45 protein-coding genes and 1 tRNA gene (2 of these 46 only partly in view) are annotated in these 57,342 nt (G+C 72.4%); 22 read left to right on the forward strand and 24 right to left on the reverse strand.

Features of this window, described 5'->3' with window-relative positions; genetic code table 11:
* The 3 genes in view from ACFYOV_RS00260 to ACFYOV_RS00270 are tightly spaced (at most 32 nt apart) and all read right to left on the reverse strand, a layout consistent with a single transcriptional unit that may run on beyond the window.
* A protein-coding gene (locus ACFYOV_RS00260; RefSeq protein ID WP_389080820.1) for a uracil-DNA glycosylase crosses the window boundary here: on the reverse strand, positions 1-118 show its 5' end (the start). 626 nt of this gene lie to the left of the window's left edge; only the first 118 of its 744 coding nucleotides appear in the window; the start codon lies at positions 116-118; the stop codon falls past the left edge of the window.
* 32 nt (positions 119-150) lie between these two features.
* The gene (locus ACFYOV_RS00265; RefSeq protein WP_389080823.1) at positions 151-1,494 is read right to left on the reverse strand and encodes an MFS transporter; all 1,344 of its coding nucleotides are present in this window, start codon (positions 1,492-1,494) and stop codon (positions 151-153) included.
* Positions 1,491-2,168 (reverse strand): helix-turn-helix domain-containing protein, encoded by a 678-nt coding sequence (locus tag ACFYOV_RS00270; protein ID WP_389080826.1) that lies wholly within the window; start codon positions 2,166-2,168, stop codon positions 1,491-1,493. Before ACFYOV_RS00270 ends, ACFYOV_RS00265 begins: the two co-directional genes overlap by 4 nt.
* A 111-nt stretch (positions 2,169-2,279) precedes the next feature.
* On the opposite strand from ACFYOV_RS00270, the gene ACFYOV_RS00275 reads away from it, so the two are divergent.
* Positions 2,280-2,843, forward strand: a complete 564-nt coding sequence (locus ACFYOV_RS00275; RefSeq protein WP_389080828.1) for an RNA-binding S4 domain-containing protein — start codon at positions 2,280-2,282, stop codon at positions 2,841-2,843.
* Between the two features lie 88 nt (positions 2,844-2,931).
* On the opposite strand, the gene ACFYOV_RS00280 is transcribed toward ACFYOV_RS00275, so the two are convergent.
* A complete protein-coding gene (locus ACFYOV_RS00280) occupies positions 2,932-3,399 on the reverse strand; it encodes a DoxX family protein (RefSeq protein WP_389080830.1) in 468 nt (155 codons plus the stop codon).
* A gap of 191 nt (positions 3,400-3,590) precedes the next feature.
* Between ACFYOV_RS00280 and ACFYOV_RS00285 the strand changes: the two genes are divergently transcribed.
* A complete protein-coding gene (locus tag ACFYOV_RS00285; RefSeq protein ID WP_389080832.1) occupies positions 3,591-3,854 on the forward strand; it encodes a DUF6343 family protein in 264 nt (87 codons plus the stop codon).
* Between the two features lie 93 nt (positions 3,855-3,947).
* Here the strand turns inward: ACFYOV_RS00285 and ACFYOV_RS00290 are convergent, their stop codons facing one another.
* From ACFYOV_RS00290 to rpsA, 4 genes are all read right to left on the reverse strand, one after another.
* Positions 3,948-4,328 (reverse strand): tetratricopeptide repeat protein, encoded by a 381-nt coding sequence (locus ACFYOV_RS00290; RefSeq protein ID WP_389080835.1) that lies wholly within the window; start codon positions 4,326-4,328, stop codon positions 3,948-3,950.
* A gap of 51 nt (positions 4,329-4,379) precedes the next feature.
* Positions 4,380-5,000: a dephospho-CoA kinase gene (gene coaE / locus ACFYOV_RS00295; protein WP_389080837.1), complete on the reverse strand. Its 621-nt coding sequence runs from the start codon at positions 4,998-5,000 to the stop codon at positions 4,380-4,382.
* A 54-nt stretch (positions 5,001-5,054) separates the two neighbouring features.
* On the reverse strand, positions 5,055-5,993 hold the full coding sequence (locus ACFYOV_RS00300; RefSeq protein ID WP_389080840.1) for a PAC2 family protein: 939 nt from the start codon (positions 5,991-5,993) through the stop codon (positions 5,055-5,057).
* Between the two features lie 179 nt (positions 5,994-6,172).
* Positions 6,173-7,663, reverse strand: a complete 1,491-nt coding sequence (gene rpsA / locus ACFYOV_RS00305) for a 30S ribosomal protein S1 (RefSeq protein ID WP_389080842.1) — start codon at positions 7,661-7,663, stop codon at positions 6,173-6,175.
* A gap of 371 nt (positions 7,664-8,034) precedes the next feature.
* On the opposite strand from rpsA, the gene ACFYOV_RS00310 reads away from it, so the two are divergent.
* Together ACFYOV_RS00310 and ACFYOV_RS00315 are read left to right on the forward strand one after the other, a co-directional pair.
* On the forward strand, positions 8,035-8,862 hold the full coding sequence (locus ACFYOV_RS00310) for a class I SAM-dependent methyltransferase (protein WP_389082397.1): 828 nt from the start codon (positions 8,035-8,037) through the stop codon (positions 8,860-8,862).
* A gap of 177 nt (positions 8,863-9,039) precedes the next feature.
* The gene (locus tag ACFYOV_RS00315) at positions 9,040-11,847 is read left to right on the forward strand and encodes an ATP-dependent helicase C-terminal domain-containing protein (RefSeq protein WP_389080844.1); all 2,808 of its coding nucleotides are present in this window, start codon (positions 9,040-9,042) and stop codon (positions 11,845-11,847) included.
* A 71-nt stretch (positions 11,848-11,918) separates the two neighbouring features.
* On the opposite strand, the gene ACFYOV_RS00320 is transcribed toward ACFYOV_RS00315, so the two are convergent.
* Complete coding sequence (locus ACFYOV_RS00320) at positions 11,919-13,667, reverse strand: lytic transglycosylase domain-containing protein (RefSeq protein ID WP_389080846.1); 1,749 nt, start codon at positions 13,665-13,667, stop codon at positions 11,919-11,921.
* 365 nt (positions 13,668-14,032) lie between these two features.
* Between ACFYOV_RS00320 and ACFYOV_RS00325 the strand changes: the two genes are divergently transcribed.
* Positions 14,033-14,893, forward strand: coding sequence for a DUF4184 family protein (locus tag ACFYOV_RS00325; protein ID WP_389080848.1), 861 nt, complete (start codon positions 14,033-14,035; stop codon positions 14,891-14,893).
* On the opposite strand, the gene ACFYOV_RS00330 is transcribed toward ACFYOV_RS00325, so the two are convergent.
* Together ACFYOV_RS00330 and polA are read right to left on the reverse strand one after the other, a co-directional pair.
* Positions 14,808-15,239 carry a hypothetical protein gene (locus tag ACFYOV_RS00330; RefSeq protein ID WP_389080850.1) on the reverse strand — a complete coding sequence of 144 codons (432 nt, stop codon included), beginning with the start codon at positions 15,237-15,239 and terminating at the stop codon, positions 14,808-14,810. The genes ACFYOV_RS00325 and ACFYOV_RS00330 overlap by 86 nt on opposite strands.
* Positions 15,240-15,536: 297 nt before the next feature.
* A complete protein-coding gene (polA, locus tag ACFYOV_RS00335; RefSeq protein WP_389080852.1) occupies positions 15,537-18,263 on the reverse strand; it encodes a DNA polymerase I in 2,727 nt (908 codons plus the stop codon).
* Positions 18,264-18,467: 204 nt separating this feature from the next.
* Here polA and ACFYOV_RS00340 point away from each other — a divergent pair, with 204 nt between their 5' ends.
* Both ACFYOV_RS00340 and ACFYOV_RS00345 read left to right on the forward strand, forming a co-directional pair.
* A complete protein-coding gene (locus tag ACFYOV_RS00340; protein WP_389080854.1) occupies positions 18,468-20,747 on the forward strand; it encodes an FdhF/YdeP family oxidoreductase in 2,280 nt (759 codons plus the stop codon).
* Between the two features lie 83 nt (positions 20,748-20,830).
* The gene (locus ACFYOV_RS00345) at positions 20,831-21,319 is read left to right on the forward strand and encodes a PaaI family thioesterase (protein WP_389080856.1); all 489 of its coding nucleotides are present in this window, start codon (positions 20,831-20,833) and stop codon (positions 21,317-21,319) included.
* A 98-nt stretch (positions 21,320-21,417) separates the two neighbouring features.
* On the opposite strand, the gene ACFYOV_RS00350 is transcribed toward ACFYOV_RS00345, so the two are convergent.
* Positions 21,418-21,840, reverse strand: a complete 423-nt coding sequence (locus ACFYOV_RS00350; RefSeq protein ID WP_389080858.1) for a hypothetical protein — start codon at positions 21,838-21,840, stop codon at positions 21,418-21,420.
* Between the two features lie 166 nt (positions 21,841-22,006).
* Here ACFYOV_RS00350 and ACFYOV_RS00355 point away from each other — a divergent pair, with 166 nt between their 5' ends.
* From ACFYOV_RS00355 to ACFYOV_RS00380, 6 genes are all read left to right on the forward strand, one after another.
* On the forward strand, positions 22,007-22,447 hold the full coding sequence (locus ACFYOV_RS00355) for a hypothetical protein (RefSeq protein WP_389080860.1): 441 nt from the start codon (positions 22,007-22,009) through the stop codon (positions 22,445-22,447).
* Between the two features lie 883 nt (positions 22,448-23,330).
* Entirely contained in the window at positions 23,331-24,560 is a 1,230-nt protein-coding gene (locus tag ACFYOV_RS00360) for a branched-chain amino acid ABC transporter substrate-binding protein (RefSeq protein ID WP_389080862.1), read from the forward strand.
* A 112-nt stretch (positions 24,561-24,672) separates the two neighbouring features.
* Positions 24,673-25,605 (forward strand): branched-chain amino acid ABC transporter permease, encoded by a 933-nt coding sequence (locus ACFYOV_RS00365; RefSeq protein WP_389080864.1) that lies wholly within the window; start codon positions 24,673-24,675, stop codon positions 25,603-25,605.
* A 5-nt stretch (positions 25,606-25,610) separates the two neighbouring features.
* Positions 25,611-27,434 carry a branched-chain amino acid ABC transporter permease gene (locus tag ACFYOV_RS00370; RefSeq protein WP_389080867.1) on the forward strand — a complete coding sequence of 608 codons (1,824 nt, stop codon included), beginning with the start codon at positions 25,611-25,613 and terminating at the stop codon, positions 27,432-27,434.
* Between the two features lie 5 nt (positions 27,435-27,439).
* Positions 27,440-28,348, forward strand: coding sequence for an ABC transporter ATP-binding protein (locus ACFYOV_RS00375; RefSeq protein WP_389080869.1), 909 nt, complete (start codon positions 27,440-27,442; stop codon positions 28,346-28,348).
* Complete coding sequence (locus ACFYOV_RS00380; protein WP_389080871.1) at positions 28,345-29,061, forward strand: ABC transporter ATP-binding protein; 717 nt, start codon at positions 28,345-28,347, stop codon at positions 29,059-29,061. Before ACFYOV_RS00375 ends, ACFYOV_RS00380 begins: the two co-directional genes overlap by 4 nt.
* Positions 29,062-29,163: 102 nt before the next feature.
* Here ACFYOV_RS00380 and ACFYOV_RS00385 read toward each other — a convergent pair whose 3' ends face one another.
* The gene (locus ACFYOV_RS00385) at positions 29,164-29,820 is read right to left on the reverse strand and encodes an ANTAR domain-containing response regulator (RefSeq protein ID WP_389080873.1); all 657 of its coding nucleotides are present in this window, start codon (positions 29,818-29,820) and stop codon (positions 29,164-29,166) included.
* A 101-nt stretch (positions 29,821-29,921) separates the two neighbouring features.
* Here ACFYOV_RS00385 and ACFYOV_RS00390 point away from each other — a divergent pair.
* Both ACFYOV_RS00390 and ACFYOV_RS00395 read left to right on the forward strand, forming a co-directional pair.
* Positions 29,922-30,004, forward strand: a tRNA-Leu gene (locus tag ACFYOV_RS00390).
* Between the two features lie 87 nt (positions 30,005-30,091).
* Positions 30,092-30,865, forward strand: coding sequence for a helix-turn-helix domain-containing protein (locus tag ACFYOV_RS00395; protein ID WP_389080876.1), 774 nt, complete (start codon positions 30,092-30,094; stop codon positions 30,863-30,865).
* A gap of 17 nt (positions 30,866-30,882) precedes the next feature.
* Here the strand turns inward: ACFYOV_RS00395 and pyk are convergent, their stop codons facing one another.
* Both pyk and ACFYOV_RS00405 read right to left on the reverse strand, forming a co-directional pair.
* A complete protein-coding gene (gene pyk / locus ACFYOV_RS00400) occupies positions 30,883-32,319 on the reverse strand; it encodes a pyruvate kinase (protein ID WP_389080879.1) in 1,437 nt (478 codons plus the stop codon).
* A gap of 158 nt (positions 32,320-32,477) precedes the next feature.
* Positions 32,478-33,179: an SIMPL domain-containing protein gene (locus ACFYOV_RS00405; RefSeq protein ID WP_389080881.1), complete on the reverse strand. Its 702-nt coding sequence runs from the start codon at positions 33,177-33,179 to the stop codon at positions 32,478-32,480.
* A gap of 147 nt (positions 33,180-33,326) precedes the next feature.
* Between ACFYOV_RS00405 and ACFYOV_RS00410 the strand changes: the two genes are divergently transcribed.
* A complete protein-coding gene (locus tag ACFYOV_RS00410; protein ID WP_389080883.1) occupies positions 33,327-35,141 on the forward strand; it encodes a bifunctional metallophosphatase/5'-nucleotidase in 1,815 nt (604 codons plus the stop codon).
* A gap of 21 nt (positions 35,142-35,162) precedes the next feature.
* Here the strand turns inward: ACFYOV_RS00410 and ACFYOV_RS00415 are convergent, their stop codons facing one another.
* From ACFYOV_RS00415 to ACFYOV_RS00435, 5 genes are all read right to left on the reverse strand, one after another.
* A complete protein-coding gene (locus ACFYOV_RS00415; protein ID WP_389080885.1) occupies positions 35,163-36,572 on the reverse strand; it encodes a lysine N(6)-hydroxylase/L-ornithine N(5)-oxygenase family protein in 1,410 nt (469 codons plus the stop codon).
* On the reverse strand, positions 36,569-38,110 hold the full coding sequence (locus ACFYOV_RS00420) for an aminotransferase class V-fold PLP-dependent enzyme (RefSeq protein WP_389080888.1): 1,542 nt from the start codon (positions 38,108-38,110) through the stop codon (positions 36,569-36,571). The genes ACFYOV_RS00415 and ACFYOV_RS00420 overlap by 4 nt, the downstream gene beginning before the upstream one ends.
* 1,181 nt (positions 38,111-39,291) lie before the next feature.
* Positions 39,292-41,805, reverse strand: coding sequence for an aminopeptidase N (gene pepN / locus ACFYOV_RS00425; RefSeq protein WP_389080889.1), 2,514 nt, complete (start codon positions 41,803-41,805; stop codon positions 39,292-39,294).
* Positions 41,806-41,852: 47 nt separating this feature from the next.
* Positions 41,853-42,482, reverse strand: a complete 630-nt coding sequence (locus ACFYOV_RS00430) for a two-component system response regulator (RefSeq protein ID WP_389080892.1) — start codon at positions 42,480-42,482, stop codon at positions 41,853-41,855.
* Between the two features lie 138 nt (positions 42,483-42,620).
* On the reverse strand, positions 42,621-42,971 hold the full coding sequence (locus ACFYOV_RS00435; protein WP_389080894.1) for a chorismate mutase: 351 nt from the start codon (positions 42,969-42,971) through the stop codon (positions 42,621-42,623).
* 137 nt (positions 42,972-43,108) lie between these two features.
* Between ACFYOV_RS00435 and ACFYOV_RS00440 the strand changes: the two genes are divergently transcribed.
* Positions 43,109-44,029: a hypothetical protein gene (locus ACFYOV_RS00440; RefSeq protein ID WP_389080896.1), complete on the forward strand. Its 921-nt coding sequence runs from the start codon at positions 43,109-43,111 to the stop codon at positions 44,027-44,029.
* Between the two features lie 554 nt (positions 44,030-44,583).
* On the opposite strand, the gene ACFYOV_RS00445 is transcribed toward ACFYOV_RS00440, so the two are convergent.
* A complete protein-coding gene (locus ACFYOV_RS00445) occupies positions 44,584-45,306 on the reverse strand; it encodes a VWA domain-containing protein (protein WP_389080898.1) in 723 nt (240 codons plus the stop codon).
* 165 nt (positions 45,307-45,471) lie between these two features.
* Here ACFYOV_RS00445 and ACFYOV_RS00450 point away from each other — a divergent pair, with 165 nt between their 5' ends.
* Together ACFYOV_RS00450 and ACFYOV_RS00455 are read left to right on the forward strand one after the other, a co-directional pair.
* Positions 45,472-46,401 (forward strand): rhomboid family intramembrane serine protease, encoded by a 930-nt coding sequence (locus ACFYOV_RS00450; protein ID WP_389080901.1) that lies wholly within the window; start codon positions 45,472-45,474, stop codon positions 46,399-46,401.
* Positions 46,398-47,309, forward strand: coding sequence for a chitosanase (locus ACFYOV_RS00455; RefSeq protein WP_389080902.1), 912 nt, complete (start codon positions 46,398-46,400; stop codon positions 47,307-47,309). Before ACFYOV_RS00450 ends, ACFYOV_RS00455 begins: the two co-directional genes overlap by 4 nt.
* A gap of 138 nt (positions 47,310-47,447) precedes the next feature.
* On the opposite strand, the gene ACFYOV_RS00460 is transcribed toward ACFYOV_RS00455, so the two are convergent.
* From ACFYOV_RS00460 to ACFYOV_RS00470, 3 genes are all read right to left on the reverse strand, one after another.
* Positions 47,448-48,911 carry a glutamate synthase subunit beta gene (locus ACFYOV_RS00460; protein ID WP_389080905.1) on the reverse strand — a complete coding sequence of 488 codons (1,464 nt, stop codon included), beginning with the start codon at positions 48,909-48,911 and terminating at the stop codon, positions 47,448-47,450.
* Entirely contained in the window at positions 48,904-53,499 is a 4,596-nt protein-coding gene (gene gltB / locus ACFYOV_RS00465) for a glutamate synthase large subunit (RefSeq protein ID WP_389082399.1), read from the reverse strand. The genes ACFYOV_RS00460 and gltB overlap by 8 nt, the downstream gene beginning before the upstream one ends.
* Positions 53,500-53,873: 374 nt before the next feature.
* Positions 53,874-54,605, reverse strand: coding sequence for a VIT1/CCC1 transporter family protein (locus ACFYOV_RS00470; protein ID WP_389080907.1), 732 nt, complete (start codon positions 54,603-54,605; stop codon positions 53,874-53,876).
* 259 nt (positions 54,606-54,864) lie between these two features.
* On the opposite strand from ACFYOV_RS00470, the gene ACFYOV_RS00475 reads away from it, so the two are divergent.
* The 3 genes in view from ACFYOV_RS00475 to ACFYOV_RS00485 are tightly spaced (at most 8 nt apart) and all read left to right on the forward strand, a layout consistent with a single transcriptional unit that may run on beyond the window.
* On the forward strand, positions 54,865-55,866 hold the full coding sequence (locus ACFYOV_RS00475; protein ID WP_389080909.1) for an ADP-ribosylglycohydrolase family protein: 1,002 nt from the start codon (positions 54,865-54,867) through the stop codon (positions 55,864-55,866).
* Entirely contained in the window at positions 55,863-57,143 is a 1,281-nt protein-coding gene (locus tag ACFYOV_RS00480) for an ADP-ribosylglycohydrolase family protein (RefSeq protein ID WP_389080911.1), read from the forward strand. The genes ACFYOV_RS00475 and ACFYOV_RS00480 overlap by 4 nt, the downstream gene beginning before the upstream one ends.
* 8 nt (positions 57,144-57,151) lie before the next feature.
* Positions 57,152-57,342: the 5' end (the start) of an ADP-ribosylglycohydrolase family protein gene (locus tag ACFYOV_RS00485; protein ID WP_389080914.1), read on the forward strand. Its footprint extends 991 nt past the window's final position; 191 of the gene's 1,182 nt are visible here — the first part of the coding sequence; its start codon is at positions 57,152-57,154; its stop codon lies beyond the right edge, outside the window.

Here is a 57,342-nt window from a genome sequence, read left to right on the forward strand (position 1 = left end):
AGTCCGCGAAGGCGGCGCGCTTGGTGCGGGCCACCTCCTCCCGCCAGGCCACCAGCCGCGGACACGCGCGACAGCCGGCGACGCGCCGATCGAGGCCGGTGAGGGCGGTGGGGTCCATGGCTCCACGGTAGGGGCCGGTGCGCGGCCCGGTCACACGGCGGGGCGGGTCGTCGTGCTGCTGTTCACCGCCGGTGCGGTCCGGTCGGTGCGGCGCATCCACAGCAGGGCTCCCGAGAGCAGGACGGCCGCCGTCAGCAGCCACGGCAGCGGGCCGGGGGTCATGGCTCCCACCAGCACCCCGGTGAGCGCGCCGGCCGACTGCTGGGCCAGGGACTGGAGGGACAGGGCGGTGGCGCGGGCCGTGCCGGGCACGCGCCGGTGCAGCAGATCGTTCTGGTTCGGGCCGGCCGCGCCGAAGCCCAGCTGGACCAAGCCGAAGCCGAGCACCGCCAGGGCCGCGGGGAGCGGGTGCGAGGACAGCGCGGTGAGACCGAGCAGCGCCAGACCGGCCGCACCGGCACCGAGGCCGCAGAGCACCGCTCGCTCACCGCTGCCCGCGACCCGGGAGGCCAGGGGCGCGAGGTGGCTGCCGACGCCGGCGCAGACGAAACCGGCGCAGGCGAGTGCCGCGTACAGCAGCGCCCCCGATTCGGCCCCGCCCGTCAGGGCCCGGGCGCGGCCGGGGGTGAGCAGTTCGAGCGCGGCCAGGGCACCACCGGCGGCGGCGCCGCTGAGCAGCACCCGCCGCACCAGCACGTCCCGGCCGCCCAGGCGCAGCCCACCGCGGACGGCGCCCGGAACGCCGCGCAGCACGGACCGCGGGGTGGCGGGCGGCCGGGGTGGCTCCCGCAGCGCCACCAGGACGTAGCAGACGAAGACGATCTCGACGACGGCGCCCAGCAGAACGGGGACGGACAGGGGAAGCACCGCCCGGGACGTCGCCTCGGCGAGCCGTGCACCGAGGTCGGGGCCCCGGCCGAGCAGCCAGGGCAGACCACCGCCGAGCAGGAGGCCGGTCGCGAGCGCCCCGGAGGTCGCGGCACTGCCCCGCGCCAGGCCCGTGCGCAACTCGGCGCCGGGACCGTCGCACGCCTGGACGGTGTCCACGTACCACGCCTCCGCGGGACCACTGGCCAGCGCACGCCCCGCGCCCAGCAGCACCATGCCGGCGGTGAGCGGCCAGGCCGTGGTGGCGAGAGCGAGGATCGCCAGGGCGGCGGCGTCGAGCACGCCCGCCAGGGCGAGGACGGGGCGGCGGCCGAGGACGTCGGACAGCCCCCCGGTGGGCAGTTCCAGCACCGCCGCGGTGACGGAGTGGGCGGCGAAGAAGCCCGCGACGGCGGTGAGGGCCATGCCCCGCTCGGTGAACAGCAGGACCAGCGGCGCCATGGCGAGGCCCGGAGGGAGCCAGAACAGCGCGCAGACGACGCCGTACCGGCGGCGTGCGGTCCGTGCCCCCGCGTGCTCGGTCGGCGTCCCGGGCGACTCGGTCACCGCGTGTCCGCGTCGTCGTCGGCGGAGGTGGCGCCCGTGGCCGGCCGGGCGGGGAGCGCGGGTCGCACGGACGTGGGGGCCCCGGGTGGCTCGACGGGCGCGAGGGGCAGCCCGGCGGTGACGAGCACGACCCGCTCGGCACGGGGGTCCTCGGCGTCGCGGGCGGTGAGTTCCGCCAGTTTTCGGCCGAGGACTTCCCGTAGTTCGGCGAGCGACTCGGGCGTCAGCCGCGGCATCAGGTCGTCGATCCCGGACGGTCCGACCCACTCCGACCCCAGCCGTCCCTCAGCGAGATCCGCCTCGTGGCGGGCGAGGGACGCCTCCAGGTGCTCGATCTGGCGGCGCCGCGCCATGCCGACGTAGGCCCGGCCCGCGGCCGAGGACTCCATCGCCTCGTTGCTCCAGGAGGTCACGGTGTGCACCGCCCGCCAGCGCCGCTCGCGTCCGTCGCGGTGCTCTGCCTCGGCGATGAAGGCGTACTTCGCCAGGACCCGCAGGTGATAACTGGTCGAGGCCGAGGACTCTCCCGTCCGCCCGGCGAGTTCGCTGGCGGTGGCCGCACCGTGTTGCCGCAGCAGGCCGAGCAGCCGGATCCGCAGCGGATGCGTGAGCGCCTTCAGGGCTGCGGCGTCGCGCTCGGGGTCGAGGACGCGCCGCCCGTCGTCGTGGGACATGCCCCGAAACTACGGGCCAAGAGACAGATAGCAAAAGCTTTTTTGCAAAAAAGCTTTTGGAGATTGGGAATCTCCGACCCGGTCGGACCGACGGCCGACTAAGGTCGAGGTATGGCTTCTGTGGGTGCGGAGTACGACGAGGGCGACAGGACACCGGAGGCGGCCGGCGCCGAAGGGGTCGCTCCCCCGGAGGTGGAGGCGGCCACTCCTGCCGATCCCGGGATCGCCGCCGCGGTGGCGGCCGCCGAGGCGGCCGGGCCGCAGAACGGCGGGACCGTGCGGGTCGACAGCTGGATCTGGTCGGTCCGCCTGGTCAAGACGCGTTCCCTGGGCGCCGCCGCCTGCCGCGGCGGCCATGTCCGGGTGAACGGGGAGCGGGTGAAGCCCGCGCACTCCGTGCGCGTGGGCGACGAGGTCCGTCTGCGGCACGAGGGCCGGGAGCGGGTCGTCGTCGTCAAGCGGCTGATCCGCAAGCGGGTGGGCGCTCCGGTGGCCGCCCAGTGCTACGTCGACAACTCCCCGCCGCCCCCGCCCCGCGAGGCCGTCGCCCCCGCCGGCATCCGCGACCGCGGCGCGGGCCGCCCCACCAAGCGCGACCGCCGCGAGCTGGAACGCCTGCGCGGGCTGGGCGCTCTGGGCGGCTTCGGCGGACCGGGCGGACCGGCCCGGCCCTGAGCGCAACGCACCGCGGCGCTGGGCGGTGGCCGGCTCGCCACCGCCCGGAACGAGCGCCGGGCGGTGCAAGGGCGATCCGCCCGTCCGCTCAGCCCTGCCGCGACCGCCCCAGCCGCCGGAGCAGTTGCGCGTTGTGCCCGCGCCGTGCCCAGGCGATGAGGGCGAGCGGCACGAGCAGGATCAGCGGCGTCGCCGCGTACTGGCCGTCGAACACCGCGACCTGCACCACGAACGCGCCCACCATCAGCGCGCCCAGCCCCGCGGCGGCCGCCGACTGGAGGACCGGCACGAGCAGCCCCACCGCACCCGCGAGTTCGAGCGCCCCGACGGCGTACATGCCCGCGCTGCCCCACCCGATCTCGTCGAAGCTCTCCACGGCCGAGGAGTGTGCGATCAGCTTCGGCAGGGCGCTGGCGACGGCGTAGAACAGCGCGAGGAGCACCTGGAGTGCGCGCAGCGCGAGCCGGGCACGCCGCCCGCGGCCGGTCGTGGGCCGTGCGCCGGCTCCTGCCGGGGAGCCGGAAGCGGGGACGGGGCGGACGGTGGTCTCGGACATGGAATCTCCTGTGGCGAGCGGTCCGGGGTGCTGCGGTCACAGGGATGGACCGGCCGTCGTCCCCGAACTCATCGCTGCCCGGGCGCATTCCGGGTGCGCATCGCTCCTTCAGGGAACCCGGAGGGCCCGTGGGTGCGGGGTGCGCGAATGGCGCGGTGCCATCGGGAACGGTGAGAGTGAGGGTGACGGTGATGCGGACGGGCAGTGAACCGACGACCGCGCGCAGCGCTCTGCGGATGCGGCTCTGGCTGAGCGTCTGGGGCGTGATCTGGACGGTCTTCGGGACGGTGGCGTTCGCCGTCACGGGACGCACCGGCTGGGCGATCGCCTGCGGGCTGCTGTGGCTGGTCGTCACGGTGGACCTCTTCGTCGTCCTGCGCCGCATCCGCCAGGGCTCCCACTACCAGCCGGGTCCGGACGTGCCGCCGTACGAGCCGCCGGGGAACGCTCCGTGAGCGCCCGGCGTACGCGCCGGGCGGCGACGGAAACGCAGTCGGCCCGCTCTTCGTACGAGGCGTACGAGGCCCGGGAGCGCGCCCCCGGACCGGCTACGCGTCGAAGCGCGCGGCCTTGAGGTACTCCGGGTTCGGGTCCAGCGCGGCCGCCAGCCGGAAGTGCCGCCTGGCCGGGTCGGGCCGGCCCTGCCGCTGGTAGGTGCGGGCGAGGGCGAAGTGGGCGAAGGCGTTGTCCGGTTCGCGCTCCAGCACCAGCGAGAACTCCAGTTCCGCCGGGCGCAACTGGGCCGCCGCGAAGAAGGCGCGGGCGCGCAGCAGGCGGGCGGCGGTGTTCTCCGGGTGGGCGTCGATGACGCCGTCCAGCAGCTTCACCGCGCCCTGGGGGTCGCGGGACGCCAGCAGGTGCTCGGCGGCACGGAAGTCGATGACATGCGTCTCCGGCGTGCGTCCGTTCGAACCACTGGTCTGGGGCACGGCGACATCCTTCCCTCGCTCGGGGAGGGTCAACGCCCGGCCCCGGGGCCGCTATTCCTGAGGGGGCCGGGGGGAGGCCTGCGACCTGTGCAGGAGTTCGGCCCACACGTCCTTCACCCGGCGCTCCAGCGCGTCGAGGGGTACGTCGTTGTCGATGACGATGTCCGCGATCTCCCGGCGCTGCTCGCGCGTCGCCTGGGCGGCCATGCGTGCGCGTGCGTCCTCCTCGGTCATGCCGCGCAGCCGCACCAGCCGGTAGAGCCGGGTCTCGGGCGCGGCCTCGACGACGATCACGAGGTCGTAGAGGGGGGCGAGGCCGTTCTCCGTGAGGAGCGGGACGTCGTGGACGACGACGGCGTCCTCGGCGGCGGCTTCCTCCAGCTCGCGGGAGCGGGCCCCGACGAGGGGATGGACGATCGAGTTGAGGAGGGCCAGCTTCTCCGGGTCGGCGAAGACGAGGGCCCCGAGCCGGGGGCGGTCCAGGCCGCCGTCCGGGGCGAGCACCTCGTCGCCGAAGGCGTCCACGACCGCCGCGAGGCCGGGGGTCCCCGGTGCGACGACCTCGCGCGCGATGCGGTCCGCGTCGATCAGCACCGCGCCGCACTCGACGAGCAGCCGCGACACCTCGCTCTTGCCGGCACCGATCCCGCCGGTCAGGCCCACCTTCAGCATGACCCGAAGCTTAGGCCCTGAAGGTGGCGGGAGACCCGGCGGGCCGGATCCGGGTCAGCCGTCCCCCTCCCGCTCCGCGAGGAACCGCTCGAACTCCCGCCCGATCTCGTCCGCCGAGGGGATGTCCACCGGCTCGGCGAGCATGTTGCCGCGGGTCTCGGCGCCCGCGGCGGCGTCGTACTGGTGCTCCAGCCCCTGGACGAGGGCGGTGAGCTCCTCGTCGCCCTCCTTGATCTGGCGGTCGATCTCCGTCTGGGTGCGGTGGGCGTCGGTGCGCAGGGCGTGGGCGACGCCGGGCAGGACCAGGCCGGTGGCGGCCGTGATGGCCTCCAGCACGGTCAGCGCCGCGTCCGGGTACGGGGAGCGGGCGATGTAGTGCGGCACGTGGGCGGCGACGCCCAGGACGTCGTGCCCGGCCTGCATCAGCCGGTACTCGACGAGGGACTCGGCGCTGCCGGGGACCTGCGCCTCGTCGAAGGGGCTGCTGTGGCCGGGGACGAGGTCGGTGCGGTTGCCGTGCGGGGTCAGGCCCACGGGGCGGGTGTGCGGAACGCCCATGGGGATGCCGTGGAAGTTCACCGACAGGCGCACGCCGAGCCGCTCCACGATCTGCTGCACCGCCGCGGCGAAGCGCTCCCACTCGACGTCCGGCTCGGGCCCGGACAGCAGCAGGAAGGGCGCCCCGGTGGCGTCCTGGACCAGCCGCACCTCGAGGGCGGGCACCTCGTAGTCGGTCCAGCGGTCGCGCATGAAGGTCAGCAGCGGCCGGCGGGCGCGGTAGTCGACGAGCCGGTCGTGGTCGAAACGGGCGACGACCTGGTGGGGCAGCGAGTCGAGCAGCCGGTCGACGATCTGGTCGCCGGTCTCCCCCGCGTCGATGTATCCGTCGAAGTGGTAGAGCATGACAAGTCCGGCCGATTCCTGGGCGAGCGCCATGTCGACGACGGCCAGCCCCTTCGGCTCCCATGCGTACAAACCCTGCGGATCAAGCACAGTGACCGCTCCTCCTCTGTCCGTAAGGGACAACGTGGCGGACGGCAGGCGCATTCCCACGGGAGGGCAACTCCCTGGAGGGACACGGCACTGTGGGATACACCGCGGGGAACACCGAGGGGCCGCACCTCGAAAGGTACGGCCCCTCGGCCACCGGCTGAGCCGGCTTCAGGCTGATGTCAGCTCTGGCCGCCGGCCAGCTTCTCGCGGAGCGCGGCGAGCGCCTCGTCCGAGGCCAGCGCACCGGAATTGTCCGGGCCCTCGGAGGAGTACGAGCCACCCGACGCGGCCGGAGCGGCGGCCTCGCCGCCCTCGGCAGCGGCCTGGGCGTCCGCCTCGCGGGACTTGATGACCTGCGCCTGGTGCTGCTCGAAGCGCTGCTGCGCCTCGGCGTACTGGCGCTCCCACTCCTCGCGCTGCTTCTCGTAGCCCTCGAGCCAGTCGTTGGTCTCGGGGTCGAAGCCCTCGGGGTAGATGTAGTTGCCCTGGTCGTCGTAGGACGCGGCCATGCCGTACAGGGTCGGGTCGAACTCGACCGCCGACGGGTCGGCGCCGAAGGACTCGTTGGCCTGCTTCAGCGAGAGGCTGATGCGACGGCGCTCGAGGTCGATGTCGATGACCTTGACGAAGATCTCGTCGTTGACCTGGACGACCTGCTCCGGGATCTCCACGTGGCGCTCGGCCAGCTCGGAGATGTGCACCAGGCCCTCGATGCCCTCGTCCACGCGGACGAACGCACCGAACGGAACCAGCTTCGTGACCTTGCCGGGCACGACCTGGCCGATCTGGTGGGTGCGGGCGAACTGCTGCCACGGGTCTTCCTGGGTCGCCTTCAGCGACAGGGAGACGCGCTCGCGGTCCATGTCGACGTCCAGGACCTCGACCGTGACCTCCTGGCCGACCTCGACGACCTCGGAGGGGTGGTCGATGTGCTTCCAGGACAGCTCGGAGACGTGGACCAGACCGTCGACGCCACCCAGGTCCACGAAGGCACCGAAGTTGACGATCGAGGAGACGACGCCGGACCGCACCTGACCCTTCTGGAGGGTGGTGAGGAAGGTCTGGCGCACCTCGGACTGGGTCTGCTCCAGCCAGGCGCGGCGGGACAGGACCACGTTGTTGCGGTTCTTGTCCAGCTCGATGATCTTCGCCTCGAGCTCCTTGCCCACGTAGGGCTGGAGGTCGCGGACGCGGCGCATCTCGACCAGGGAGGCCGGGAGGAAGCCGCGGAGGCCGATGTCGAGGATGAGACCACCCTTGACGACCTCGATGACGGTACCGGTGACGATGCCGTCCTCTTCCTTGATCTTCTCGATGGTGCCCCAGGCACGCTCGTACTGGGCGCGCTTCTTCGAGAGGATCAGGCGGCCTTCCTTGTCCTCCTTCTGGAGGACCAGGGCCTCGATCTCGTCGCCGACGGCGACGACCTCGTTCGGGTCGACGTCGTGCTTGATCGAGAGCTCGCGGCTCGGGATGACACCTTCGGTCTTGTAACCGATGTCGAGCAGGACCTCGTCCCGGTCGACCTTCACGATGACGCCGTCGACGATGTCGCCGTCGTTGAAGTACTTGATCGTCTCGTCGATCGCTGCGAGGAACGCTTCCTCGTTACCGATGTCGTTGACCGCTACCTGCGGGGTGGTGGCGGTGGTCTCGGTGCTGCTCGTCATGTGGGAAAGGGCTCCGGTACGGACATTGAAGTCGTAGGTACTGCTACGCCGGAGCCCGTTTCGCTCTGCAGAAGCCGGACAGCCAAGGAAGCGCCAATCCAGACACCGGGTGCCCGGTGGCGCCTCGACAACCGAGGGGACATACAACAGATGCGAGCGCAGCCTGCTACGTCTGAGGTGCGCAGGCCCGCAGCGCAACTTGTAGCATACGGGGGCGGCCGGGCAGGGTCAATGCGCGAAGCCGCCCACCGGGGGCGGACCGCCGCATAACCGGCACAATTCCTGTCTCCCGAGGCCACACGGGCCCCGTGTCGACCCGTGTGGCGACACTCCGGGGACGGGCTGGACGGAAGAGTACGACGAGGGAGCCCATCATCCAAGAGCCCGAAGCGCCCGAACCCGAAGCGCCCGAACCGGAGGCGACCCGGCGGGACGCCGATGTCACGGAGAGCTCCCGCGCCAACCGGGGCTGGTGGGACCGCAACGCGGACGAGTACCAGATCGAGCACGGCACGTTCCTCGGCGACGACCGGTTCGTGTGGGGCCCCGAGGGTCTGGACGAGGTGGAGGCGGGGCTGCTCGGCCCGCCCGAGGAGCTGAAGGGCCGGGACGTCCTCGAGCTCGGCGCCGGCGCGGCCCAGTGCTCGCGCTGGCTGGCCGCGCAGGGCGCGCGTCCGGTGGCCCTGGACATCTCGCACCGGCAGTTGCAGCACGCCCTGCGCATCGGTGGATCGTTCCCCCTGGTGTGCGCGGACGCGAGCGCGCTGCCCTTCGCGGACGGTTCCTTCGACCTGGCGTGCTCGGCCTACGGGGCGCTGCCCTTCGTCGCCGACCCGCGGCTGGTGCTGCGGGAGGTGCGCCGGGTGCTGCGGCCCGGCGGCCGGCTGGTCTTCTCCGTCACGCACCCGATCCGGTGGACGTTCCCGGACGAGCCGGGGCCCGAGGGGCTGAGCGTCTCGGGGTCGTACTTCGACCGCACTCCCTACGTCGAGCAGGACGAGGAGGGGCGCGCGGTGTACGTCGAGCACCACAGGACGCTCGGCGACCGCGTACGCGACGTCGTCGCCTCGGGTTTCCGCCTGCTGGACCTGGTGGAGCCGGAGTGGCCGGCCTGGAACACCTCCGAGTGGGGCGGCTGGTCCCCGCTGCGCGGCGGCCTGATCCCGGGGACGGCGATCTTCGTGTGCGAGCGGGACTGAGGAGGAGGGGGCCGAGGAGGAGCGGGCGGGAGTGCGGACGCCCCGTGCACGCCCCCGTGCCTATGCACACGCGTGCACGCGTGTGCGGGCGGGCGCGTGCACGCGTGTGCACAGGGCGCGGGAGGTGGGGGTGCCCGCGCGCGGGGGTGCCCGCTCCGTGCGTACGACACTGGGGGCGTGATCCGTTACGACGCCCTGGACGCCCTGCCGGTACGCGATGCCCTGCCCGCCCTGACCGACGCGCTGGAGGAGCGCGGCACCGCCGTGCTCGTGGCACCGCCCGGGACCGGCAAGACGACACTGGTGCCGCTCGCCTTGGCCGGGCTGCTCGGCGAGGGGCCCGCGCGGCGGGTGGTCGTCGCCGAGCCGCGCCGGATCGCGGCGCGCGCGGCGGCTCGGCGGATGGCGTGGCTGCTGGGCGAGAGGCCCGGGGAGTCCGTGGGTTTCACGGTGCGCGGCGAGCGCGTGACCGGGCGGCACACGCGCGTGGAGGTCGTCACGACGGGTGTGCTTCTCCAGCGGTTGCAGCGGGACCAGGAACTGTCCGGAGTGGACGCGGTGGTGCTCGACGAGTGCCACGAACGGCATCTGGACGCGGACACGGCGGCGGCGTTCCTGTGGGACGTGCGCGAGACGCTGCGCCCGGAGCTGCGGCTGCTGGCCGCGTCGGCGACCACCGACGCAGAGGGTTGGGCACGTCTCCTGGGCGGCGCCCCGGTGGTCGAGGCGAAGGGCGCCACGTATCCGGTGGAGGTGGTGTGGGCGCCGCCCGCCCGCCCGGTGCGGCCACCGCACGGGACGCGCGTGGATCCGGCGCTGCTGACCCACGTGGCATCGGTGGTACGGCAGGCGCTGGGCGAGCGGGACGGTGACGTGCTGTGCTTCCTGCCCGGGGTGGGCGAGATCGCGCGGGTCGCGGCGCAGCTCGGCACGCCCGAGGGCGTGGACGTGCTCCAGGTGCACGGGCGGGCGCCGGCCGCCGTGCAGGACGCCGTGCTGCTGCCGGGGGAGCGGCGCAGGGTGGTGCTGGCGACGGCGGTGGCCGAGTCCTCGCTGACGGTGCCGGGAGTGCGGGTGGTGGTGGACTCGGGTCTGGCGCGGGAGCCGCGGGTGGACCACGCCCGCGGGCTGAGCGCGCTGACGACGGTGCGGGCCTCCCGGGCGGCCGGCCGGCAGCGGGCGGGCCGGGCCGGTCGTGAGGCGCCGGGCGCGGTGTACCGGTGCTGGGCGGAGGCCGAGGACGCACGGCTGCCGCGGTTCCCCTCCCCGGAGATCAGGGTGGCCGACCTGACGGCGTTCGCCTTGCAGGCGGCCTGCTGGGGCGATCCGGACGCCTCCGGGCTGGCGCTGCTGGATCCGCCGCCGGGCGGGGCGATGGCGGCGGCCCGGTCCGTCCTGACGGCCGTCGGGGCTGTCGGCCCGGGCGGACGGGCCACGGAGCGGGGGGTGCGGCTCGCACGGCTGGGTCTGCATCCGCGGCTGGGGCGGGCGCTGCTGGACGCGGCACCGGTGGTGGGCGCGGAACTCGCCGCCGAGGTGGTGGCGCTGCTCAGTGAGGAGGCGCCGCGCGAGTACGGTGACGATCTCGCCGGTGCGCTGCGGGCCGCGCGCCGCGGCGGTGACGCGTACGGGGGGCGCTGGCGCGCGGAGGTGCGCCGACTGCGGGCCCTGGCCGGGGTGTCCCCGGGGCAGGCGGGTGGACGGGCGCCGGCCCGGACGGACGGGCAGACACCCGGCCGGGCGGACGGGCGAGCGCCGGGCCCAGCGGGCGGGCAGACACCCGGGCAGGCAGACGGGCAGGCGCCGGGACAGGCGGGCGAGCAGACGCCGAACCACACAGGCGAGCAGACACCCGGACAGGCCGACCGACGAGCCCCGGGCCAGACAGGCGAGCAGACACCCGGACAGACAGGCGGGCGGGCGCCGGGACAGGCAGACGGGGGGTGGCCGGGCCGGGCACGGGAGCAAGCGGCCGGCCGGGCGGGCGAGCGGACGCCGGTGCGGGTGGAGAGTGAGGACGCGCGGGCCGGGCTGGTGGCCGCGCTGGCCTTCCCCGAGCGGGTCGCCCGTGCGGAGGGCGGTTCGTATCTGATGGTGTCCGGAACCCGGGCCGGGGCGGAGACGGGCACGGGGCTGCGCGGGGCGCCCTGGATCGCGGTGGCCGTCGCCGACCGGCCGGTGGGGAGCGGGCACGCGCGCGTGCGGCTCGGCGCGGTCGTCGACGAGGGGATCGCGAGGTTCGCGGCGGGGGCGCTGCTGGAGACGCGCGAGGAGGTCCACTGGGCCGACGGGGACGTGGTGGCACGGCGCGTGGAGCGGCTGGGCGCGGTGGAGCTGGCGGTGCGGCCGTACTCCGGTGCCGAACCGTCGCTGGTGCGGGCCGCCCTGCTGGACGGGCTGCGACGCGAAGGGTTCGGGCTGCTGCGCTGGCCGGCCGGGGCGACCGCGCTGCGGCAGCGGCTCGCCTTCCTGCACCGGACGCTGGGCGAGCCCTGGCCGGACGTCCGCGACGAGGCGCTGCACGCGCGCGTGGACGAGTGGCTGGAACCGGAGCTGGGCCGGGCCCGGCGGCGGGTCGATCTGGAGCGGATCGACGCAGGGCAGGCGCTCGCGCGGCTGCTGCCCTGGGCGTCCGGGGAGGCGGCGCGCCTCGACGAGCTGGCCCCCGAGCGGATCACGGTACCCAGTGGGTCCGCGGTGCGGGTCGACTACTCCGACCCGGAGCGGCCGGTGCTCGCCGTGAAGCTCCAGGAGATGTTCGGGCTGCAGGAGTCGCCCCGGGTCGCCGGGGTGCCGCTGCTGGTCCACCTGCTCTCCCCCGCCGGGCGGCCCGCCGCCGTCACCGCGGACCTCGCCTCGTTCTGGAGGGACGGTTACCGGGGGGTGCGGGCGGAGCTGCGCGGCAGGTACCCGAAGCACCCGTGGCCCGAGGACCCTGCCGCGGCGGAGCCGACCCGGCACACCAACGCGCGGCTGCGGCGCTGACCCGCGGCCGGCCGCTGCGGCGCCGGCCACGGGTCCCCGGGGGCCGCGGGCCGGCGCCGGGCGGCGGCCGGTTACGCGCCGCTGCTGAGGGTGGGGCTGGGGATGGGGCTGGGCGACGTCGTACCGGCCGCCGCGACGGTCAGTTCGACCGTGAGCCGGGCGCCGCCCGCGGTGGTGATGCGGAGCAGGAACGTGCCGGTGGTGTCGTCCGCGTACAGCTTCGGCAGCGTCAGCAGTCCGTCCGCGTCGGTCTCGAGGCCCGTCAGGGTGCGCACGGCCCTGCCGTCGGCGTCCTTGAAGTAGGGGCCCTTGTCGTTGGCGGTCGGGTCGTCGGCCGACGTGATCAGGGCGGCCGTGGCCGCGACCCCGTCGGCCGCGGTGCCCTCGTACGTCGCCCGGACCACGACGGGGTCGGCGAACTCCCCGCCCGGTGTGCAGGTCAGGGGCGTGTCGCTGGCGCGAACGAGGGTGTCTGCGGCCCGCTCGGTGACGGTGGCCCGGTACTCGACGCCGGGGATCGTGCGGCCGACGACGGTGGCGCGGACGACGACGTCGCCGGTCTTCTCGCCGGCCCGGAGGGCGGGGGCGACGGCCACGCCGGAGCTGTTGGTGACGACGGTGGCCACGCTCTCCCCGCCGGCGAAGGTGGCGTCGGCGGGGCCGATGACGGTGAAGCGGATCCGCACCTTCGCCACGGCCTGGCCCGTGTCGGTCTCGGCGCGGGTCCTGATCCTCTCGGTGAAGGTGTCCCCCGCCGTCGCGGTGAGCTCGGCGGTGCCGGCGTCCTCGAGGTGGTCCACCGTGTCGGTGGGGGTCTGGGGCGCCGACGGCGTCGTGGGCGCCGTGGTGGGGGGCGGGGTGCTCGGCGTGCCGGGGGTGGTGGGGGTGTCGGCCGGGGGCTTCGGCTTCGGGCTGCGGCCGGCCGGCTTGCGCGGCTCGGGCGTCGAGGCGCCGGGCGCCGAGGGGGTGGGACGCGGCGTGCGGTCGTCGCTGCGGCCCTCGGGCAGGGGGCCGGTGCCGTCGGGGATCTCGTGGCTGCCCTTGCGGTAGAACTCCAGCCACGACAGCACGGTGTTCAGGTAATGGGTGGAGTTGTTGTAGCTGAGGATCGCCCGGTTGAGGTCGGCCCGGTCGGACAGGTCCCAGCCGAAGCGGCACAGGTAGTGGCCGGCCGCGAGGGCGGCGTCGTAGATGTTGTTGGGGTCGTCGCTGCCGTCGCCGTTGCCGTCGCGGCCCGCCCACTCCCAGGTGGACGGGATGAACTGCATGGGCCCGACGGCCTGGTCGTAGACGCTGTTGCCGTCGTAGGCGCCCCTGTCGGTGTCCTTGATGAGGGCGAAGCCGTTGCCGTCGAGCTGGGGGCCGAGGATCGGCGCGAGTGTGGTGCCGTCGGCGTCGACGCGTCCGCCGCGGGCCTGACCCGACTCCACCTTGCCGATGGCGGCGAGCAGTTGCCACGGCAGGTTGCAGCCGGGCTTGGCCTCGCGCAGCTTCGCCTCCGCCTTCTTGTAGGCGTCGAGGACGGTGGCGGGGATGCCGGCCTCGCCGGCGCCCGGGGCGACCGGGTCGGTGCTCGCGGACGGGGCGGGGCTCGGGCTGTTGAGCGGCGGCAGGTCCGTGTAGTACGGCGAGTTGCCGGTCGCGGTCCCGTCGCCGGCGAGTTCCTCCGGGGAGGGCGTGGCGTCCGCGCTGGTCTGTCTGCCGTGGTCGTCGACCGTCACGCCCGGAGCCTGGGACGCGGACAGAGCCGCCACCGCCGCCGCGGCCACGGCGGTGGTTGCCGCTCCCTTGCGCAGCCTCCTGCCGAAATGCGCCGCCATAGAGTGAACCCCTCCCGTGGACGCCGCGGCGTCCGTCGACGTGTGCTGTGTTCGCCCTGTTCTGACGATCTGCCCGCCCCACCGGTTGCCCTCAACGGGCGTGAGGATTTCCGATCGTTTTACGTCACACCCGCTTAAACACCCGTTCAACGCGCTCACCGGCACGGCGACCCTCGCGACCCTACGACAACTTCCTTTGCCCGGACACCCGTTCATGCCCGGTTTTCACCGGTTTGCCATGTTCGTTCACGACGGATCCGTGCTCGGGGCGTCACGCATACTGGGGGCCCGCCGATCATCCGGGACGGCGCTCCGGACCGCCGTCCGGGCCGATGCCCGCTCAAGGTCCGTCGTGAGGAGCCGAGTTGCCGTTCACCCTGAGTCATGCCGTGGCGGTCCTGCCCGCCGTGCGCACCGACGGCAGCGGGCGGGGGGCGCTGGTGCCGGCCGTACTGGTGGCTGGTTCGTTCGCTCCCGACATGACCTATTACGCGGCGAGTGTTCTGTCCGGGGCGATGGAGTTCGGGGACGTCACGCACTCCTTCACGGGCGTGTTCACCGTCGACGTGCTCATCGCCTGGGCGCTGGTGGGGCTGTGGCTGCTGGTCCGCGAACCGCTGGTGGCACTGCTGCCGCGAGCCCGGCAGGGACGCCCGGCGGCACTGCTGCGGTGCGGGGTGGCGCGGGCGCGGGTGCGGCCGTCGCTGGTGGCGGGCTGGTACGTGTCGGCGGTGCTGGGCGCGCTGACGCACGTGGTCCTGGACGCGTTCACGCATCACGACCGGTGGGGGACGCGGGTGTTTCCCGCTCTGGGGCGGGAGGTGGCGGGCTCGCCTCTGTACTGGTACCTCCAGTACGGCGGCTCGGCGGTGGCCGCTCTGGTGCTCGCCGTGTTCCTGGCCCGAGCGCTGGGCCGGATGCCCGGCAGCCGGCCCGTGGGGGTGCCGGTGCTGTCCGCGCGGGACCGGTGGCTGGCCGCCGCGCTGCTCGGCGGCTGCGCTCTGGTGGCGGCGGCGCAGCGGGCTTCGCGGTGGTGGGCCTACTGGGGGCCGGTCGCGAAGCCCTGGGAACTGATCCCCACGGTGTGCTTCGGGGCGGGCGCGGGGCTCGTCGCCGCCCTGCCGCTGTACGCGGTGGCGATCAGGGCACGGCGTCGGGCCCCGGCCACGGGGGCGCCTGACGACGACGTCCGTGCGACGCCGCCGAGCCGTACGGCCGCGCGCTGAACGTCTCCCCCGCGGCGACGAAGACGGTGACGGTGCGGACGGGGCGGGGGCGGGGCAGCAGGGTGAGCGCGAGTGCGAGGTAGCCGCGGGCCAGGTCGGCCCAGAGCCGCCAGGGCGGCGGGTCGCCGGGGCGGGCGGGGACGGCTTCGGTACGCCGTCGGCCGCCTGTGACGCGACGCCCCAGGTCCGCGGTGGCCCGCCCCAGCGCGGAGGCGAGGCCGCCGGGGACGCGGGCGGTACTCGCGGCGACCGCGTGGACGGGAACCGGCGGAAACGCCTCGGGGCCGGGTCCGTCGGCGCCGGCCCGCGGGGGTGCCGCTGTGCGGTGAAGCATGCGTATACCCATGCCCCGCATCCTGTCCGGCCCGACCGCGGCGGGCTGTTCCGCGGGGGCCACGCGGGTGAAGCGCCCCCGCCGGGGCGGGCGGTTCGGCGGGTGTCGGGCGGCGTGGGGCGGGGCGGCCGGCGAGGACCTGGGGCCGCCGTCCGGGGAGGACGTGGGGCGGCCGTCCGAGGAGGGCCGGGCAGGGAGCGGGAGCCGGTGGGGGAAGGGGGCCGGGGCCGGTGGGCCGCAGCCCCCTTCCCGCCGCGGAGCGGGCCGGCGGGAGGGGCCGGGGGTGCATCCGCCGGAGCCGGGTCACCCCTAGTGGGCCGCGGACTCCCAGTCGCGGCCGGAGCCGACCGAGACCCCCAGGGGGACGCGGAGCCGGACCGCGGTGGACATCTGCTCGCGGACCAGTTCCTCCACCGCGGGGCGCTCGCCCGGGGCTACCTCCAGGACGATCTCGTCGTGGACCTGGAGCAGCATCCGGGACTTCAGGCCCGCCTCACGGAGCGCCTTGTCGACGTTCAGCATCGCGATCTTGACGATGTCCGCCGCCGTGCCCTGGATCGGCGCGTTCAGGGCCATGCGCTCGGCCGCCTCGCGGCGCTGGCGGTTGTCGCTGTTGAGGTCGGGCAGGTAGCGGCGGCGGCCGAAGAGCGTCGCCGTGTAGCCGGTCGCCCGCGCCTCGTCCACCACCCGGCGCAGATAGTCCCGCACTCCGCCGAACCGCTCGAAGTAGGCGTCCATCAGCGCACGCGCCTCGGCCGCCTCGATGTTCAGCTGCTGGGACAGGCCGAAGGCCGACAGCCCGTAGGCCAGGCCGTACGACATCGCCTTGATCTTGCGGCGCATCTCCGCGTCCACCGCGCCCGGCTCCACCGCGAACACCTGCGACGCCGCCGTGGTGTGCAGGTCCTCGCCGGAGGTGAACGCCTCGATCAGACCGGCGTCCTCGGAGAGGTGGGCCATCACGCGCAGTTCGATCTGGCTGTAGTCGGCGGTCAGGAGGGACTCGAAGCCGTCACCGACCACGAAGCCGCGTCGGATCGCCCGGCCCTCGTCGGTGCGGACCGGGATGTTCTGGAGGTTCGGGTCCGTCGACGACAGCCGACCGGTCGCGGCGACCGTCTGGTTGAACGTGGTGTGGATGCGGCCGTCCGCGGCGATCGTCTTGATCAGTCCCTCGACGGTGACCCGCAGCTTGGCCTGCTCACGGTGCCGGAGCATGATCACCGGCAGTTCGTTGTCGGTCTGGGCGGCCAGCCAGGCGAGTGCGTCGGCGTCGGTGGTGTAGCCCGTCTTGGTCTTCTTGGTCTTCGGCAGGCCCAGCTCGCCGAAGAGCACCTCCTGGAGCTGCTTGGGCGAACCGAGGTTGAACTCGTGGCCCGCCGCCGCGTGCGCCTCCTTCACCGCCTGCTGCACGGCGCCCGCGAACATCTGCTCCATGGCCTCCAGGTGGGTCCGGTCCGCGGCGATGCCGTGCCGCTCCATGCGGGCCAGCAGGGCGGACGTCGGCAGCTCCATGTCCCGCAGCAGGTCCGCCGCGCCCACCTCCTCGAGGCGGCCCTCGAAGGTCTGCCCCAGATCGAGGATCGCGCGGGCCTGCACCATCAGCGCCTCCGCCTCGGCGCCCTCGTCCGCGCCGAAGGCGAGCTGGCCGTCGGCTGCGGCGGCGGGCGCCAGCTCTCGGTGCAGGTACTCCATGGACAGCGCGTCCAGGTCGAAGGAGCGGCGGCCCGGCTTGACCAGGTAGGCGGCGAGCGCGGTGTCCATGGTGACGCCCTCGACGCTCCAGCCGTGCTCGGCGAAGACGCGCATGGCGCCCTTGGCGTTGTGGAGCACCTTGGGGCGGCCCGCGTCGGCGAGCCAGGCGGCGACCGCCCGCTCGTCGGCCTCGTCCAGCTCGGCCGGGTCGAACCAGGCGGCCGGTCCCGCGGCCGTGGCCAGGGCGACCTCGGCGACCGAGCCCGTGCCGAGCGCCCAGGTGTCGACGGTGGCGACGCCGAGCAGGCCCGTGCCGTGCTCGGTGAGCCAGCCGGCCACCTCGCCGGTGCCCAGCACGGTGCCGTCCAGTTCCACGCCGTCCGTGACGACCGGGGTGGCCTCGGCCTCCTCGGCGCCCGGGTCGACGGCGAAGAGACGCTCGCGCAGGGACGGGTTCCTGATCTCCAGGGTGTCCAGGATCATCGCCACGGCCTTGCGGTCGTAGGCGGTGCGCTCCAATTCGGGGACGCCCCGGGGCAGCTCGACCCGCCGCTCCAGCTCGGTGAGCCGGCGGTTCAGCCTGACGGCCTCCAGGTGGTCGCGCAGGTTCTGCCCGGCCTTGCCCTTGACCTCGTCGACGCGCTCGACCAGCTCCGCGAAGGAACCGAACTGGTTGATCCACTTCGCGGCGGTCTTCTCGCCGACGCCGGGGATGCCGGGCAGGTTGTCGGAGGGGTCGCCGCGCAGCGCAGCGAAGTCGGGGTACTGCGCGGGCGTCAGCCCGTACTTCTCGAACACCTTCTCGGGGGTGAACCGGGTCAGCTCGGAGACGCCCTTCGTCGGGTACAGCACGGTGGTGTGCTCGGAGACCAGCTGGAAGGAGTCCCGGTCGCCGGTGACGATCAGCACGTCGTAGCCCTCGGCCTCGGCCTGGGTGGCGAGGGTGGCGATGACGTCGTCCGCCTCGTACCCGTCGATCGCGAAGCGCGGAGCGTGCATGGCGTCGAGCAGCTCGCCGATCAGCTCGACCTGGCCCTTGAACTCGTCCGGGGTCTTGGAGCGGTTCGCCTTGTACTCGGTGAACTCCTCCGAGCGCCAGGTCTTGCGGGAGACGTCGAAGGCCACCGCGAAGTGCGTGGGCGCCTCGTCGCGCAGCGTGTTGGCCAGCATCGAGGCGAAGCCGTAGATCGCGTTCGTCGGCTGGCCCGTCGCGGTGGTGAAGTTCTCCGCGGGCAGCGCGAAGAACGCGCGGTAGGCCAGCGAGTGCCCGTCCATGAGCATGAGTCGCGGACGGGTCCCGCCGGAGGTCTGGTCGGTCTTCTTCGATGCTGTCTCTGCCACGCCCCCGATCCTGCCACGCCCCACTGACACTCGGTCCCGCCGCAGCGGCGGCCCCCTGCCGCCGGCCCGGGCCCCGGACTGCCGGCCGCGGCGCGGCCCGCGCACCGGGTCCGGGCGCCCGTCCGGCCCGGCCACGGGAAATGTCGTCGCCGCGTGCGAGGATCGGAGACGTAGCTCACACGTGTCCGCGAAGAGGAGTGCGCGATGGCCACGAAGCCGCCCAAGGGTGATCCGGTGCAGGACGCGCCGCGGGTCGCCGAGCCCCAGCACGCGGCCGCGGGACTCCCGGCGATCGGCCACACGCTGCGCATGGCCCAGCAGCAGATGGGAGTGCGGCGCACGGCGCTGACGCTGCTCAACGTCAACCAGAAGGACGGCTTCGACTGTCCGGGCTGCGCCTGGCCGGAGCCGGAGCACCGGCACAGGGCGGAGTTCTGCGAGAACGGCGCGAAGGCGGTGGCGGAGGAGGCCACCCTGCGCCGGGTGACGCCCGAGTTCTTCGCCGAGCACCCGGTCTCCGACCTGGCCGGCCGCAGCGGCTACTGGCTCGGCCAGCAGGGCCGGCTGACCCACCCCATGTACCTCCCCGAGGGGGGCGACCACTACGAGCCGGTCACCTGGGAGCGTGCCTTCGACATCGTTGCGGAGGACATCGCCGCCCTCTCCTCCCCCGACGAGGCGGTCTTCTACACCTCGGGACGCACCAGCAACGAGGCCGCCTTCCTCTACCAGCTGTTCGCCCGCGAGCTGGGCACCAACAACCTGCCCGACTGCTCGAACATGTGCCACGAGTCCTCCGGCTCGGCCCTGTCGGAGACGATCGGCGTCGGCAAGGGCAGCGTCCTGCTGGACGACCTGTACAAGGCGGACCTGATCGTGGTCGCCGGCCAGAACCCCGGCACCAACCATCCCCGCATGCTGTCCGCCCTGGAGAAGGCCAAGGCCAACGGCGCGCGGATCATCACCGTCAACCCGCTCCCGGAAGCGGGCATGGAGCGCTTCAAGAACCCGCAGACCGCCAAGGGCCTGACCACCGGCTCCGCGCTGACGGACCTGTTCCTCCAGATCCGCCTCGGGGGCGACCAGGCCCTCTTCCGCATCCTCAACCGGCTGGTCCTCGACACGCCCGGCGCCGTCGACGAGGACTTCGTCCGGGAGCACACCCACGGCTACGAGGAGTTCGCCGAGGCCGCGCGGGCCGCCGACTGGGACCAGACGCTCGCGGCGACCGGACTTTCGCGCGGGGACATCGAGAAGGCCCTGCGGATGGTCCTGGAGTCCCGGCGCACCATCGTGTGCTGGGCGATGGGCCTCACCCAGCACAAGCACTCGGTGCCCACGATCCGCGAGATCGTCAACTTCCTCCTGCTGCGCGGCGACATCGGCCGCCCGGGCGCGGGCCTGTGCCCGGTGCGCGGGCACTCCAACGTGCAGGGCGACCGCACCATGGGCATCGTCGAACGCCCCGCCCCGGCCTTCCTGGACGCCCTGGAGAAGGAGTTCGGCTTCGCTCCCCCGCGCGAGCACGGCTACGACGTCGTGCGGGCCATCCGCGCGCTGCGCGACGGCGACGCCAAGGTCTTCTTCGCCATGGGCGGCAACTTCGTCTCGGCCTCCCCCGACACCGAGGTCACCGAGACGGCGATGCGCCGCGCCCGGCTCACCGTGCACGTGTCGACCAAGCTCAACCGCTCCCACGTCGTCACCGGCGCGCGGGCGCTGATCCTGCCGACCCTGGGCCGCACCGAGCGCGACGTCCGGGCCGGCGGCGAGCAGTTCGTGACCGTCGAGGACTCCATGGGCATGGTGCACGCCTCCCGGGGCCGTCTGGAACCGGCGAGCCCGCACCTGCTGTCCGAGCCTGCCATCGTGTGCCGGCTGGCCCGCCGGGTGCTCGGCGCGGACAGCAGGGTGCCGTGGGAGGAGTTCGAGCAGGACTACGCGGCCGTCCGGGACCGCATCGCGCGCGTGATCCCCGGCTTCGAGGACTTCAACGCGCGGGCGGCCCGCCCGGGGGGCTTCGCGCTCCCCCATGCCCCGCGCGACGAACGGCGCTTCCCGACGGCCACCGGGAAGGCCAACTTCACGGCGGCACCGGTGGAGTACCCCGAGCTGCCCGAGGGGCGGCTGCTGCTGCAGACGCTGCGTTCGCACGACCAGTACAACACCACGATCTACGGTCTCGACGACCGTTACCGGGGCATCCGCGACGGTCGCCGGGTGGTGCTGGTCAACCCGGAGGACGCGCGGGCGCTGGGGTTCGCGGACGGCTCGTACGCGGACCTGGTCGGCGAGTGGAAGGACGGGGTGGAGCGCAGGGCGCCCGGTTTCCGCGTCGTGCACTACCCGACGGCGCGCGGGTGCGCCGCCGCGTACTACCCGGAGACCAACGTCCTGGTGCCGCTCGACGCCACCGCGGACACCAGCAACACCCCGGCCAGCAAGTCCGTGGTGGTCCGTCTGGAACAATCGGCGACCGACTGAGCGTTTGCTCAGCGACGGCGCGGCGGCGCAGGACGCGGTCCGCGCCGTCCGCCGCATTGATCGACGAAAGGGAGCCGGGCCCCATGGGAGAGCAGCAGCACGTGAAGTTCCCGCAAGAGGTCATCGACGAGTACGCCGCGCTCGGGGTCGATCTCCAGGCGCTGTTCTCGGCCGGGCACCTCGGGACGCGGATGGGCGTGCAGATCCTCGAGGCCTCGGCCGAGCGGGTCGTCGGGACGATGCCGGTGGAGGGCAACACCCAGCCGTACGGGCTGCTGCACGGCGGCGCCTCCGCGGTGCTGGCCGAGACGCTGGGCTCGGTGGGGTCGATGCTGCACGGCGGCAGCTCGAAGATCGCCGTGGGGGTCGACCTGAACTGCACCCATCACCGCGGTGTGCGCTCGGGCATGGTCACCGGGGTGGCCACACCGGTGCACCGGGGCCGGTCCACGGCCACGTACGAGATTGTGATCACCGACGAGGCGGACAAGCGGGTGTGCACCGCGCGGCTGACCTGCCTGCTGCGGGACGTGAACCCCGCCGACGCGGAGCGGGTGAACGCGGGGGGCTGACCGCACCACGCCCGCGGTGCGCGGCGGCTCGCCGCCCCGCACCGCACACGGCGTGACGCCGCCCGCTCCCGGGGCAGGAGCGGGCGGCGATCCCCGCGTCAGGACTTGGTCGAGCCGCTGCAGTACCAGTCGCCGTAGCGGCTGCCGCCGCTGTAGCGGGCCTCGCACACCCGCACCGTCACGTTCTCGTTGATGTCGTAGTTGCACTGGCGGATCTCGGTGCCGTTGTCACCGATGCTGGTGGTGTCGTAACAGCCGGTGCGAAGATCCGTCCAGGTGTACGCGTCGCAGCCGACGTTGGCGCAGACCCGCTGCTGGATCTTGCCGTGCACCGCGTAGCCGTCGGCGGCGTGGTCGGTGATGTAGAGCCAGTCGCCGTCGGGGTAGAAGGTCGACGTCCCCCAGCTCTTGACCACCGAGACGTTGAGCCCGCTCGCGGTGGCGGATCCCTCCGTCCCGGCGACCATGACCACGCTCGCCGCCAGGGCCAGACCGGCCTGTGCCGGCCGCTTGAGCCTCATACGGATCCCCCTCGCACCGATATTTGAGCGGATCATGACACCCCACCCCGTCCGCGCTGTCAACTCCTCGTGGCTGCAAGCGAGATGAGCGGCCCGCCCCCTCGTGGCGGAGCGTGGCGCCGCGCCGCCATTGCCCCGGGACCCCCGGGGCCCTAGCGTTCGGGGTATGGGACGGGGAGGGTTCTCTCGGCCGGCGGCGGGAGCGCTCGGACCGCGCCTCGCCGCGGCACTCCTCGCCGGCGCGCTGGCCATGGGGTGCGGTGCGTCCGGCTCCGGCGGCACGTCCGGTTCCGCGGCGGCGACCGCCACCGCCCGCACCGGCACGGCGACGCCCTCGCCGCGGGCCACCTCCGCCGAGGAGGTGTGCGTCGCACTCGTCACGCACTGGTCGCGCAAGGTCCTGGACGGCACCACGTACGGCGACTACCAGTCGATGGGCCTGTCCAACGGCCAGTACGACATCCTGCGCGCGGCCGTGGAGCAGGCTCGCCCCGTCAGGGAGCGCCAAGGGACCGCAGCCGCCCACGAGGTGATCGACCGTCAGGTGCGCGAGGCCTGCGCGGAGCGGCACCGGGGCGGCCGTCCGAGCCAGGGCCCCTGGCGATGAGCGGCGTCGGCCCCGTGGAGCCGGGCGAGGGCACGCACGCCCGGGACCTCGCGCCCCACGGCCCCCGATACGGGCGCGGGGCACGGCACGTGGACCGGCGCCGGCGGATCACGCTCGGTGCCTTCGCCGCCGCGACCGCCCTGGCGGGCGCCGGTTACCTTCACGCCACGCGCCCCGACGAGCCCCTGCCACCGGCCCCGCCGTACCCGTCCCAGGTCACCTCCGTCGCCTACCTCGCACCACAGCCGGCCGGTCCCGGTGCGGCGGGCGAAAGCTTCCGATTCCGGGTCGAACTCGTCGTGGAATCCGGCCCTTCGGTCACCGTCGAGCGGATATCCCAGCCCTACGCGGGACTTTCCGTGATCTCCAGCCCACCGACCCCTTTCCGGACAAAAGCAGGCTCGCCACTCAAGATCACCATCAGCATGCGCGTGACGGACTGCGGAAAGGCGCCGGGGAGCGTCGGCCTTCCTTTCCTGGACGTAACGCTGCGTAATGCACGCGCAATAGAGTCCCACAGCTTCATCCTGGGGTCCCGCTACGCAAGGGACCTGTCCCGAGGCCTTCAAGTCGCCTGCGGCAACAAAAGCAGGTAATCAGCAAAACCGCTGAAGCGCCTGAACACACCCCTCCGGGTCCTGCGATTTCTCAGTATGTGGACAGGGCGAATCGGCAAGAATTCCGCCGTTCCCCCCACTCAGTACCGCTCTGCAATACGACGTGTCATAACAAGAGCGTCACAGCATTGGCCAGGCTCTCCTCCACGTTCCCCACACACGCCTAGAGTCACGCCCAGTCACCGCGCCGCCCGATTGTCACTTCGGCCCAGCGCTCGACTCGGCCGTTCCACCCGGATGCGGCCGTCAGGGGAAAGGACTGGATCGTGCGTCAACGTTCGCTCATCGCCATCACCGCCGCGCTGGCGGCGGGAGCACTCACCCTCACCGCCTGCGGCTCGCGCGACGAGAACGGCGGCGGCTCCGACTCCGGCAACGGCACCACCGTCGTCATCGGCGTCGACGCTCCGCTGACCGGCGACCTGTCGGCGCTGGGCCTCGGCATCAAGAACTCCGTCGACCTCGCGGCCAAGACCGCCAACAAGGAGAAGTACGTCGACGGCGTCACCTTCAAGATCGACGCCCGAGACGACCAGGCCCAGCCGTCCTCCGGCCAGGCCAACGCCACCACCTTCGTCGCCAACAAGGACGTCCTCGGCGTCGTCGGCCCGCTGAACTCCTCCGTCGCCGAGTCCATGCAGAAGGTCTTCGACGACGCCAAGCTCGTCCAGGTCTCGCCGGCCAACACCAACCCGGCCCTCACCCAGGGCACGGACTGGCAGAAGAGCAAGAGCCGCACGTACAAGTCGTACTTCCGCACCGCGACCACGGACGCCATCCAGGGCCCGTTCGCCGCCCAGTACCTGTACAACGACTCCAAGAAGCGCAAGGTCTTCGTCATCGACGACAAGAAGACCTACGGCGCCGGCCTCGCCGCCACCTTCAGCGAGGAGTTCAAGAAGCTCGGCGGCAAGGTCGTCGGCACCGACCACATCAACCCCGAGACCAAGGACTTCTCCGCGGTCGCCACCAAGGTCAAGAACTCCGGCGCCGACGTCGTCTACTACGGCGGCGAGTACCCGCAGGCCGGCCCGCTCAGCAAGCAGATCAAGGCCGCCGGCGCCAAGGTCCCGCTGGTCGGCGGCGACGGCATCTACAGCGCCGACTTCATCAAGCTGGCCGGCGCCAGCGGCACCGGTGACCTCGCCACCTCGGTCGGCGCGCCCGTCGAGGAGCTCGCCTCCGCCAAGGAATTCGTCGCCAACTACAAGGCCGCGGGCTACAAGGACGCCTACGAGGCCTACGGCGGCTACTCCTACGACTCGGCGTGGGCGATCATCGAGGCAGTCAAGAAGGTCGTCGAGGACAACGACGGCAAGCTCCCCGACGACGCCCGCGAGAAGGTCACCGCGGCCATGCAGAACGTCTCCTTCGACGGAGTCACCGGCAAGGTTTCCTTCGACGAGTTCGGTGACGCCACCAACAAGCAGCTCACCGTGTACGCCGTCGAGAACGGCGACTGGAAGGCGGTCAAGTCCGGCACCTACACCGGCTGACCCCACCCGCACCACCTAGAGCCGCGCGGGGCGCTGCACCACTGGCGCCCCGCGCGGACTCGCATCCGGCCCCATCCGTCGAAACTTTCCGAAACGTCTCGGAGGACATGCGGTGAACGAACTGCCGCAGCAGCTGGTCAACGGCCTGCTACTGGGATCCATGTACGGGCTGGTCGCCATCGGCTACACAATGGTCTATGGCATCGTCCAGCTCATCAACTTCGCCCACGGCGAGATCTTCATGGTGGGTGGCTTCGGCGCCCTCACCGTCTACCTCTACGTGCTGCCCGACGGCACGACCATGTGGATCGCACTCCCGCTGATGCTCCTCGGGGGCATCCTCGTGGCCGTCCTGGCCGCCGTGGGAGCGGAACGGTTCGCCTACCGCCCCCTGCGAGGCGCCCCACGCCTCGCCCCCCTCATCACCGCCATCGGCCTCTCCCTGGCCCTCCAGCAGGCCGTGTGGGCCTGGTACCCCGGCGGCGAGGACTCCCTGAACTTCCCGCAGATCGAAGGCGGCCCCTTCGAGATCGGCAGCGTCACCATCCAGACCGGCGACGTCTTCCTCTTCGTCGTCGCCCCCATCAGCATGGCCATCCTCGCCTACTTCGTGATGAAGACGCGCACCGGACGCGGCATGCAGGCCACCGCCCAGGACCCCGACACCGCCAAGCTCATGGGCATCAACACCGATCGCATCATCGTGATCGCCTTCGCCCTCGGCGCCGTGTTCGCCGCCGTCGGAGCCGTCGCCTACGGCCTCAAGTACGGCCAGGTCCAGTTCCGCATGGGATTCATCCTCGGACTCAAGGCCTTCACCGCCGCGGTCCTCGGAGGCATCGGCAACATCTACGGAGCCATGATCGGCGGACTCGCCCTCGGCATCGCCGAAACCCTGGCCACCGCCTACATCGCCGACATCCCCGGCATGGACCAGTTCGGCAGCCAGTCCTGGGCCGACGTCTGGGCCTTCGTACTCCTCATCCTCGTGCTCCTGTTCAGGCCCCAGGGCCTGCTCGGCGAGCGAGTCGCGGACAGGGCGTGACACCGATGACCACACAGACCACCGCAGCACAGTCCTCCAGCACCACCGCCGGCGCCCCCAAGGGCCTCATCGGCCTCCCGGAGACCACCGGCCGCGCCCTCGCCACCGCCGGCGGCGCCCTCGCCGTCGTCTCCACCTTCCTCGCCTGGACCTGGACCGCCGAATTCCCCGGCAACCTCACCGTCTACGGCTACCCCGGCGGCCTCCAGGTCCTCGTCCTGATCGGCGGCGCCCTCACCGCCCTCTTCGGCCTCGCCTCCTACGGCGTCAAGGGCCTGCGCTGGCTCGCCCCCGCCGGCGCCGACAGCGCCCTCAAGCTCGCCGCGCTCGGCACCTTCGCCACCACCTGGTACACGATCCTCGCGATCAGCACCAAGCTCGGCGGACTCGTCAACCTCGAGCCCGGCGGCTGGATCGCGGCCGTCGTCACCCTCCTCGCCGTCCTCGGCGCACTCGCCCTGCCGTTCGAGCGACCGGCCCCCGACCCCATCGACCCCGACGACACCGGCTGGGAGCAGTTCCGCCACAAGGCACGCCACCAGGGCGCCGTCCTCAAGGCGGCCGTCGCCGGCGGCACCGCCAAGCCCGCCCGCCCGCTCCCCTCCTACGCCGAGATCCTGATCATCGTCGCCGCCCTCACCGTCGGCCTCATCGTCTTCACCTACGGCATCGGCACCGAGTACGACGAACTGTTCGTCGGCTTCCTCATCACCGCCGGCTTCGGCTTCGGCGCCGCCGCCAAGTCCGGACTGATCAAGCGGGTCTCCGCGGTCACCGCCAAGCACCGCACGATCACCATGATCGGCGCGTTCGCCGCGGCCGCCGCCTTCCCCTTCACCCAGTCCGACGACCAGTACGCCACCATCGGCGTCTACATCCTGATCTTCGCGACCGTCGCCCTCGGCCTGAACATCGTCGTCGGCCTGGCCGGCCTCCTCGACCTCGGATACGTCGCCTTCCTCGGCGTCGGCGCCTACACCGCCGCCCTGGTCTCCGGAAGCCCCTCCAGCCCCTTCGACGTCCACCTCCCCTTCTGGGTCAGCGCCCTCCTCGGCGCGGTCGTCGCCATGGTCTTCGGCGTCCTCATCGGCGCCCCCACCCTGCGCCTGCGCGGCGACTACCTCGCCATCGTCACCCTCGGCTTCGGTGAGATCTTCCGCATCGCCGTCCTCAACACCGACGGCACCTCCGGACCCGACCTCACCAACGGCTCCAACGGCGTCTCCTCGATCCCGAACCTCAACATCCTCGGCTTCGACTTCGGGCAGGAACACACCATCGCCGGGTTCACCATCGCCCGGTTCGCCAACTACTTCCTGCTGATGCTCCTCATCACGCTCGTCGTCGTCGTGGTCTTCCGGCGCAGCAGCGACTCCCGCATCGGCCGCGCCTGGGTCGCCATCCGCGAGGACGAGACCGCCGCCCTCGCCATGGGCATCAACGGCTTCCGCGTCAAGCTGATCGCCTTCGCCCTCGGCGCCACCCTCGCCGGCCTCGCCGGCACCGTCCAGGCCCACGTCACCTACACCGTCACACCCGAGCAGTACCAGTTCGCCCACGTCGTCCCGCCCAACAGCGCCTTCCTGCTCGCCGCGGTCGTCCTCGGCGGCATGGGCACCATCAGCGGACCCCTCGTCGGCGCGGCCCTGCTCTACCTCATCCCCGCCAAGCTCCAGTTCCTCGGCGACTACCAGCTCTTCGCCTTCGGACTCGCGCTCGTCCTCCTGATGCGCTTCCGTCCGGAAGGCCTCATCCCCAACCGGCGTCGCCAGCTCGAATTCCACGAAGAGGCCGAAGCGCCCACAGTCCTCAGCAAGGCAGGGGCCTGACCACGATGACCACTGACACGACCACCCAGAGCGCCACCACGGGCGCCACCCCCGGCGACACCGTCCTCGACGCCCGCGGCGTGACCATGCGCTTCGGCGGCCTCACCGCCGTCAGCGACGTCGACCTCACCGTCAACAGCGGCGAGATCGTCGGCCTCATCGGCCCCAACGGCGCCGGCAAGACCACATTCTTCAACTGCCTCACCGGCCTCTACATCCCCACCGAAGGAGCGGTCCGCTACAAGGGCCAGGTCCTGCCGCCCAAATCCTTCAAGGTCACCGCCGCCGGCATCGCCCGCACCTTCCAGAACATCCGTCTCTTCTCCAACATGACGGTCCTGGAAAACGTCCTCGTCGGACGCCACACCCGCACCAAGGAGGGCCTCTGGTCCGCCCTCCTGCGCGGCCCCGGCTTCCACAAGGCCGAGGCGGCCTCCCGCGTCCGCGCCATGGAACTGCTCGAGTTCGTCGGCCTCGCCGGCAAGGCCGAACACCTCGCCCGCAACCTCCCCTACGGCGAGCAGCGCAAGCTCGAGATCGCCCGCGCCCTCGCCAGCGAGCCCGGCCTGCTGCTCCTCGACGAACCCACGGCCGGCATGAACCCGCAGGAGACCCGCGCCGCCGAGGAACTCATCTTCGCCATCCGCAACAAGGGCATCGCCGTCCTCGTCATCGAGCACGACATGCGGTTCATCATGAACCTCTGCGACCGCGTCGCCGTCCTCGTCCAGGGCAAGAAGCTCATCGAAGGCGACCCCGCCACCGTCCAGCGCGACGAACGCGTCATCGCCGCCTACCTCGGAGAAACCCTCGAGAACGACCCCGGCGCCGAGGAAGCAGCCGAAGTCGACGCCGCCGAAGCCGCGGCCGAGACCACCACGGACGCCGCGCCCGGCAAGGAGACCGACCGATGACCGCACTCCTCGAAGTCGAAGACCTCCGGGTCGCCTACGGCAAGATCGAAGCCGTCAAGGGCATCTCGTTCAAGGTCAACGCCGGTGAAGTGGTCACCCTCATCGGCACCAACGGCGCCGGCAAGACCACCACCCTGCGCACCCTCTCCGGCCTCCTCAAGCCGGTCGGCGGCCAGATCAAGTTCAACGGCAAGTCCCTCAAGAAGACCCCCGCCCACGAGATCGTCTCCCACGGCCTCGCCCACTCCCCCGAGGGGCGGCACATCTTCCCCCGCATGACCATCGAGGACAACCTCCGCCTCGGCGCCTTCCTGCGCAACGACAAGGCAGCCATCGAGAAGGACATCCAACGCGCCTACGACCTCTTCCCCATCCTCGGGGAACGCCGCAAGCAGGCCGCGGGCACCCTCTCCGGCGGAGAACAGCAGATGCTCGCCATGGGCAGGGCCCTGATGTCCCAGCCCAAGCTCCTCATGCTCGACGAGCCGTCCATGGGCCTCTCGCCGATCATGATGCAGAAGATCATGGCGACCATCGCGGAACTGAAGTCCCAGGGCACCACCATCCTGCTCGTCGAGCAGAACGCCCAGGCCGCGCTCTCCCTCGCGGACCACGGCCACGTCATGGAGGTCGGCAACATCGTCCTGTCCGGCACCGGCCAGGACCTCCTCCACGACGAGTCGGTGCGCAAGGCCTATCTCGGCGAGGACTGAGCGGGAAGACCCAGGCCCCGGCACCCCGGACCCGCACGACGAGGCCCGCGCCCCCTCCACGGGGAGCGCGGGCCTCGTCGCACGTCTGCGCGGCCGCCGGGGTCAGCCCTTCGACGCCTTCTTCTCCTCGGCGTCGTCGATGACCGCCTGCGCCACCTGCTGCATCGACATCCGCCGGTCCATCGACGTCTTCTGGATCCACCGGAACGCGGCCGGCTCGGTCAGGCCGTACTCCGTCTGGAGCACCGACTTCGCCCGGTCGACCAGCTTGCGCGTCTCCAACCGCTGGCTGAGGTCGGCGACCTCGCGCTCCAGCTCCTTCAGTTCCGTGAACCGCGACACGGCCATCTCGATCGCCGGGACGACATCGCTCTTCGAGAACGGCTTCACCAGGTACGCCATCGCTCCCGCGTCCCGGGCCCGCTCCACGAGGTCGCGCTGCGAGAACGCGGTCAGCATCAGCACCGGCGCAATGCGCTCCTCGGCGATCCTCTCCGCCGCGGAGATGCCGTCGAGCTTCGGCATCTTCACGTCGAGGATCACCAGGTCGGGCCGGTGCTCACGGGCCAGCTCGACGGCCTGCTCGCCGTCACCGGCCTCGCCGACGACGGTGTAGCCCTCCTCCTCCAGCATCTCTTTGAGGTCGAGCCGGATCAGGGCCTCGTCCTCGGCGATCACGACACGGGTCGTCATCGGAGGCACGTGCGACTTGTCGTCATCGGGCACGTCAACAGGCTGGGGCGACTCGGGGGCGCTCACGTGGGCTCCTTGGTGCGGGCCGGGCAGGTGCTGCTGCCTATGCAGCCTACCTAGCGGCGGCGACCGTGGATGACCCGGTATGCTTCCGGAGAGCCACTCCTGCCGGGTTGGTGGAAGGGTATACACGGATGTCTCAAACACATCTGCCCGTGAGGGCTTGCGGGTTCGAATCCCGCACCCGGCACTCCACTGTCTGAAGCGGAGGATCACGTTCGCGTGGTTCTCCGCTTTTTGCTGCGCCAGGTCACAGCTGCTCACGCACAGTGTTCGCATGAGGTTTCGTGGAGCGGACGTACGACAGCACGCGCTGACCCTGTTGCGGGACGGTGCCGGGAACGCGGAGGTCGCCCGAGCACTCAACGTCCCGCCGGGGACGGTGAGCTACTGGAAGCACGTCGACCGGGCCAAGCGCGGCGAGTGCCCCGGCATACATCGTGCCGGGTGCCCTCTGTGCCACGGTCGGGCCCTCGACGAGCAGGCCTACAGCTACCTGCTGGGCCTCTACCTCGGTGACGGGCACATCAGTCACTACGACGGGCACCGCGTCCCGAGCCTCATGATCACCTGCGACCAGGGCTGGCCCGGCCTCATGGACGCCTGCGAGGAGGCTGTGCGGGCCGTGTTCCCGGGGCATGCCGTGTGCCGAGTCCGCAAGACCGGCTGCCGCAATGTGAAGGTTTACTCGAAGCACCTCACCTGTCTCTTCCCCCAGCACGGCCCCGGCAAGAAGCACGAGCGGGCGATCGTCCTCGAGCCGTGGCAGCGGGCCGTCGTCGACGCGTATCCCTGGGAGTTCGTCCGGGGACTCGTGCACTCCGACGGGTGCCGGATGACCAACTGGGCCACCCGGACGGTCGGTGGGGAGCGGAAGCGGTACGAGTATCCGCGGTACTTCTTCACCAACAAGTCGGCCGACATCCGGCGGCTCTACACCGACACCCTCGACCGGCTCGGCGTCGAGTGGACCGAGAGCGGGTTCAACGTCTCCGTGGCCCGGAGGGCGTCCGTCGCCCTCATGGACCTGCGGGTGGGCCCCAAGCACTGACCCGGGGCCCGGCGTCGCTACTGGGGGGTGTCGTTCTCGCCGATGTGGTGGACCCTGACCATGTTGGTGGAGCCCGGGACCCCGGGGGGTGAGCCGGCCGTGATGACGACCGTGTCGCCCCGTTCGCAGCGGCCGTACTTCAGCAGCAGTTCGTCGACCTGGTGGACCATCGCGTCCGTGGTGTCCACGTGCGGTCCGAGGAACGTCTCCACCCCCCAGGTGACGCTGAGTTGGGAGCGCGTCGCCGGGTCGGGGGTGAAGGCGAGGAGGGGGATGGGCGAGCGGTAGCGGGAGAGGCGGCGGGCCGTGTCGCCGGACTGGGTGAAGGCGACGAGGAAGCGGGCGCCGAGGAAGTCGCCCATCTCTGCCGCGGCGCGCGCGACGGCTCCGCCCTGGGTGCGGGGTTTGTTGCGTTCGGTCAGCGGTGGCAGCCCCTTGGCGAGGATGTCCTCCTCGGCCGCTTCGACGATGCGGGCCATCGTCCGCACCGTCTCGACGGCGTACTTGCCGACGCTGGTCTCGCCGGACAGCATGACCGCGTCGGTGCCGTCGATGACGGCGTTGGCGACGTCGGAGGCTTCGGCGCGGGTGGGCCGGGAGTTGTCGATCATCGAGTCGAGCATCTGGGTGGCGACGATGACCGGTTTGGCGTTGCGCCTGGCCAGTTTGATGGCGCGTTTCTGGACGATGGGGACTTGTTCGAGGGGCATTTCGACGCCGAGGTCTCCGCGGGCGACCATGATGCCGTCGAAGGCGGCGACGATGTCGTCGATGTTCTCGACGGCCTGGGGCTTTTCGACCTTGGCGATGACGGGGAGGCGGCGGCCCTCTTCGTCCATGATGCGGTGGACGTCCTTGATGTCGCGGCCGCTGCGGACGAAGGAGAGGGCGACGACGTCGAATCCGGTGCGCAGGGCCCAGCGCAGGTCGTCTTCGTCCTTCTTGGAGAGGGCGGGGACGGAGACGGCGACTCCGGGCAGGTTGAGGCCCTTGTGGTCGGAGACCATGCCGCCTTCGACGACGGTGGTGCGGACGTGGGGGCCGTCGACGGCGGTGACTTCGAGGGTGACCTTTCCGTCGTCGACGAGGATGCGTTCGCCGGGGGTGACGTCGTCGGCGAGGCCGGCGTAGGTGGTGCCGCAGGTGTGGCGGTCGCCTTCGGTGCCCTCTTCCACGGTGACGGTGAAGGTGTCGCCGCGTTCAAGGAGTACGGGGCCTTCGGTGAAGCTGCCGAGTCTGATTTTCGGGCCCTGAAGGTCGGCGAGGATGCCGACGCTGCGGCCGGTTTCGTCGGCGGCCTTGCGGACTCGCCGGTAGCGCTCCTCGTGCTCGGCGTGGCTGCCGTGGCTGAGGTTGAATCGGGCGATGTCCATTCCGGCGTCGACCAGTGCTTTGATCTGGTCGTACGAGTGGGTGGCGGGCCCCAGGGTGCAGACGATTTTTGCTCGGCGCATGGGTCGAGCCTAGGGCTTACCGGCGGGTAGTGATTTGGTCGTGTGTGACGACTCAACGGCGCGCGGGTGAATGGTTTTTGACAAGGGTTGAATGGTGCTGCGGGTCGCTCCGACGGGCATCTGGCGGGCGGGGAACGGGGTTTCGAATTCCGTTTGCCTCACAGGTGCGGCGGCGTCATGGTGAATCGCGCGTCGACGCGGGCGTGGATTTCCTGGCGGCGGGGTTGCAGGTCGAGGGGCGGGGGTCCGGCGTCTTCGGCGGCCTGGGGGTGGGCCAGGGCGCGGGCGTGCGGGTGGGGCGGGTGGTCGTCGGTGCCGAGGTCGGTGAGTTCGACGAGGGCGGCGAGGGTGGTGCCGAGTGCCTCGGCGTACTCGCGGGCGCGCCGGACGGCGTCGTGGACCGCCTGTTGTCTGGCGCTGCGGTGGGCCGGGGAGTCGGGGCGCAGGGTCCACCAGGGGCCGTCGACTCGGGTGAGGTCGAGGTCGGCGAGGCGGGTGGCGAGTTCGCCGAGGGCGGTGAAGTCGTTGAGTTCGGCGGTGAGGTGGACGGTGCCGTGGTGGGTGCGGACGCGTTCGCCGCGACCGCGCCGGGTGAGTTCGGGGGTGACGGTGAGGGGGCCGGTTTCGAGGCGCTCGACGGTGTCGCCGTAGGTCCTGAGCAGGTCGAGGACGGTGGTGTTGCGGCGGGTGAGGTCGTCGAGGGTGGTGCGCCGGTCGTGTCCGCGGGCGGTGACGGTGATGTCGAGGGCGGCGAGGTCGGGGGCGACGTGGAGGCGTGCCTCGCCGCGGACGGTGAGGTGGGGGGTGTCGGGGGTGCCGTGGGGGGCTGGGTGCTGGGGCGTTGCTGCCGGCGGGGTCATACGTCCCACTGTGTCACCGGTCGTGCGGTGCGGGGCGTGTGCCGGTCATCAGATCGCAACCTGGGGGGTCTGTTCGGGATGGACGTGTTCAGGTCAGAATCGTCGCGCGAATCTACGCGCGTTGTTCGTCGTCGAGGAGAACCTGACATGCCGTTGAACCGCCGGAAGTTCCTGCAGAGGTCCGCCGTGACGGGAGCGGGGGTGGCGCTGGCGGGTACGGCGGCGGCTCCCGCCGCCGAGGCTGCCGGGGCCGTCGAGGCGGGACGGGGGAGGAAGCCGGTGAAGCGGTACGCGCTGACCGTGATGGGGACGACGGATCTCCACGGACACGTCTTCAACTGGGACTACTTCAAGGACGCCGAGTACACCGACACGGCCGGCAACGCCCAGGGTCTGGCGCGGGTGTCGACGCTGGTGAACCAGGTCCGGGAGGAGAAGGGCCGGGAGAACACGCTGCTGCTGGACGCGGGCGACACGATCCAGGGCACCCCGCTGACGTACTACTTCGCGAAGGTGGACCCGATCACCGCCGAGGGCGGTCCGGTGCACCCGATGGCACAGGCGATGAACGCCATTGGGTACGACGCGGTGGCGCTCGGCAACCACGAGTTCAACTACGGCATCGAGACGCTGCGCAAGTTCGAGCAGCAGTGCGACTTTCCGCTGCTGGGTGCCAACGCACTGGACGCGAAGACGCTGAAGCCCGCCTTCCCCCCGTACTTCGTCAAGAAGTTCCGCGTGCAGGGTGGCCCGCCGGTGACGGTGGCGGTGCTGGGGCTGACGAACCCGGGCATCGCGATCTGGGACAAGGCGTACGTGCAGGGGAAGCTGACGTTTCCTGGTCTGGAGGAGCAGGCGGCGAAGTGGGTGCCGAAGCTGCGCTCGATGGGCGCGGACGTGGTCGTGGTGTCGGCGCACTCCGGCTCCTCGGGGACGTCGTCGTACGGTGACCAGTTGCCGTACGTGGAGAATGCGGCGGCGAACGTGGCGCGGACGGTTCCGGGGATCGACGCGATCCTGGTCGGTCACGCGCACAAGGAGATCGCCGAGCTGCTGGTCACCAATGAGGAGACGGGCAGGGCGGTCGTGCTGTCGGAGCCGCTGTGCTACGCGGAGCGGCTGACGCTGTTCGACTTCGAGCTGGTCTTCGAACGGGGCCGGTGGCGGGTGGAGTCGGTCCGGGCGTCGTTGCGGAACGCGGCGACGGTCGAGGACGACCCGGCGATCACCCGGTTGCTGTCGGACGAGCACGCGCGGGTCGTGGAGTACGTCAACCAGGTGGTGGGCACGGCCACCGAGACACTGACGACGGCGGAGGCGCGCTACAGGGACGCGCCGATCGTCGACCTGATCAACAAGGTCCAGGAGGACGTGGTCAGGGCGGCGCTGGCGGGCACGGAGTACGCCTCGCTGCCGGTGCTGTCGCAGGCGTCGCCGTTCTCGCGGACCTCGGAGATCCCGGCGGGCCAGGTGACGATCCGGGACCTGTCGAGCCTGTACGTGTACGACAACACGCTGGTCGCGAAGCTGATGACGGGGGCGCAGCTCCGGGCGTACCTGGAGTACTCGGCGGAGTACTTCGTGCGGACGGCGGCCGGTGAGCCGGTGGACGTGGCGAAGCTGACGAACGCGAACGGCCGTCCGGACTACAACTACGACTACGTGTCGGGGCTGGCGTACGACATCGACATAGCGCAGCCGGCCGGGGCGCGGATCAGGAACCTCACGTTCGGCGGGGCTCCGCTGGACGACGCCCGGCAGTTCGTGTTCGCGGTGAACAACTACCGGGCGAACGGCGGTGGTGCGTTCCCGCACGTGGCGTCGGCGAAGGAGCTGTGGGCGGAGTCGACGGAGATCCGTACGCGGATCGCGGAGTGGGTGACGGCGAAGGGTGTGCTGGATCCGAAGGACTTCGCGTCGGTGGACTGGAGGCTGACGCGGGACGGCACGCCGGTGTTCTGATCCTCGCGTCGGTTGGCGCCTTCAGGTCCCGTCCGCCCATGGGGTGAGCTGTCGTGCTCGCCGGGCGGGCGGGACCTGCCGTTCCGGTGGCCGCAGGCCGAAGGTGGTGAACGCGGTGCGGGTGGGCAGGGGGTAGGTCTCCTCGCCGGTGAGGGAGTTGAGGACGACCGCGCTGCGCCAGGCGGCCAGGCCCAGGTCGGGGGCGCCGACGCCGTGGGTGTGCGTCTCGGCGTTCTGGACGTACACCGCGCCGGTGACGCTCGGGTCGAGGACGAGGCGGAAGTGCTCGTCGACCTGCGGTCGTTGGCTCGCGTCGCGGCGGATGTGGGGGGCGAGGGCGGTGAGGAGGGGGTCGAGGGGGCGCGGGCGGTGGCCGGTGGCGAGGACGACGGCGTCGGTGGTGAGGCGGGAGCGGGTGTCCTGCCGGGTGTGTTCGAGGTGGAGTTCGACCCGGCCGGTGGCGAGGCGGCCGGCGGTGCGGACGCGGACGCCGGGGGTGAGGACGGCGTCGGGCCAGCCGCCGCCGAGGGTGCGTCGGTAGAGCTCGTCGTGGACGGCGGCGAGGGTGGCGGCGTCGATGCCCTTGTGGAGCTGCCACTGCGCGGGGACGAGCCGGTCGCGGACGGGTTCGGCGAGGGCGTGGAAGTAGCGGGTGTGGTCGGGGGTGAAGTGTTCCAGGCCGAGCTTGGAGTACTCCATGGGGGTGAAGGCGTCGGTGCGGCCGAGCCAGTGGAGCCGTTCCCGGCCGACGGGCCGGTGGCGCAGCAGGTCGAGGAAGATCTCGGCGCCGGACTGTCCGGTGCCGACGACGGTGACGTGCCCGGCGGCGAGCAGGGCGTCGCGGTGGTCGAGGTAGTCGTCGGAGTGGATCACGAGGGCGCCGGGGGTGTGGACGAGGGGGGTGAGGGGGCGGGGGACGTGGGGCTCGGTGCCGATGCCGATGACGACGTTCCTGGCAGGGGTGCGGCCGAGGGCCTCGGCCTCGCCGTCGGCGTCGAGCTGGGTGAAGTCGACCTCGAACAGCGCGCGTCGGGGGTTCCAGCGGACGGCGTCGACCTGGTGGCCGAAGTGGAGTGCGGGGAGGTGGGCGGCCACCCAGCGGCAGTAGGCGTCGTATTCGGTGCGGCGGACGTGGAAGTGCTCGGAGAAGTAGAAGGGGAACAGGCGCTCGCGGGCCCGGAGGTGGTTTAGGAAGGTCCAGGGGCTGGTGGGGTCGACGAGGGTGACGAGGTCGGCCAGGAAGGGGACCTGGACGGTGGCGTCGTCTAGGAGCAGGCCGGGGTGCCAGGAGAAGGCGGGGCGCTGGTCGTAGAAGGCGGTGTCGAGGCCGGTGAGGGGATGGGCGAGGGCGGCGAGGGAGAGGTTGAAGGGGCCGATGCCGATGCCGACGAGGTCGCGGGGGCGGTCGGAGGTGTGGGGGGCGGGGGTCATCGGGGGGTGGGTCCTTCCGGGCGGGGGGCGACCGCTTCGGTGAGGTGGGCGTCCACGGCCGGTGTGGAGGGGTCCGGGGCCGGTGTCGAGGGGTCCGGGGCCGGTGTCGAGGGGTCCGGGGCCGGTGTCGAGGGGTCCGGGGCCGGTGTCGAGGGGTCCGGGGCCGGTGTCGAGGGGTCCACGGCCGGTACGTGGGTGTGCACGAGGTCGAGGAGGGCGGCCAGGTCGGCGGTCCGGGCGGCAGGGTTGAGGAGAGTGGCCTTGAGCCAGAGCCGGCCGTCGGCGCGGGCACGGCCGAGGACGGCGCGGCCGGTGGTGAGCAGGGCCCGCCGGGTGGCGGCGACGGCGGTGTCGCCGGCATGGGCGGGCCGGAAGAGGACCGTACTGATGGTGGGCCGGTCGTGCAGCTCGAAGCGGGGGTCGTGGTCGACGAGTCCGGCGAACTCACGGGCCCGGGCGCAGACCTGGTCGACGAGGGCGCCTAGGCCGTCGCGGCCGAGGGTGCGCAGGGTGATGGCGATCTTGAGGATGTCGGGGCGGCGGGTGGTGCGCAGGGAGCGGCCGAGGAGGTCGGGCAGCCCGGCGTCGGTGTCGTCGTCGGCGTTGAGGTAGTCGGCGCGCTGGTGAAGGACGGTGAGGTCGCGCGGGTCGCGGACAGTGAGGAGGCCGGCGGCGACCGGCTGCCAGCCGAGTTTGTGCAGGTCGAGGGTGATGGTGTGGGCGGCGTCGATACCGGCGAGCTTCGGCCGGTGGCGGTCGCTGAGGAGGAGGGCCCCGCCGTAGGCGGCGTCGATGTGGAGGCGGGCGCCGTGGGCGGCGCAGCGGGCGGCGATCTCGGGCAGGGGGTCGACCAGTCCGGAGTCGGTGGTGCCGGCGGTGGCGGCCACGACGACGGGGCCGGGCACGTGGGTGAGGGCCTCGTCGAGGGCGACGGGGTCGAGGGTGCCGGCCGGCGCGGGGACGGCGACGGGGTCGGGCAGGCCGAGCAGCCAGGCGGCGCGCGGGAGCGAGTGGTGGGCGTTGGCCCCGTGGAGGAGTCGTACGGCGCCGCCGTGCGCCTCGCGCGCGAGGAGGAGGGCGAGATGGTTGGACTCGGTGCCGCCGGTGGTGACGAGGCAGTCGGTGTGACCGGTCTCGCGGGCGAGCGCCTCGGTGACGAGGGTTTCCAGGGCGGATGCGGCCGGGGCCTGGTCCCAGGAGTCGAGGGAGGGGTTGAGGACGGACACGGCGAGGTCGGCGGCGACCGCGACGGCGAGGGGCGGGCTGTGCAGATGGGCGGCACACAGGGGGTGGGCCGGGTCTGCGGCGCCTTCGGCGAGGGCGTGGACCAGGGCGCGCAGGGCGTCGGGGTCGCCCCGGTCGGGCAGTACGTCGCCGAGGGCGCCCCGCATCCGGTCGGCGACCGCGCCCGGCCCTCCCGGGGGCAGCGGCCCGCCGCGGGCGTGCGTGCCGGTGTTCAGCGCGTCGAGGACGGTGTCGAGCAACGGCCGCAGGTTGTGGGGGCCTTGGGGGCCCGAGGCGAGGGGCGGTGTGCTCATGGGGGGTCCTCCAGGGCGCGGTGCGGGGACGTTCCGCGGGGAGGACGTCACCTCCCGCGCGGTGCGGTGACGCGCCCGGAAGACCCAACGAGCGGACGGTGAGGGGGGTACGTCCCCTGTGCGGGGGATGGCGCGGGGGACGGCGGGGCAGGGGCGCCGGGCACGGGGGAAGCGGGCGGGACGACGGCCGCGGCACGGGGGAAGCGGGCGGGACGACGGCCGCGGCACGGGGGAAGCGGGCGGGACGACGGCCGCGGCACGGGAGGGCCGGACGGGAAAGGGCCCCGCGCGGGTGATGCAGCCGGTGCGGACCCTGACGGGGGCGGCTGGTGTGGACCGCGGCGGGGGCGGCCGGAGAAGCCCCCGCGCGGACGACGCGGCCGGACAGAGGACCGCGTCGGGAAGCGGACCGGCGAACAACCTTTTGTGCCGGAAGCACGGCCGCACGGCCGCATGGCCGCCCGTGCGGGCAAGCAGCGGGACGAGACCACCAACACGGAACGCAGGGCAGCAACGGCTCCGCGCGACGAACGACACCAACGCCACCGCCGGGCAAGCAGACCGGACCCGAACCTCACGCGGACATGGCCGCGGAGAGTGCCCGTGCCGGCGAGCCCGGCCTGACACCGCCCTGGTGCGCAAGCCCGGCCCGGAAGGCCCCCGACGGCCGGGCGAAGCACGCCGTGCGAGCGGCACAGCCGAAGAAGGACCCGCGGCGGCGGCCGCAGAAACCCCTGTGGACAGCGCAGCCGGTGAGGGGCTCGCGCGGGAAGCGGGCCGGGGAACGACCGCGTGCGGGAACTGGGCTCGGGGAGCGGCCGTGCGCGGGAGGGTGGCGCCGTGGAGGGTTCCACGTGGCGGGACCGGCGCCGAGGCGCACGTCGCCGTGCGCCTGCTGGGCGTGACCCCACCGCGGTGACCTCGACGGTGCTCCCGCGTCCCACACGGCGCGAGGAACGGCGGCGGCCCGAAGGGGGGCGCTTCCCGCGCGGGAACGCGCAGTCACCGGAGTCGTGCGCCGCGACCAGCGCGCGACCAGTGCGCGACGTACCCGGGGCGAGCCGCGCCCCCGACGACGAGCCCACTCCCCGGCCTCGTGCTGCGCGCTCCCCGCTGCTCGCCCGCGCGCTGCCCGCGCCCCCACCCGGAGGCCGGCGGTGCGCGGGGGGCCCGTGCTGCGGCTACGCCTCCTGGACGCGCAGTGCGCGGGCCAGGTCGTCGAGTTGGTCGACGAGTTTGCGGCGGAGCGCGGGGATGGGGTCGGCCTTGCGCAGGCACTTCTCGCCGAGTTTCAGGTTCTCCGCGTCGACGGCGTGGGCGGGGAAGGCCCAGCGGCCGGCGGCCTCGGCGATGGCGGGGCCGCGGCGGGCGGCGAGGGCGACGGCGTCCTTGTAGTAGCGGGGCACGTACGGGCGCAGCAGCTCGGCCTGTTCGGGCTGCCAGAAGCCCTGGGCGGTGGCGGTGAAGAGGTAGTTCGACAGCTCCGTCCGCTCGTCGGAGCCGAACATGGCCTCCCACGCCCGGGCCTTGGCGTCCTCGTCGGGAAGGGCGGCCCGGCAGCGGGCGGCGGCCTCCCGGCCGCTGGCGCTGGGGTCGCGTTCGAGTTCGGCGGCGATGGCGTCCTCGTCGGTGGCGCCGAGCACGGCGAGCCGGGACAGCACCCGCCAGCGCAGTTCGGGGTCGAGCTCCGGGCCGCCGGGGACGGTGCCCTCGGCGAGCCAGGCGGTGATGGTCTCCGGGTGGGCGGCGGTGTCGATGAAGTGCCGTACGGCGATCAGGCGCAGGCCGGGGTGGTCGCCGTCCTCGGTGCGGCGGATGAGGTCGCGGCACAGGGTGCTGAGGGTGGAGAGGGCGGCGGGGCGTTCCCCTGGGGCGAGGTAGCGGTCGGCGATGTGGACGGAGGTGAAGGCGAGGACGCCCTGGGCGATGGCGAGGTCGGTCTCCTCGGGCAGGTGGGTGCCGGCCGTCGCGAGGTAGGTCCCCGGCTCGAGTTCGCCGTCGCGCACCATGTCGCGCAGGGTGTTCCAGACGACCGCGCGGGTGAGCGCGTCGGGGATGCCGGACAGGCCGCGCAGGGCGGTCTCCAGGGACACCTCGTCGAGGCGGACCTTGGCGTAGGTCAGGTCCAGGTCGTTGGGGACCACGAGGGCGGGCCGGGTGCCGGCGCGGGGCTCGGGGACGCGGACGTGCGGGACGTCGGTCTCGTAGCGTTCCCGCAGGACGAGGGTGCGGCCGTCGCTGAGGTCGCGGTCGTACACGCCGACGGTGACGCGGTGCGGGCGGCTGCCCTCCCGGTCGAGGGCGAGGGTCCACTCGCCCGGGCGGGACTCCACGGATGCCGTGAGCCGGTCGACGCCGCTGGTGCGCAGCCAGGCGTCGGCCCAGGCGTGGACGTCGCGGTCGGTGGCGGCGGCGAGGGAGTCGATGAAGTCGGTGAGGGTGGCGTTGGCGAACCGGTGCCGGGTGAAGTGGGTGTTGATGCCGTCGAGGAAGTCCTTCTCGCCGAGCCAGGCGACGAGCTGGCGCAGTGCGGAGGCGCCCTTGGCGTAGGAGATGCCGTCGAAGTTGAGCAGCGCGGAGGCGGTGTCCGGGACGTTGTCGGGGGCGACGGGGTGGGTGGAGGGACGCTGGTCGGCGTCGTAGCCCCAGGCCTTGCGGACGACACCGAAGTCGGTCCAGGTGTCGCGGAAGCGGGTGGCCTCGGTGAGGGTCTGGTAGCCCATGTACTCGGCGAAGGACTCGTTCAGCCAGATGTCGTCCCACCACTTGAGGGTGACGAGGTCGCCGAACCACATGTGGGCCATCTCGTGGGCGACGACCATCGCGCGGGTCTGGCGTTCGGTGTCGGTGACGGCGGAGCGGTAGACGAACTCGTCGCGGAAGGTGACCAGTCCGGGGTTCTCCATGGCGCCCGCGTTGAACTCGGGTACGAACGCCTGGTCGTAGGAGTCGAAGGGGTAGGGCTCCTGGAACTTCTCGTGGTAGCGGTCGAAGCACGCGCGTGTGATGTCGAGGAGTTCGTCGGCGTCCGCGTCCAGGTGGGGGGCGAGCGAGCGGCGGCAGTGGAGGCCGAAGGGCAGTCCGCGGTGCTGGGTGCGCACCGAGTGCCACGGGCCGGCCGCGACGGCGACGAGGTAGGTGGAGATCAGCGGGGTGGGGGCGGCGCGCCAGCGGCCGTCGCCGAGGTGCTCGGTGATGCCGTTGGCGAGGACACTCCAGTTCCCGGGGGCGGTGACGGTCAGCTCGAAGACGGCCTTGAGGTCGGGCTGGTCGAAGGCGGCGAAGACGCGCTGGACGTCGTCCATGAAGAGCTGGGTGTAGACGTAGGTCTCACCGTCGGTGGGGTCGGTGAAGCGGTGCATGCCCTCGCCGGTGCGGGAGTAGCGCATGGAGGCGTCCACGCGCAGTCGGTGCTCGCCGGGGGTGAGGTTCTTCAGGTGCAGCCTGTTGCCGTCGAGGGTCTCCGGGTCGAGGGGCTGTCCGTCCAGGGTGACGCTACGCAGCTCGGCGGGCTTGACCTCGACGAAGGTGTCCGTGGCGTCCTGGTCGGCGCGGACGGTGAACAGGATCAGGGTGCGGGAGTCGAAGGTCTCGTCCCCGGTGGTCAGATCGAGTTCGATCGTGTAGCGGTGGACGTCGAGGAGCCTTGCACGGGTCTGCGCTTCGTCGCGCGTCAGTACGGACATGCAGGCCATGCTGCCTGATGCCGTTGGCGAGGCACAGAGGTGGATCGGTACGCGCCCTATGTCCGGTCGCGTTGGAGCGCGGTGGGCGCCCCCCTGGGGTGTTCGGGAGGTACCCGGGTGTGCGGGTGGGGCAGGGCGAGGGCCGCGGGGGGCGCGGGGGCGGGCGGCGCGGGGTGGGTGGGGGCCGCCGGTGCTGGGTGGGTGGGGGCCGCCGGTGCGGGGTGGCCGGGGTGTCCGGGGTGGCCGGTGCGTTCCTTCAGCAAGGTCCGCAGTTCGCGGATCTCGCGTTGCAGGGCGAGCTGGCGCTGGTGGGCGTCGTAGAGGTGGCGGATCTTGGTGCGCAGTGCCCAGGGGTCGACGGGTTTGGTGACGAGGTCGGCGACGCCGAGGGCGTAGGCGGCGGAGCTGAGTTCCTGGTCGGGGCCGAAGCCGGTGAGGAGGACGACGGGGATGTGCTGGGTCTGTTCCAGGCGGCGCATGTAGCGCACGACCTCCAGGCCGCCGGCGCCCGGCATGCGGACGTCGAGGAGCAGCAGGCCGACGTGGCCCCGCAGCACCTGTTTGAGTGCCTGCTCGCCGCTGGTGGCCCGGCCCAGCAGGTGGCCCAGCGGGGCCAGGGCGCTCTCCAGCGCGTACAGGGTGTCGTCGTGGTCGTCGACGATGAGGATCCTGGCTGCCTGCGGCATGGCGGACGTCCCTCCTCGTGGGGGACCGAATGCTCTGTCCGGGGTGCTGACGCGTGGTGCTCGCCGGCTGACAAGGAGTGCACAGCGCAGCATGCACCGTGCGGGGCCGCGTGTCACTCCCCGGGGAGGGCGTTCGCGTCAGCCCGCGGTGGGGGTGGAGCCGTTCACGGTGTCGTCGGCGATGCTTTCGTGGTGGCGGATCACCTCGGCGATGATGAAGGTCAGGAACTTCTCCGCGAAGGCCGGGTCGAGTTTGGCGTTCTCGGCGAGGGTGCGCAGCCGGGCGATCTGGCGGGCCTCGCGTGCCGGGTCGGCGGGCGGCAGCTGGTGCCGGGCCTTGAGGCGGCCGACCTGCTGGGTGCACTTGAAGCGTTCGGCGAGCATGTGGACGACGGCCGCGTCGATGTTGTCGATGCTGTCGCGCAGCCGGGCGAGCTCCTCGCGGACGGCGGGGTCGACGTCACCGGTACCGGTGTTGCTGGTGGTCATGGGGGGTCAGCCTACGGGGCGGTCCGGGCGCGCGGGCCCGGTCCCCGTGGGCCGGTCCCGGTGGCCTCGTGCGTCTCGGCCGTCGCCGGGGCGGGCCGTACAGTGGAACCGGGGGCAGGGCGTCCTGGGGGTGAGGCGTGGCGGACGGCGGACCGGTCGAGCACGGCTTTCCGCACCTGGAGACGGTGCGGACGGCGATCACCGCGCTGTACCGGCGCCTGTCGTACGACACGATCCGGACGTTCGCCATCAGCGTGCCCCCGGCCGACGTGGCGTTCTGCGACACCGACGATCTTCATCTGGGGGCGCAGCGGGTGGCGCGGGAGCTGGTGCGGCACTACCGGTTGCCGGACGCGCGGCTGATCGTCGGGTTCCGGGAGATGCAGCACGCGGCGAACGTCGAACTGGCCGCGGGTCCGGAGTACTTCGTCGAGCTGAACGACCGGTTCCGTACGCATCGGCGGGACATCGGGGCGGCGCTGGCCCACGAGGTGATGCACGTGTATCTGCACCGCCTGGGTCTGTCGTTCTCCGGCACCCGGGACAACGAGATCCTCACCGACACGGCGGCGACGTACCTGGGCGCCGGCTGGCTGCTGCTGGACGCGTTCCGGGAGGACGGGGTGTCGTCGCAGAAGCTGGGCTATCTCACGCCGGAGGAGTTCGGGTACGTGCTGGCGAAGCGGTCGCTGCTGTTCGGCGAGGACCCCTCGTTGTGGTTCACCAGTCCGCAGGCGTACACGGCCTACGGGAAGGGCATGGCGCTGGCCCGCCGGGACGAGCAGCAGCCGCCGCTGACGGCCGCGGGCTGGGCGGGGCGCCGCCGCTACGCCCGGGACCGCCGTCACGCGCAGGACCACCACGTCGGCCGACCGGGTCCGTCCGCTCCGCGAGCGGACGTCTCCTACGCCTTCACCGCGGACGGCCCGGACACTGGCGGTCCGCTGCGGGTGTCCTTTCCGTGCCCGACCTGCCGGCAGCGGATCCGGGTGCCGGTACGGGGGCGGGTGCGGGCGCGGTGCGGATTGTGCCGGACGGTGCTGGAGTGCGACACGTAGGTATCGCGCCACGTGGCTGCCGCGTCCGTCGGGCCGTGGGGGCCCGTCGGCCCGTCGTCGTGGGGTGGCCGCGGCGGTCGTCGGAACGTCCTTCCTCGACGATCGGGCCGCCCTGTCCGCCGCCACCGACTGGATGTAGGCGGCGGCGGATACCGTGCATCGCATGATGCACCCCATGGGAGGGGGCATGCCGTTGCACAGGCGAACCAGACCCCTGCTTGGGCATGACGTCCCGCTGACTGCGCCTCGGCACCTCGCCGACGACCGCGGCTGCTCGTCGGCGGGCGCCCCGCTGGGACCGACCCCTGTCGGGTGATCTCGTTCACGGTGATCGGCGCCTTCGCTGCCGGACCCGTGGGCGACTGCGGCGTCGGCCGAGCGGCAGGGTGCGTCGGCACGTCGCGCCGAGGAGCCCTGGGGAGTCCCCGCGCAGTCATCCGGGCACGGATGCGAGACACGATCGCGTCCGTGTCCGCTCCTCTCCTCCGTCAGGTTCTGTCGATGCGGAGCCCGCTTCTTGCGTGGGTCGGGTCCGGGGGCCGTCGTCGGTGCTGCTACGCCCGTACGATGCCCTGGGCGCGGGCGGCCACCAGCCACTTGGGGAACTCTCCCACCAGCCGGTCGTACAGTTCGGCGTCCGCGACCTTGCGGGGGTTGCGGCCCGCGTGGAAGAAGCCCGCGTTGTCGACGATCCGCTTGTCGGGTACGGCGAGTTCGTCCAGTCTGCGCAGGTACTCGAACTGCCGGCTGCCCGGGTCGCCGAATCCGATGAACTGCCAGAAGAGGGGCAGCCGGGCCGCCTTGCACAGGTACCGCTCCGCGGCGAGCCGGTTGACGGGGCCGCCGTCGGTCTGGAAGACGACCAGCGCGGGCTCGGTGGCCCCGCTGTCGAGGTAGTGGTCGATGACCGCGTCCATGGCCAGGTGGTAGCTGGTCCTGCCCATGTGCCCGAGTCCGGCCACGATGCGTTCGACGGCGCCCCGGTGGTCGCCGAGGGCGATGTCGGTGACGGCGTCGACGTCGGTGGAGAAGAACACCACCGGCACGGTGCCGTCGTCGTCGAGGTGGGCGGACAGGCCCAGCACCCGGTCGGCGAGCGCCTGCACGCTGCCGTCGTCGTAGTACGGCTTCATCGAGCCGGAGTAGTCGACCACCAGGTAGACCGCGGCCCGCAGCCCGTCGAGGCCGTGCTTGGCGAGTGAGATCCCGGCCGCCTTGTACGGGCCGGTCAGCGCGGGCGCGGTCTCCTCCACCTTGCGGAGACTGATCGCGGCCATGTGAGCTCCCCCCTCGATCACCGGCACCGGCTGCTCGGGCACCGGAACCCGCCCCGAGCGTACGGCACGGCGACCCCGCCCCTCCCTGCGCCCACCAGCGTTCGCTATTTTGTTCGCCGCCGTCCCCACCGGCTCATACCCGTCGACCCGCGAGGAGCCGGCCCCTTGGATGCCGAGTCCGCCGTCACCACCTGCTACCGCCACAGCAGGGTGGAGTGCCACGTCCGCTGCATGCGCTGCGAGCGGTACATCTGCCCGGACTGCATGCGGGAGGCGGCCGTGGGACATCAGTGCCCCGAGTGCGTGAGGGAGGGCGCGCGGTCGGTGCGGCAGGCGCGCACCCTGGTGGGCGGCCAGCTGTCGGCGGTGCCCGTGGTGACGTACGCGCTGATCGCGGTCAACGTGCTGGTGTATGTCGCCGAGCTGGTGCGGCCGGAGATCGTGGACCGGTTCGCGATGCTGGGCGCGGGGCTCGTCGGGCCGGACGGCGAGCACTACGTGTGGGTCGACGGCCCGTACGTCGGGGACTTCCACGCCGAGGGGCTGGTGGACGGTGAGTGGTACCGGCTGCTGACCGGTGCCTTCCTCCATCTGCCGCCCGCCGGGGAGACGTTCGGGATCCTGCACGTCGTGATGAACATGGTGGCGCTGTGGAACCTGGGCCGGCTGGTCGAGCCGATGCTGGGGCGGGTGCACCACCTGGTCCTGTATCTGCTGTCGGCGCTCGGCGGCTCGGTGCTGGTGCTGCTGATCGCTCCCCGGGACCTGGCGGTCGGCGCGTCCGGGGCGATCTTCGGGGTCGGCGCCGCGTACTACGTGATGGCCCGCCGGATCGGCGCCGACATGAGCGCGGTGAACCGGTTCCTGGCCGGGCTGCTGCTGTGGCTGGTGGTCTCCGCGGCCTTCACGTCCTGGGAGGGGCATCTCGGCGGGCTGCTGACGGGCGCCGCGGTGGCCGTGACGTACGCTTACGCGCCCCGGGGCCGGCGCCGAACCGTGGTGCAGGCGGGTGTGTGCCTGGGGCTGCTGGTGCTGCTCTCGGTGGCGGTGATGGTGAAGGTGGCCGGGCTGACCGGCGGAGGTGTCTTCCAGTGAAGCGTTCGGCTCTGCTGCTGTCCGTGGCGTTTCCCCTGCTCGCGCTCGCGGCGGCGGTCTTCTTCCTGCTCCGGCCCGGGGAGTCCGGCACCTCGACGGGCGACCCGTACGCGGCGGCGTCCCCCGGTTCCCGCGAGGAGGCCAAGGCGCGGGCGGAGTCGGAGCGGGCCAAGGACGACGAGGTGGTCGCGTCCCGCCCGCCGGGGCTGGCCGCCCCGGCGAAGAAGGAGCTCGCCCAGCAGGTCCTGGCGAGTGCCGTGCACTCCACCCTGCGCTGGCGGGACACCTACGGCCGGATCGAGGACCGGAACGACGGCGTCGGCTACACGGCGGGCGTCGTGGGCTTCTGCACCGGTACCCACGACCTGCTGGCCCTGGTCGAGCGGTACACCCAGGAGCACCCGGACAACCGGCTCGCGCCGTTCCTGCCCGCGCTGCGCGAGGTGGACGGAACGGACTCGCACGAGGGCCTGGACCCGGGCTTCACGGAGGCCTGGCGGGCCGAGTCGCAGCGGCCGGAGTTCCGCAGGGCGCAGGACGAGGAGCGCGACCGCACCTACTTCGACCCGGCGGTGCGCATGGCCAAGCTCGACGGGCTGGGCACCCTCGGTCAGTTCGTCTATTACGACGCGATGGTCCAGCACGGCCCCGACCCGAGCCCCGAGGGCTTCTACGGCGTGCGGGAGAAGGCCATGCTCAAGGCCAGGACACCGGGCGAGGGCGGCAGTGAGAAGGCCTACCTGGAGGCGTTCCTCGAGGTGCGCCGCGCGGCGATGCGGGCGAAGCGGCCCGACGCCGACACCTCCCGCGTCGACACGGCCCAGCTCCGCTTCCTGCGCGCGGGCAACCTGGAACTGGACACGCCGCTCACGTGGCAGGTGTACGGCGAGACGTACCGGCTGCCGTAGCGGCCCGGCCGGAGAACAGGCGGAGGCGCCTGCCCAGTCGTCCGGTCGGGGACTGGCGGGCAGGCGCCACCTGTGTTCCGTACGCCTTTGTACGGGACGTGTGTGAGGGACCGTCAGGTCACCTGGGGGTGCGGACCGTCAGACGGTCAGCGCGCGGTCGGTCGGGCGGATCGGCGCCGGCAGGTCGCTGGCGCCGGTCAGGAAGCGGTCGCAGCCGCGGGCGGCCGAGCGGCCCTCCGCGATCGCCCACACGATGAGCGACTGGCCACGGCCGGCGTCACCGGCGACGAAGACGCCCGGCACGTTGGTCTGGAAGTCGGCGTCGCGGGCGATGTTGCCGCGCTCGTCGAGCTCCAGGCCGAACTGCTCGACCAGGCCGTTCTCCCGGTCGGTGCCGGTGAAGCCCATGGCGAGGGTGACCAGCTGAGCCGGGATCTTGCGCTCGGTGCCGGGCTTCTGGGTCAGCTTGCCGTCGACGAACTCGACCTCCACCAGGTGCAGCCACTGGACGTTGCCGTCCTGGTCGCCCTCGAAGTGGGTGGTGGAGACGGAGTAGACCCGCTCACCACCCTCCTCGTGGGCGCTGGTGACCTTGTAGAGCATCGGGAAGGTCGGCCACGGCTGGGAGACCGCGTTCCGCTCCTCCGTCGGACGGGGCATGATCTCCAGCTGCGTGACGGAGGCCGCGCCCTGGCGGTGGGCGGTGCCCACGCAGTCGGCACCGGTGTCACCGCCGCCGATCACGACGACGTGCTTGCCCTCGGCCGAGATCGGCGGGGAGACGTAGTCGCCCTCCTGCACCTTGTTGGCCAGCGGCAGGTACTCCATGGCCTGGTAGACGCCCTTGAGCTCGCGGCCCGGCACCGGCAGGTCGCGCGCGGTGGTGGCGCCGACGGCCAGGACGACGGCGTCGTACCGCTTGCGCAGCGCGGTCGCCGGCATGTCCCGGCCGATCTCGATGCCGGTGCGGAACTTGGTGCCCTCCGCGCGCATCTGCTCGATACGGCGGTTGATGTGCCGCTTCTCCATCTTGAACTCGGGGATGCCGTAGCGCAGCAGGCCGCCGATGCGGTCCGCGCGCTCGTACACCGCCACCGTGTGGCCGGCCCGGGTCAGCTGCTGGGCGGCGGCCAGGCCCGCGGGGCCCGAGCCGACGACCGCGACGGTCTTGCCGGACAGGCGCTCCGGGATCTGCGGGGCGACGTCCCCGGTCTCCCACGCCTTGTCGATGATCGAGACCTCGACGTTCTTGATGGTGACCGGCGGCTGGTTGATGCCCAGCACGCACGCCGACTCGCACGGGGCGGGGCACAGCCGGCCCGTGAACTCCGGGAAGTTGTTGGTGGCGTGCAGCCGCTCGGAGGCGGCGGCCCAGTCCTCGCGGTAGGCGTAGTCGTTCCACTCGGGGATCAGGTTCCCCAGCGGGCAGCCGTTGTGACAGAACGGGATGCCGCAGTCCATGCACCGGCTGGCCTGCTTGCTGATGATCGGCAGCAGCGAGCCGGGGACGTAGACCTCGTTCCAGTCCTTGACGCGCTCTTCGACGGGGCGGGTCTTGGCGACCTCACGGCCGTGGTTCAGAAAGCCCTTCGGATCAGCCATTGATCGCCGCCTCCATCATCTTCTCGTGGGTCTCGGACTCGGAGAGACCGGCTCGCTCGGCGGCGTCCTTGGCGGCGAGCACTGCCTTGTACGTGCTGGGGATGATCTTGCTGAAGCGCTCGACCGCGGTGTCCCAGTCGGCCAGGAGCTTCTCGGCGACGGTCGAGCCGGTCTCCTCCCGGTGGCGGCGGACCACGTCGTGCAGCCACTGCCGGTCGGTGTCGTCCAGCGCCTCGATCGCGTCGAGGTTGCCGGCGTTGACGTTGTCGCGGTCGAGGTCGATGACGTAGGCGACGCCGCCCGACATGCCGGCCGCGAAGTTGCGGCCCGTCTCGCCGAGCACGACGGCGTGACCGCCGGTCATGTACTCGCAGCCGTGGTCGCCCACGCCCTCGGAGACGACCAGCGCGCCGGAGTTGCGGACGCAGAACCGCTCACCGGTCCGGCCGCGCAGGAACAGTTCGCCGCCGGTCGCGCCGTACGCGATGGTGTTGCCCGCGATGACGCTGTACTCGGCGAGGTGGTCGGCGCCCCGGTCCGGGCGGACCACGATCCGGCCGCCGGACAGGCCCTTGCCGACGTAGTCGTTGGCGTCGCCCTCCAGGCGCAGCGTGACACCGCGCGGGACGAAGGCGCCGAACGACTGGCCGGCGGAGCCGGTGAAGGTGATGTCGATGGTGTCGTCGGGCAGGCCGGCACCGCCGAACCTCTTCGTCACCTCGTGGCCGAGCATGGTGCCGACCGTGCGGTTGATGTTGCGGATGGCGACCTGGGCGCGCACCGGCTGGGCGTCGTCCGCGCTGGGGGCGGCGAGGGCGTCGGCGGCGAGCTTGATCAGCTCGTTGTCGAGCGCCTTCTCCAGCCCGTGGTCCTGGGCGACGACCTGGTGGCGGACGGCGCCGTCGGGCAGCTCCGGCACGTGGAACAGCGGGGCCAGCTCGAGGCCCTGCGCCTTCCAGTGGTTCACCGCGCGGGTGACGTCGAGGACCTCGGCGTGGCCGACGGCCTCCTCGATGGAGCGGAAGCCCAGCTCGGCGAGCAGCTCGCGGACCTCCTGGGCGATGAACTGGAAGAAGTTCACCACGTACTCGGCCTTGCCGGAGAACCGGTCGCGCAGCACCGGGTTCTGCGTGGCGATGCCGACCGGGCAGGTGTCCAGGTGGCAGACGCGCATCATGACGCAGCCGGAGACGACCAGCGGCGCGGTGGCGAAGCCGAACTCCTCGGCGCCGAGCAGCGCGGCGATGACGACGTCGCGGCCGGTCTTCAGCTGGCCGTCGGTCTGCACGACGATGCGGTCGCGCAGGCCGTTCAGCAGCAGGGTCTGCTGGGTCTCGGCAAGGCCGAGCTCCCAGGGGCCGCCCGCGTGCTTCAGCGAGGTCAGCGGGGACGCGCCGGTGCCGCCGTCGTGGCCGGAGATCAGCACCACGTCCGCGTGCGCCTTGGACACACCCGCCGCGACGGTGCCGACGCCGACCTCCGAGACCAGCTTGACGTGGATCCGCGCCTGCGGGTTCGCGTTCTTGAGGTCGTGGATCAGCTGGGCCAGGTCCTCGATGGAGTAGATGTCGTGGTGCGGCGGCGGGGAGATCAGGCCCACGCCGGGCGTCGAGTGCCGGGTCTTCGCCACCCACGGGTAGACCTTGTGGCCGGGCAGCTGGCCGCCCTCGCCGGGCTTGGCGCCCTGGGCCATCTTGATCTGGATGTCGTCGGAGTTGACCAGGTACTCGCTGGTCACACCGAAGCGGCCGGAGGCGACCTGCTTGATGGACGAGCGGCGCGCCGGGTCGTACAGGCGCTCCGGGTCCTCGCCGCCCTCACCGGTGTTGGACTTGCCGCCCAGCTGGTTCATGGCGATGGCGAGGGTCTCGTGCGCCTCCTGGGAGATGGAGCCGTACGACATGGCGCCCGTGGAGAACCGCTTGACGATCGCGGAGACCGGCTCGACCTCTTCGATGGGGACCGGCTCGCGGTCCGAGGTGAAGCCGAAGAGCCCGCGCAGCGTCATCAGGCGCTCGGACTGCTCGTTCACGCGCTCGGTGTACTTCTGGAAGATGTCGTAGCGGCCGGTGCGCGTGGAGTGCTGGAGGCGGAAGACCGTCTCCGGGTCGAACAGGTGCGGCTCGCCCTCGCGGCGCCACTGGTACTCGCCGCCGATCTCCAGCGCGCGGTGCGCGGGGGCGATCCCGGAGGCGGGGTAGGCCTTGGCGTGGCGGGCGGCGACCTCCTGGGCGACGACGTCGATGCCGACTCCGCCGATCTTGGTGGCGGTGCCGTTGAAGTACGTGTCGACGAAGCCCTGGTCGAGACCGACGGCCTCGAAGACCTGGGCGCCGCGGTAGGAGGCGACGGTCGAGATGCCCATCTTGGACATGACCTTCAGCACGCCCTTGCCGAGGGCGTAAATCAGGTTGCGGATGGCCTGCTCGGGCTCGATGCCGGGCAGGAAGGTGCCGGCGCGGACCAGGTCCTCGACCGACTCCATCGCCAGGTACGGGTTGACGGCGGCGGCGCCGTAGCCGATGAGCAGGGCGACGTGGTGGACCTCGCGGACGTCACCGGCCTCGACCAGCAGGCCCACCTGGGTGCGCTGCTTGGTGCGGATGAGGTGGTGGTGGACGGCCGCGGTGAGCAGCAGCGACGGGATCGGCGCGTGCTCCGCGTCCGAGTGCCGGTCGGACAGGACGATCAGGCGGGCGCCGTTGTCGATGGCGGCGTCGGCCTCGGCGCAGATCTCCTCGATGCGCGCGGCGAGGGCGTCGCCGCCGCCGTGCACCCGGTACAGGCCGGACAGGGTCGCGGCCTTGAAGCCGGGCATGTCGCCGTCGGCGTTGATGTGGATGAGCTTGGCCAGCTCGTCGTTGTCGATCACCGGGAAGGGCAGCACGACGGAGCGGCAGGAGGCCGCGCTCGGGTCGAGCAGGTTGCCCTGCGGGCCGAGCGAGCTGCGCAGGGAGGTAACCAGTTCCTCGCGGATCGCGTCCAGCGGCGGGTTGGTGACCTGCGCGAACAGCTGGGTGAAGTAGTCGAAGAGCAGGCGCGGGCGCTCGCTCAGCGCGGCGATCGGCGAGTCGGTGCCCATGGAACCGATGGGCTCCGCACCGGCCTTGGCCATCGGCGCGAGGATGACACGCAGTTCTTCCTCGGTGTAGCCGAAGGTCTGCTGGCGGCGGGTGACCGAGGCGTGGGTGTGCACGATGTGCTCACGCTCGGGCAGGTCGCCCAGCTCGATCTCGCCGGCCTCCAGCCACTCGGCGTAGGGCTTCTCGGCGGCGAGCTGGGCCTTGATCTCGTCGTCCTCGATGATGCGGTGCTCGGCGGTGTCCACCAGGAACATGCGGCCGGGCTGGAGGCGGCCCTTGCGGACCACCTTCGCGGGGTCGATGTCGAGGACGCCGACCTCGGAGCCGAGGACGACGAGGCCGTCGTCGGTGACCCAGTAGCGGCCGGGGCGCAGGCCGTTGCGGTCGAGCACGGCGCCGACCTGGGTGCCGTCGGTGAAGGTGACGCAGGCGGGGCCGTCCCAGGGCTCCATCAGCGTGGAGTGGAACTGGTAGAAGGCGCGCCGGGCCGGGTCCATGGAGTCGTGGTTCTCCCACGCCTCCGGGATCATCATCAGCACGGAGTGCGGCAGCGAGCGTCCTCCGAGGTGGAGCAGTTCGAGCACCTCGTCGAAGGACGCGGAGTCCGAGGCGTCGGGCGTGCAGACCGGGAAGATCCGCTCCAGGTCCGTGGAGGCGCCGAACAGGTCGGAGACCAGCTGCGACTCGCGGGCGACCATCCAGTTGCGGTTGCCCTTGACGGTGTTGATCTCACCGTTGTGCGCGACGAACCGGTACGGGTGGGCGAGCGGCCACGACGGGAAGGTGTTGGTGGAGAACCGGGAGTGCACGAGCGCGATCGCGGACGCGAAGCGGCGGTCGGACAGATCCGGGAAGAAGGGCTCGAGCTGGCCGGTGGTCAGCATGCCCTTGTAGACGATGGTCCGCGCGGACAGCGACGGGAAGTAGACGCCCACCTCGCGCTCGGCGCGCTTGCGCAGCACGAACGCCCTGCGGTCGAGGTCGATGCCCTTGCCGACCCCGTCCGTGACGAAGATCTGCCGGAACACCGGCATCGTCGAACGGGCGGTGGCGCCGAGGAGTTCGGGGGCGACCGGCACCTCGCGCCAGCCGAGGACGGTCAGGCCCTCGGCGGCGGCGACGGTCTCGATCCGCGCGACGGCGTCCTCGGTGCCGTCCTCCGGCAGGAAGGCGATGCCGACGGCGTAGGCACCGGCCTCGGGCAGTTCGAATCCGGCCACCTCGCGGAAGAAGGTGTCGGGGACCTGGGAGAGGATGCCCGCTCCGTCGCCGGAGTCGGGCTCGGAGCCGGTGGCGCCGCGGTGTTCCAGGTTGCGCAGGACGGTGAGGGCCTGCTCGACCAGGGTGTGGGACGCCTCGCCGGTGAGGGTGGCGACGAAGCCGACGCCGCAGGCGTCGTGCTCGTTGCGGGGGTCGTACATACCCTGCGCAGCAGGGCGAGCATCCATGAAGGACCAGTTCTGGCCATTCGCGGAGTGCTGGGACGGCTGGCGCGGCGTACGCATCGGCTCTCCCGTCGTCGTCATGTGGCATGTGCAAGTGCCGAGGGACGACGTTGGCCCTCTGCGTAGGTGCGAAATTTCGTGCAGGTTACATGATGGAGTGGTTCTCGGGAACCGGGATACTCCGTTCCATCATGCGGACACCGCACGGGGCGCGGCGGGGGTCGCGCGCCTGGCGGCGGAAGCTGTGGGGGACCGAGCGGGACAGATCGGTGTCCGGTCGGCCCGTCAGGGCGGGAAGGGCTTCGTCGCCCCTCCTGCGGGCGCGCCGCAGGCCTCATTGCCCACAGCGCTTACGGCTCATGCCCGGTGGTCATGCGGTCGAAACCAGCGAGTAACGACTACTTATGCGGTCCGACGCATAAGTCCGAGCCCACTCATCCTACGGCCGTTCCGAACAGTGTGCCCAGGGCGTAGGTCACACCGGCGGCGGCACCGCCCAGGGCGAGCTGCCGCAGGCCGCTGTACCACCAGGTCCGGGCGGTCACCCTGGCGACCACGGCACCGCACAGGAAGAGCCCGAGCAGGGCCACCAGCACGGCCGGCCACAGGCTGCTCGCGCCCAGCAGATAGGGCAGTACGGGGAGCAGGGCACCCAGCGCGAAGGAGCCGAAGCTCGAGACGGCGGCCACGGCGGGCGAGGGCAGGTCACCGGGGTCGATGCCCAGTTCCTCGCGGGCGTGGATCTCCAGGGCCTGCTCGGGGTCCTTCGACAGTTGCCGGGCCACTTCGCGGGCGAGCTTGGGCTCGACGCCGCGGGCCTCGTACAGCGCGGCGAGCTCGGCCTCCTCGTCCTTGGGATGCTTGCGCAGTTCACGCCGCTCGACGTCCAGTTCGGCCTCGACCAGCTCGCGCTGGGAGGCGACGGAGGTGTACTCGCCGGCGGCCATGGAGAAGGCTCCGGCGGCCAGGCCGGCGAGGCCGCTGAGCACAACGGTCTGCTGGCCGACCGACCCTCCGGCGACGCCGGTCATCAGGGCGAGGTTGGAGACAAGTCCGTCCATCGCGCCGAACACCGCGGGGCGCAGCCAGCCGCCGTTGACGTCCCGGTGGGTGTGGTTGTCGCGGTGCGCCTCGTGAAGCGCCGCCTCGGTCTCGATGATGGCCATCGCGTCCCCCCAGGGAAACTAGTTTGGACGGGTTCTATTTTTTGACCACACCAAACCTATGCCTCGCCGGAGCCCTCCGCCAGCAAGGAAAGGCTGCGCTAACCTGCGGTTTTGCAGGCTTCGCCCGGTTGTGTAGATGGTCGCACACCGGTCGACCGGGTGACGCTGAGGCGTGTCAGGCTGCGCCGCGGGCCGCGCCGGGGACAGTTCCGCAAAGGGCCTCGCGCCTCTCGGGGCGCCCCTGAGAGGAGAGCCGCGTATGGCTTCGACCGCCTGCATGTCCTCCGTCCCGGTGCCCGGCGGCGCCGCACTGCGCGAACGGGCGCGCGGCGCACTGCTCGGCCTGGCGGTCGGCGACGCGCTGGGCGCCCCGGCGGAGAACCTGAAGCCCTCGGAGATCCGCGCCAGATGGGGCCGCATCACGGGGTACGTGGCACAGCACCCCGCGGGCACGGACGACACCGAGTACGCGATCTTCTCCGGTCTGCTGCTGGCCCGGCACGGTTCCGCGCTGAGCCCGGCGCACGTCGAGGCCGCCTGGCACGAGTGGATCGCCGACCGTGCCGAGGGCCCCTTCCGCGGGGCCGGATTCAGTGAGCGCGGCACCCTGGAGAACCTGCGCCGGGGACTGGCCGCCCCCGTATCCGCCCAACACCGACACGCCTGGAGCGACGGGCTGGCGATGAGGGCGGCGCCGCACGGCGTCTTCGCGGCCGGGCGCCCCGCCGAGGCGGCCCGGCTGGCGGCGATCGACGGCTCGGTCAGCCACGACGGCGAGGGCATCCACGGCGGGCAGGCGGTCGCGGCGGGCGTCGCCGCGGCGATGGCCGGGGCACCGCCGGTCGCGGTGGTCGCCTCGGCCCTGGCCGTCGTACCGGAGGACTCCTGGACCGCCCGCTCGCTGCGCCGCGCGGTCACCGCGGCCCACCTCGGCGAGCGCGCGGTCCGCTCGGCGGTGGTGATCGGCGGCTACCCCTGGACCGACCTGGCACCCGAGGCGGTCGCCCTCGCCTTCGGCGCGTACGCGGCGGCCGACGGCGACTTCGAGGCATCGGTGCTGATGGCCGTGAACATGGGCCGGGACGCCGACACCACGGCGGCGGTGGCGGGCGCCCTGGCCGGCGCGACCCACGGCGCCTCGGCGATCCCGGCCGCCTGGGCGGCGGCCATCGGTCCCGCCCGCGGCACCTGCCTGCCCGCCATGGCGGGCCACCACGTGCTCGGCGTGGCGGACCTGCTGACCCCGGAGGTGACGCCGTGACGGCACTGGGCGAAGCCGCACCGGCACCGGTCGCGGCACCACCCGCGCCAACCGACGGCGAGAGCGCCCCGCAGGGGCTGCCCGCACCCCACGACGAACACACGGACGGGGCGGACGGGGGCACCAGGGCCGACGGCAGGCCCGAGGCCGCGCACCGCCCCACTCCCCGCCGGGTGGAGGGCCTCCTCCTCGGCCTCGCCGCGGGCGACGCCGCCGGCTGGCCCGCCGCCCGCCACCGCGCCGCCCGCATGCCCGAGTGGACCCGCCGCCTCACCCGCGAACTCGACACCTTCGCCGAGCAGAACGCCACCACCACGCTCCCCGTCCCCATCGCCCTGAACCAGTCCCCCGAGCCCCTGCGCCTCGGCCCCTCCGACGACGCCGAGTGGGCGGCGTTCGCCGCCGAGGCCATGCTGCTCGCCGGCGACGACGGAGCGCTCGGCGACCTGAGCCGCGAGCGCCGCACGAGAGCCGCGATCGACCTCACCTGGAACGCCGCCGCCGCGGAGGTCGCCGCGGCGGCCCAGCGCGCTCCCGAGATCGAGTCCGCGGTGCTCCCCCTGCGCGCCCGCATCTCGGTGCGGGCCGGGCTCGGCAACCTCGCCACCGGTCTGCGCCCTCCCGCCACCGGCCACGACAATCCGCACTACTTCGACGACGCCGCCTGCGTCCGGGCCTGCGTGCTGGCCGTCGCCCACCCCGGCGACCCGGGGGGCGCCGCCGCCCTGGCCGAGTTCGACGCCCGCTACACCCAGGACGGCGACGGCGTGCACGGTGCCCGCGCCATGGCCGCCGCGGTGGCGCTCGCACTGGCCGGCGCGGACGTGCACGCCTGCGTGGCCGCCGCGCTCGCCGAACTCCCCGCGCAGACGGAGATCGGCCGCAACGCCCGCCACGCGCTGACGCTGGCCGCCGCCGCGGAGTGCGCCTTCGCGCTGGTCCCGCCGCTAGAGCACCAGATCGTCGACCACGTCTACAGCTACGGCGTCGCCGCCGCCGAGACGGTCCCCGTCGCCCTCGCCCTGGCGACCGCCGCCCAGGGCCGGATCGCGCAGGCGGTTCCCGCGGCGGCCTGCCTGTCCCGGGTCGCGGACTCCGCGCCCGCCCTCACCGGCGCCCTCACCGGCGCGCTCGGCGGCGGCGCGGCGATCCCCCGGTCCTGGCGGGAGAGCTGCCGGACCCTCTCCGGCTGCGCGCTGCCCCGGCTCACCGGGACGGACCTGGTGGAACTCGCCGGGCTCCTGGAAGCCGCACAGTCGGCCCCACCCGGAGGATGATGCGGGGCATGACGCGCAAAGAGCAGCAAAACGGGGAACGGGGGCTCCCCCTGGCGGAGCGGATCACCGGAGCGCTGGTCGGCGCCGCGGTCGGCGACGCCCTCGGCGGGCCGGTCGAGGGGTACTCCCCCGAGCAGATCGTCGAACGCCACGGAGGCCGGGTGCACGGCATCGTCGGCCCCTGGCACGGAGACGCCTG

Source organism: Streptomyces sp. NPDC005931, assembly GCF_042871235.1.
Classification (GTDB): domain Bacteria; phylum Actinomycetota; class Actinomycetes; order Streptomycetales; family Streptomycetaceae; genus Streptomyces.

Excerpts from the sequence above, each read along its gene's own strand:
- ACFYOV_RS00270 (WP_389080826.1), bottom strand. The coding sequence starts at position 2,168 with ATGTCCCACGACGACGGGCGGCGCGTCCTCGACCCCGAGCGCGACGCC.
- ACFYOV_RS00275 (WP_389080828.1), top strand. The coding sequence starts at position 2,280 with ATGGCTTCTGTGGGTGCGGAGTACGACGAGGGCGACAGGACACCGGAG.
- ACFYOV_RS00280 (WP_389080830.1), bottom strand. The coding sequence starts at position 3,399 with ATGTCCGAGACCACCGTCCGCCCCGTCCCCGCTTCCGGCTCCCCGGCA.
- ACFYOV_RS00285 (WP_389080832.1), top strand. The coding sequence starts at position 3,591 with ATGCGGACGGGCAGTGAACCGACGACCGCGCGCAGCGCTCTGCGGATG.
- coaE (WP_389080837.1), bottom strand. The coding sequence starts at position 5,000 with ATGCTGAAGGTGGGCCTGACCGGCGGGATCGGTGCCGGCAAGAGCGAG.
- rpsA (WP_389080842.1), bottom strand. The coding sequence starts at position 7,663 with ATGACGAGCAGCACCGAGACCACCGCCACCACCCCGCAGGTAGCGGTC.
- ACFYOV_RS00320 (WP_389080846.1), bottom strand. The coding sequence starts at position 13,667 with ATGGCGGCGCATTTCGGCAGGAGGCTGCGCAAGGGAGCGGCAACCACC.
- ACFYOV_RS00330 (WP_389080850.1), bottom strand. The coding sequence starts at position 15,239 with ATGGGTATACGCATGCTTCACCGCACAGCGGCACCCCCGCGGGCCGGC.
- ACFYOV_RS00340 (WP_389080854.1), top strand. The coding sequence starts at position 18,468 with ATGGCCACGAAGCCGCCCAAGGGTGATCCGGTGCAGGACGCGCCGCGG.
- ACFYOV_RS00345 (WP_389080856.1), top strand. The coding sequence starts at position 20,831 with ATGGGAGAGCAGCAGCACGTGAAGTTCCCGCAAGAGGTCATCGACGAG.
- ACFYOV_RS00350 (WP_389080858.1), bottom strand. The coding sequence starts at position 21,840 with ATGAGGCTCAAGCGGCCGGCACAGGCCGGTCTGGCCCTGGCGGCGAGC.
- ACFYOV_RS00355 (WP_389080860.1), top strand. The coding sequence starts at position 22,007 with ATGGGACGGGGAGGGTTCTCTCGGCCGGCGGCGGGAGCGCTCGGACCG.
- ACFYOV_RS00370 (WP_389080867.1), top strand. The coding sequence starts at position 25,611 with ATGACCACACAGACCACCGCAGCACAGTCCTCCAGCACCACCGCCGGC.
- ACFYOV_RS00375 (WP_389080869.1), top strand. The coding sequence starts at position 27,440 with ATGACCACTGACACGACCACCCAGAGCGCCACCACGGGCGCCACCCCC.
- ACFYOV_RS00380 (WP_389080871.1), top strand. The coding sequence starts at position 28,345 with ATGACCGCACTCCTCGAAGTCGAAGACCTCCGGGTCGCCTACGGCAAG.
- ACFYOV_RS00395 (WP_389080876.1), top strand. The coding sequence starts at position 30,092 with ATGAGGTTTCGTGGAGCGGACGTACGACAGCACGCGCTGACCCTGTTG.
- pyk (WP_389080879.1), bottom strand. The coding sequence starts at position 32,319 with ATGCGCCGAGCAAAAATCGTCTGCACCCTGGGGCCCGCCACCCACTCG.
- ACFYOV_RS00405 (WP_389080881.1), bottom strand. The coding sequence starts at position 33,179 with ATGACCCCGCCGGCAGCAACGCCCCAGCACCCAGCCCCCCACGGCACC.
- ACFYOV_RS00410 (WP_389080883.1), top strand. The coding sequence starts at position 33,327 with ATGCCGTTGAACCGCCGGAAGTTCCTGCAGAGGTCCGCCGTGACGGGA.
- ACFYOV_RS00415 (WP_389080885.1), bottom strand. The coding sequence starts at position 36,572 with ATGACCCCCGCCCCCCACACCTCCGACCGCCCCCGCGACCTCGTCGGC.
- ACFYOV_RS00420 (WP_389080888.1), bottom strand. The coding sequence starts at position 38,110 with ATGAGCACACCGCCCCTCGCCTCGGGCCCCCAAGGCCCCCACAACCTG.
- pepN (WP_389080889.1), bottom strand. The coding sequence starts at position 41,805 with ATGGCCTGCATGTCCGTACTGACGCGCGACGAAGCGCAGACCCGTGCA.
- ACFYOV_RS00430 (WP_389080892.1), bottom strand. The coding sequence starts at position 42,482 with ATGCCGCAGGCAGCCAGGATCCTCATCGTCGACGACCACGACGACACC.
- ACFYOV_RS00435 (WP_389080894.1), bottom strand. The coding sequence starts at position 42,971 with ATGACCACCAGCAACACCGGTACCGGTGACGTCGACCCCGCCGTCCGC.
- ACFYOV_RS00445 (WP_389080898.1), bottom strand. The coding sequence starts at position 45,306 with ATGGCCGCGATCAGTCTCCGCAAGGTGGAGGAGACCGCGCCCGCGCTG.
- ACFYOV_RS00460 (WP_389080905.1), bottom strand. The coding sequence starts at position 48,911 with ATGGCTGATCCGAAGGGCTTTCTGAACCACGGCCGTGAGGTCGCCAAG.
- gltB (WP_389082399.1), bottom strand. The coding sequence starts at position 53,499 with ATGCGTACGCCGCGCCAGCCGTCCCAGCACTCCGCGAATGGCCAGAAC.
- ACFYOV_RS00470 (WP_389080907.1), bottom strand. The coding sequence starts at position 54,605 with ATGGCCATCATCGAGACCGAGGCGGCGCTTCACGAGGCGCACCGCGAC.
- ACFYOV_RS00475 (WP_389080909.1), top strand. The coding sequence starts at position 54,865 with ATGGCTTCGACCGCCTGCATGTCCTCCGTCCCGGTGCCCGGCGGCGCC.